General features: G+C 33.4%; 40 protein-coding genes and 1 other RNA gene (1 of these 41 only partly in view). 26 read left to right on the forward strand and 15 right to left on the reverse strand.

Annotated elements, in window-relative coordinates; all coding sequences use genetic code 11:
* From H600_RS0119420 to H600_RS0119445, 6 genes are all read left to right on the forward strand, one after another.
* On the forward strand, nt 1-1,722 hold the 3' portion of the coding sequence (locus H600_RS0119420) for a 3-hydroxyacyl-CoA dehydrogenase/enoyl-CoA hydratase family protein (protein ID WP_026730353.1). The gene continues 669 nt to the left of window position 1, outside the view; 1,722 of the gene's 2,391 nt are visible here — the last part of the coding sequence; its start codon lies off the left edge, out of view; the stop codon is at nt 1,720-1,722.
* Between the two features lie 73 nt (nt 1,723-1,795).
* Nucleotides 1,796-2,152 carry a four helix bundle protein gene (locus H600_RS0119425; protein WP_026730354.1) on the forward strand — a complete coding sequence of 119 codons (357 nt, stop codon included), beginning with the start codon at nt 1,796-1,798 and terminating at the stop codon, nt 2,150-2,152.
* 56 nt (nt 2,153-2,208) lie between these two features.
* The gene (locus tag H600_RS0119430; protein WP_026730355.1) at nt 2,209-3,390 is read left to right on the forward strand and encodes a thiolase family protein; all 1,182 of its coding nucleotides are present in this window, start codon (nt 2,209-2,211) and stop codon (nt 3,388-3,390) included.
* Between the two features lie 127 nt (nt 3,391-3,517).
* On the forward strand, nt 3,518-3,883 hold the full coding sequence (locus H600_RS0119435; protein ID WP_026730356.1) for a four helix bundle protein: 366 nt from the start codon (nt 3,518-3,520) through the stop codon (nt 3,881-3,883).
* A gap of 32 nt (nt 3,884-3,915) precedes the next feature.
* Complete coding sequence (locus H600_RS0119440) at nt 3,916-5,721, forward strand: acyl-CoA dehydrogenase family protein (protein ID WP_035108759.1); 1,806 nt, start codon at nt 3,916-3,918, stop codon at nt 5,719-5,721.
* A 214-nt stretch (nt 5,722-5,935) separates the two neighbouring features.
* Entirely contained in the window at nt 5,936-7,027 is a 1,092-nt protein-coding gene (locus H600_RS0119445; protein WP_026730358.1) for a glycoside hydrolase family 18 protein, read from the forward strand.
* 65 nt (nt 7,028-7,092) lie between these two features.
* Here the strand turns inward: H600_RS0119445 and H600_RS0119450 are convergent, their stop codons facing one another.
* The 4 genes from H600_RS0119450 to H600_RS0119465 form a co-directional block, all read right to left on the reverse strand.
* On the reverse strand, nt 7,093-7,578 hold the full coding sequence (locus H600_RS0119450; RefSeq protein ID WP_026730359.1) for a hypothetical protein: 486 nt from the start codon (nt 7,576-7,578) through the stop codon (nt 7,093-7,095).
* Nucleotides 7,579-7,657: 79 nt separating this feature from the next.
* Entirely contained in the window at nt 7,658-8,521 is an 864-nt protein-coding gene (locus H600_RS0119455; RefSeq protein WP_245176606.1) for a transporter, read from the reverse strand.
* Nucleotides 8,522-8,614: 93 nt separating this feature from the next.
* On the reverse strand, nt 8,615-9,133 hold the full coding sequence (locus H600_RS0119460; protein ID WP_026730361.1) for a DUF4251 domain-containing protein: 519 nt from the start codon (nt 9,131-9,133) through the stop codon (nt 8,615-8,617).
* A 26-nt stretch (nt 9,134-9,159) separates the two neighbouring features.
* On the reverse strand, nt 9,160-9,585 hold the full coding sequence (locus H600_RS0119465; protein WP_026730362.1) for an META domain-containing protein: 426 nt from the start codon (nt 9,583-9,585) through the stop codon (nt 9,160-9,162).
* 213 nt (nt 9,586-9,798) lie between these two features.
* On the opposite strand from H600_RS0119465, the gene H600_RS0119470 reads away from it, so the two are divergent.
* Both H600_RS0119470 and H600_RS0119475 read left to right on the forward strand, forming a co-directional pair.
* Nucleotides 9,799-10,326 (forward strand): superoxide dismutase family protein, encoded by a 528-nt coding sequence (locus H600_RS0119470; protein ID WP_026730363.1) that lies wholly within the window; start codon nt 9,799-9,801, stop codon nt 10,324-10,326.
* A gap of 110 nt (nt 10,327-10,436) precedes the next feature.
* On the forward strand, nt 10,437-11,639 hold the full coding sequence (locus H600_RS0119475) for an LETM1-related biofilm-associated protein (protein WP_026730364.1): 1,203 nt from the start codon (nt 10,437-10,439) through the stop codon (nt 11,637-11,639).
* Nucleotides 11,640-11,676: 37 nt separating this feature from the next.
* Here the strand turns inward: H600_RS0119475 and can are convergent, their stop codons facing one another.
* From can to H600_RS0119495, 4 genes are all read right to left on the reverse strand, one after another.
* A complete protein-coding gene (gene can / locus H600_RS0119480; RefSeq protein ID WP_026730365.1) occupies nt 11,677-12,312 on the reverse strand; it encodes a carbonate dehydratase in 636 nt (211 codons plus the stop codon).
* 116 nt (nt 12,313-12,428) lie between these two features.
* Nucleotides 12,429-14,078, reverse strand: a complete 1,650-nt coding sequence (locus H600_RS0119485; RefSeq protein WP_026730366.1) for a SulP family inorganic anion transporter — start codon at nt 14,076-14,078, stop codon at nt 12,429-12,431.
* An 80-nt stretch (nt 14,079-14,158) separates the two neighbouring features.
* Nucleotides 14,159-14,443: a hypothetical protein gene (locus H600_RS0119490; RefSeq protein WP_026730367.1), complete on the reverse strand. Its 285-nt coding sequence runs from the start codon at nt 14,441-14,443 to the stop codon at nt 14,159-14,161.
* 122 nt (nt 14,444-14,565) lie between these two features.
* The gene (locus tag H600_RS0119495; RefSeq protein ID WP_026730368.1) at nt 14,566-15,045 is read right to left on the reverse strand and encodes a Dps family protein; all 480 of its coding nucleotides are present in this window, start codon (nt 15,043-15,045) and stop codon (nt 14,566-14,568) included.
* Nucleotides 15,046-15,152: 107 nt separating this feature from the next.
* Between H600_RS0119495 and H600_RS0119500 the strand changes: the two genes are divergently transcribed.
* Entirely contained in the window at nt 15,153-16,097 is a 945-nt protein-coding gene (locus H600_RS0119500) for a LysR substrate-binding domain-containing protein (RefSeq protein ID WP_026730369.1), read from the forward strand.
* A 31-nt stretch (nt 16,098-16,128) separates the two neighbouring features.
* Here the strand turns inward: H600_RS0119500 and H600_RS0119505 are convergent, their stop codons facing one another.
* A complete protein-coding gene (locus H600_RS0119505) occupies nt 16,129-16,326 on the reverse strand; it encodes a hypothetical protein (RefSeq protein ID WP_026730370.1) in 198 nt (65 codons plus the stop codon).
* Nucleotides 16,327-16,491: 165 nt separating this feature from the next.
* Nucleotides 16,492-17,157 (reverse strand): tRNA (5-methylaminomethyl-2-thiouridine)(34)-methyltransferase MnmC2, encoded by a 666-nt coding sequence (mnmC2, locus tag H600_RS0119510; RefSeq protein ID WP_026730371.1) that lies wholly within the window; start codon nt 17,155-17,157, stop codon nt 16,492-16,494.
* A gap of 310 nt (nt 17,158-17,467) precedes the next feature.
* Between mnmC2 and H600_RS0119515 the strand changes: the two genes are divergently transcribed.
* Nucleotides 17,468-18,538 carry a branched-chain amino acid aminotransferase gene (locus tag H600_RS0119515; protein ID WP_026730372.1) on the forward strand — a complete coding sequence of 357 codons (1,071 nt, stop codon included), beginning with the start codon at nt 17,468-17,470 and terminating at the stop codon, nt 18,536-18,538.
* A 227-nt stretch (nt 18,539-18,765) separates the two neighbouring features.
* Here H600_RS0119515 and H600_RS0119520 read toward each other — a convergent pair whose 3' ends face one another.
* Nucleotides 18,766-19,146: a pyrophosphohydrolase domain-containing protein gene (locus tag H600_RS0119520; RefSeq protein WP_026730373.1), complete on the reverse strand. Its 381-nt coding sequence runs from the start codon at nt 19,144-19,146 to the stop codon at nt 18,766-18,768.
* A gap of 81 nt (nt 19,147-19,227) precedes the next feature.
* On the opposite strand from H600_RS0119520, the gene H600_RS23205 reads away from it, so the two are divergent.
* The 5 genes from H600_RS23205 to H600_RS0119545 all read left to right on the forward strand — a co-directional run bounded on the left by H600_RS23205 (nt 19,228) and on the right by H600_RS0119545 (nt 22,343).
* A complete protein-coding gene (locus H600_RS23205; protein ID WP_026730374.1) occupies nt 19,228-19,416 on the forward strand; it encodes a hypothetical protein in 189 nt (62 codons plus the stop codon).
* Between the two features lie 188 nt (nt 19,417-19,604).
* On the forward strand, nt 19,605-20,813 hold the full coding sequence (locus tag H600_RS0119530; RefSeq protein WP_026730375.1) for an SRPBCC family protein: 1,209 nt from the start codon (nt 19,605-19,607) through the stop codon (nt 20,811-20,813).
* A 58-nt stretch (nt 20,814-20,871) separates the two neighbouring features.
* Entirely contained in the window at nt 20,872-21,414 is a 543-nt protein-coding gene (locus tag H600_RS0119535) for an RNA polymerase sigma factor (RefSeq protein ID WP_026730376.1), read from the forward strand.
* A 33-nt stretch (nt 21,415-21,447) separates the two neighbouring features.
* A complete protein-coding gene (locus tag H600_RS0119540) occupies nt 21,448-21,861 on the forward strand; it encodes a hypothetical protein (RefSeq protein ID WP_026730377.1) in 414 nt (137 codons plus the stop codon).
* Nucleotides 21,862-21,878: 17 nt separating this feature from the next.
* Nucleotides 21,879-22,343 carry a sensor of ECF-type sigma factor gene (locus H600_RS0119545; protein ID WP_026730378.1) on the forward strand — a complete coding sequence of 155 codons (465 nt, stop codon included), beginning with the start codon at nt 21,879-21,881 and terminating at the stop codon, nt 22,341-22,343.
* An 84-nt stretch (nt 22,344-22,427) separates the two neighbouring features.
* On the opposite strand, the gene H600_RS0119550 is transcribed toward H600_RS0119545, so the two are convergent.
* On the reverse strand, nt 22,428-23,489 hold the full coding sequence (locus H600_RS0119550) for a WD40/YVTN/BNR-like repeat-containing protein (RefSeq protein ID WP_026730379.1): 1,062 nt from the start codon (nt 23,487-23,489) through the stop codon (nt 22,428-22,430).
* Nucleotides 23,490-23,726: 237 nt separating this feature from the next.
* Between H600_RS0119550 and H600_RS0119555 the strand changes: the two genes are divergently transcribed.
* The 3 genes from H600_RS0119555 (at nt 23,727) to H600_RS0119565 (ending at nt 28,464) form a co-directional block, all read left to right on the forward strand.
* Complete coding sequence (locus H600_RS0119555) at nt 23,727-24,992, forward strand: hypothetical protein (protein WP_026730380.1); 1,266 nt, start codon at nt 23,727-23,729, stop codon at nt 24,990-24,992.
* 133 nt (nt 24,993-25,125) lie between these two features.
* Nucleotides 25,126-27,102, forward strand: coding sequence for a KUP/HAK/KT family potassium transporter (locus tag H600_RS0119560; RefSeq protein ID WP_026730381.1), 1,977 nt, complete (start codon nt 25,126-25,128; stop codon nt 27,100-27,102).
* Nucleotides 27,103-27,249: 147 nt separating this feature from the next.
* On the forward strand, nt 27,250-28,464 hold the full coding sequence (locus tag H600_RS0119565; protein WP_026730382.1) for an RsmB/NOP family class I SAM-dependent RNA methyltransferase: 1,215 nt from the start codon (nt 27,250-27,252) through the stop codon (nt 28,462-28,464).
* A 79-nt stretch (nt 28,465-28,543) separates the two neighbouring features.
* On the opposite strand, the gene H600_RS0119570 is transcribed toward H600_RS0119565, so the two are convergent.
* Nucleotides 28,544-29,587 (reverse strand): AMP-binding protein, encoded by a 1,044-nt coding sequence (locus tag H600_RS0119570; protein ID WP_026730383.1) that lies wholly within the window; start codon nt 29,585-29,587, stop codon nt 28,544-28,546.
* A 20-nt stretch (nt 29,588-29,607) separates the two neighbouring features.
* Complete coding sequence (locus tag H600_RS0119575) at nt 29,608-30,525, reverse strand: CPBP family intramembrane glutamic endopeptidase (RefSeq protein WP_026730384.1); 918 nt, start codon at nt 30,523-30,525, stop codon at nt 29,608-29,610.
* A 111-nt stretch (nt 30,526-30,636) separates the two neighbouring features.
* On the opposite strand from H600_RS0119575, the gene arsC reads away from it, so the two are divergent.
* The 3 genes from arsC to fumC all read left to right on the forward strand — a co-directional run bounded on the left by arsC (nt 30,637) and on the right by fumC (nt 35,633).
* Complete coding sequence (gene arsC, locus H600_RS0119580; RefSeq protein ID WP_026730385.1) at nt 30,637-30,981, forward strand: arsenate reductase (glutaredoxin); 345 nt, start codon at nt 30,637-30,639, stop codon at nt 30,979-30,981.
* A gap of 90 nt (nt 30,982-31,071) precedes the next feature.
* On the forward strand, nt 31,072-33,531 hold the full coding sequence (locus H600_RS0119585) for a TonB-dependent receptor (RefSeq protein ID WP_026730386.1): 2,460 nt from the start codon (nt 31,072-31,074) through the stop codon (nt 33,529-33,531).
* A 716-nt stretch (nt 33,532-34,247) separates the two neighbouring features.
* Nucleotides 34,248-35,633 carry a class II fumarate hydratase gene (fumC, locus tag H600_RS0119600; RefSeq protein ID WP_026730388.1) on the forward strand — a complete coding sequence of 462 codons (1,386 nt, stop codon included), beginning with the start codon at nt 34,248-34,250 and terminating at the stop codon, nt 35,631-35,633.
* A gap of 99 nt (nt 35,634-35,732) precedes the next feature.
* Here fumC and H600_RS0119605 read toward each other — a convergent pair whose 3' ends face one another.
* A complete protein-coding gene (locus H600_RS0119605) occupies nt 35,733-36,941 on the reverse strand; it encodes an NAD(P)-dependent oxidoreductase (protein WP_026730389.1) in 1,209 nt (402 codons plus the stop codon).
* Between the two features lie 240 nt (nt 36,942-37,181).
* Between H600_RS0119605 and H600_RS0119610 the strand changes: the two genes are divergently transcribed.
* From H600_RS0119610 to H600_RS0119625, 5 genes are all read left to right on the forward strand, one after another.
* Nucleotides 37,182-38,384 carry a serine hydrolase domain-containing protein gene (locus H600_RS0119610; RefSeq protein ID WP_026730390.1) on the forward strand — a complete coding sequence of 401 codons (1,203 nt, stop codon included), beginning with the start codon at nt 37,182-37,184 and terminating at the stop codon, nt 38,382-38,384.
* A gap of 287 nt (nt 38,385-38,671) precedes the next feature.
* Nucleotides 38,672-39,069, forward strand: a transfer-messenger RNA (tmRNA) gene (gene ssrA, locus H600_RS22785).
* 380 nt (nt 39,070-39,449) lie between these two features.
* Nucleotides 39,450-40,070, forward strand: coding sequence for a hypothetical protein (locus tag H600_RS0119615; RefSeq protein WP_051234474.1), 621 nt, complete (start codon nt 39,450-39,452; stop codon nt 40,068-40,070).
* Between the two features lie 180 nt (nt 40,071-40,250).
* The gene (locus H600_RS0119620) at nt 40,251-40,895 is read left to right on the forward strand and encodes a hypothetical protein (protein WP_157509955.1); all 645 of its coding nucleotides are present in this window, start codon (nt 40,251-40,253) and stop codon (nt 40,893-40,895) included.
* A gap of 179 nt (nt 40,896-41,074) precedes the next feature.
* Complete coding sequence (locus tag H600_RS0119625; protein WP_026730393.1) at nt 41,075-41,629, forward strand: hypothetical protein; 555 nt, start codon at nt 41,075-41,077, stop codon at nt 41,627-41,629.
* Nucleotides 41,630-41,852 lie beyond the last annotated feature (223 nt).

Raw genomic sequence — 41,852 nt, forward strand, 5'->3', positions numbered from 1 at the left:
TTGGTGAAAGAAATGGGATTGACTATCGAGGAAGTTGATAAATTGACAGGACCGGTAATTGGTCGTCCAAAATCGGCTACTTTCCGTACGGTTGACGTTGTGGGATTGGATACTTTGGTACACGTTGCCAACGGTATTTATGAAAACTGCCCGAACGACGAACAACACGAATTGTTCAAACTTCCTGATTTCATCAACAAAATGATGGAAAATAATTGGTTAGGAAGCAAAACTGGACAAGGTTTCTATAAAAAAGTAGATAAAGACATTCTTTCTTTAGACTTAAATACATTAGAATATAGAGCGGCAAAAAAAGCAAATTTTGCTACTCTTGAACTAACAAAAACTATTGATAAACCAATCAATCGTTTTAAAGTTTTAGTAAAAGGAACAGACAAAGCGGGAGAATTCTATCGTAAGAGTTTCGCTGGAATGTTTGCTTACGTGTCAAACAGAGTTCCTGAAATCTCAGACGAATTATACAAAATTGACGATGCCATGAAAGCTGGTTTTGGATGGGAAAATGGTCCATTCGAAATCTGGGATGCTATTGGCGTTGCCAAAGGAATTGAAATCATGAAAGCAGAAGGTCTAGAACCTGCTGCATGGGTTACTGAAATGTTGGCTTCTGGAAGCGACAGTTTCTATACTGTAAAAGAAGGAGCTACTTATTTCTATAACATTCCGACAAAATCACAAGTAAAAGTTCCTGGACAAGATTCATTCATTATTCTGAACAACATTCGCGAAAGCAAAAAAGTTTGGAGCAACAGTGGTGCAATCATTCAGGATTTAGGAGACGGAATCTTGAATTTAGAATTCCAATCTAAAATGAATACAATTGGTGGCGACGTTCTACAAGCTATCAATAAAGCAATCGACTTATCTGAAAAAGAATATCAAGGTTTAGTTATTGGTAACCAAGCAGCGAATTTCTCTGTTGGAGCTAATATCGGAATGATTTTCATGATGGCAGTTGAGCAAGAATACGACGAATTGAACATGGCAATTAAATTGTTCCAAGACACCATGATGCGTGTTCGTTACTCTTCTATTCCAGTTGTTGTAGCACCTCACGGAATGACTTTTGGCGGTGGATGCGAAATGAGCTTACACGCTGATAAAGTAGTTGCTGCTGCAGAAACTTATATGGGATTAGTTGAATTTGGTGTTGGTGTAATTCCTGGTGGTGGTGGTTCTAAAGAAATGACTTTAAGAGCATCTGATTTATTCCGCAAAAACGATGTGGAGTTGAACGTTCTTCAAGAGTATTTCTTGACTATCGCCATGGCTAAAGTTTCAACTTCTGGTTATGAGGCTTTTGATACTGGACTTCTTCAACATGGAAAAGATGTTATTGTAGTGAACAAAGATCGTCAGATTGCTGAAGCTAAAAAACATGCTTTGTTAATGGCTGAAGCTGGTTATACACAACCAATCAGAAGAACGGATGTAAAAGTATTAGGAAAACAAGCTTTAGGTATGTTCTTAGTTGGAACAGATCAAATGGAAGCTGGAAAATACATTTCTGAGCACGACAAGAAAATCGCTAACAAACTGGCTTATGTAATGGCTGGAGGTGATTTATCTGAAGCAACTTTAGTATCTGAACAATATTTATTAGATATCGAACGTGAAGCTTTCTTGAGTTTATGTACAGAGCGTAAGACTTTAGAAAGAATTCAATACATGTTGACTAAAGGAAAACCACTTCGTAACTAGATTGTATATTGTAAAATGTATATTGTATTTACAGGCAGCATTTTACAAATGAAATAAATTATATTTTTTAAAGATGAATTATTTTAAAGAATTGAAAGTTTGGCAAAAAGCAATTGAACTTGTAACCAATACTTATTTAAAAACTCAAAAATTTCCTAAAGAAGAAATTTATGGTTTGACTTCACAAATAAGAAGATGTGCGGTGTCCATACCATCAAATATAGCGGAAGGTTGTGGACGAAAATCACCTAAAGACTTTAATAACTTTTTAGGAATTTCATTAGGATCAGCATTTGAGTTTGAAACACAATTAATTATTTGCAAAAATATTGGATATATCGAGCAGGAAGTTTTTAATATTTTAGAATCTGAAATTCAGTATATACAGAATATGCTTATTAAGCTTCAAGCTTCGTTAGATACAAAATAAACATTTTACAACTTACAGTATACAATAATACAATATACAGAAAAATACAATCATTTATGAAAACAGCATATATAGTAAAAGCATATAGAACAGCAGTTGGAAAAGCTCCAAAAGGTGTTTTTAGATTTAAAAGACCTGATGAATTAGCAGCAGAAACCATTCAGTTTATGATGGATGAACTGCCTAATTTCGACAAAAAACGTATTGATGACGTTATGGTAGGAAATGCTATGCCCGAAGCAGAACAAGGTTTAAACGTTGGACGTTTGATCTCTTTAATGGGATTAAAAGTTGAAGATGTTCCTGGAGTTACGGTTAACCGTTACTGTGCTTCTGGATTAGAAACTATCGGAATGGCGACTGCTAAAATCCAATCAGGAATGGCAGATTGTATCATTGCAGGTGGTGCAGAAAGTATGAGTTATATTCCGATGGGAGGTTACAAACCAACTCCGGATTATAAAGTTGCTGCTGCAGGTCACGAAGATTATTACTGGGGAATGGGTTTAACTGCCGAGGCGGTTGCCAATCAATACAAAATCTCTAGAGAAGATCAGGATGAGTTTGCTTACAACTCTCACATGAAAGCTTTGAAAGCACAAGCAGAAGGAAAATTTGACAAACAAATTGTTCCTATTACTGTTGAGCAGACTTTCATCAATGAAAATGGTAAAAAAGAAACAAAATCATACGTTGTAAACAAAGACGAAGGCCCAAGAGCGGGAACTTCTAAAGAAGCTTTAGCAGGTTTAAGACCGGTTTTTGCTGCTGACGGAAGTGTAACGGCTGGTAACTCTTCTCAAATGAGCGACGGTGCAGCATTCGTTTTAATCATGAGTGAGGACATGGTTAAAGAATTAAATCTTGAGCCAATCGCCAGATTAGTAAACTTTGCTTCTTCTGGTGTTGAGCCAAGAATTATGGGTATTGGTCCAGTAAAAGCAATTCCGAAAGCTTTGAAACAAGCGGGATTAACATTAAATGATATTGAGTTAATTGAATTAAACGAGGCTTTTGCTTCACAAGCTTTAGCAGTAACTCGCGAGTTAAATATCAATCCAGATATCGTAAACGTAAACGGTGGAGCGATCTCTTTAGGACACCCTCTAGGATGTACAGGAGCTAAACTTTCTGTTCAGTTATTTGATGAGATGAAACGCAGAGGTAATAAGTACGGAATCGTGAGTATGTGTGTGGGAACTGGACAAGGTTCTGCAGGGATTTACGAGGTGTTGTAGTTTTTTTTGAGAAGAAAGAAGCAAGAAGCAAGACTTACATTTGGAATGTAGATATTCCAAAAGTGCATCCTAAAAAGTAGTAAAAAACTTACTTTTATTTTTTCTTCTTATCTTGCCTCAAAAAAAAATGAGACACAATTTTAAGAATTTGAAAATTTGGATTTTAGCTATGGAAATTACTAATGATATCTATAAACTAACTGCCACTTTTCCAAAATCAGAAACTTATAGTTTAATAAGTCAAATGAATAGATGTTCTGTTTCAATGCCTTCCAATATTGCTGAAGGTTCAAACAGAGGAAATAAACACTTTCAGCATTATTTGAATATTAGTTTAGGTTCGTCATTTGAATTACAAACACAATTACTGATAGCTTTTCAAAATGATTATCTATCCAAGACAAAAACAGAAGAAATAGAAAACAAAATAATTGAATTTCAAAAGATGACAACAGGTTTCATAAGTAAGTTAGATCAAAATCTTTCTTCTTGACTCTTGCATCTTTTAATCTAAACAAAAACAAAATGGCAGATACAATCGAAAAAAACGTGACTCGTGGTGGTCAGTTTTTAGTTAAAGAAACAAAATGCGAAGACATCTTCACACCAGAAGATTTCTCGGAAGAGCAGTTAATGATGCGTGACTCTGTAAAAGAGTTCGTTGACAAAGAATTATGGGCACATAAAGATCGTTTTGAGAAAAAAGATTACGCTTACACAGAATCATCTATGCGTAAAGCGGGTGAACTAGGGCTTCTAGGAGTTGCAGTTCCAGAAGAATACGGCGGATTAGGAATGGGATTTGTTTCTACAATGTTGGTTTGTGACTACATTTCTGGAGCAACAGGTTCGTTCTCAACTGCTTTTGGTGCACATACAGGAATTGGAACTATGCCAATTACACTTTATGGTACTGAAGAACAAAAGAAAAAATACGTTCCGAAATTAGCTTCTGGAGAATGGTTTGGAGCTTATTGTTTGACTGAGCCAGGCGCAGGATCTGATGCTAACTCAGGAAAAACAAAAGCTGTTTTATCTGAAGATGGAAAATACTACTCTATCACAGGACAAAAAATGTGGATTTCGAATGCAGGTTTCTGTAGCGTTTTCATCGTTTTTGCTCGTATTGGAGATGATAAAAATATTACAGGTTTCATTGTAGAAAACGATCCTTCAAACGGAATTTCTATGAATGAAGAAGAGCATAAATTAGGAATCCGTGCTTCTTCTACTCGTCAGGTTTTCTTCAACGAAACAAAAGTTCCGGTTGAAAACATGTTATCTGAAAGAGGAAACGGTTTCAAAATCGCAATGAACGCTTTGAACGTTGGTCGTATTAAATTGGCAGCTGCTTGTTTAGATGCTCAAAGAAGAGTTACTTCTGGAGCCGTAAAGTATGCTAACGAAAGAATTCAGTTCAACACTTCTATTTCATCTTTTGGTGCTATCCGTTCTAAATTAGCTGAAATGGCAACGAATGCTTACGCTGGAGAAAGTGCTTCTTACCGTGCTGCAAAAGATATCGAAGACAGAATCGCTGCTCGTGAAGCAGAAGGAACTTCTCATCAAGAAGCAGAATTAAAAGGTGTTGAAGAATATGCTATCGAGTGTTCTATCTTGAAAGTAGCAGTTTCTGAAGACGTTCAAAACTGTTCTGACGAAGGTATTCAAGTTTTCGGTGGAATGGGATTCTCTGAAGATACTCCAATGGAAAGTGCTTGGAGAGATGCTCGCATTGCTAGAATCTATGAAGGAACAAACGAAATCAACAGAATGCTTTCTGTAGGTATGTTGATCAAAAAAGCAATGAAAGGACACGTTGATTTACTTGGACCAGCAATGAAAGTTCAAGAAGAATTAATGGGTATTCCCTCTTTTGATACTCCAGATTTCTCTGAATTATTCTCAGAAGAAAAAGTAATCGTGGCTAACTTGAAAAAAGTTTTCTTAATGGTTGCCGGAAGCGCTGTTCAAAAATACGGTCCAGATTTAGATTCTCACCAACAATTATTAATGGCTGCTGCTGATATCTTAATCGAAATCTATATGGCAGAGAGCACAATCTTGAGAACTGAAAAATTAGCAAAATCTCAAGGTGAAGATAAAGTACAAGAACAAATTGCAATGGCAAAATTATACTTGTACAAAGCAGTTGACATTGTAAACTTAAGAGGAAAAGAAGGAATCGCTTCATTCTCTGAAGGTGACGAACAACGTATGATGTTAATGGGATTAAAGCGTTTTACAAAATATACTAATCTTCCAAACGTAGTTGCGTTGAGAGAAAAAATTGCAGAAAAATTAGTTGCAGAGAACAGTTACTGCTTCTAATATAAAAATAGTTTTTAGCTTTTAATTTGTTTAAGCCCGCGCAAGTCCGAAACTGCGCGGGCTTATTTTTTTTCCATCTGAAAGACAGAACCTGAAAAACGCAATATTTTTGCAGTGATTTGCAAATAATTCGTTAAAATTCAAATTAAATCGTTTTAGTATAGTTAAATATTAAATACATTCCAGTATATTTAGCATTCTAAAAAACTAAAATATGAAACCACTTAACCTAATTACAATTTTATTTTTTCTGGTGCTATCCACAAATTCATTTGCACAGAAAAACAAAAAACTGGATATTATCGCTTATTACACAGGCGATTCTAATCTTATTGACCAGTACGAAGTCAATAAATTGGACCAAATTATATTCAGTTTCTGCCACTTAAGAGATGGCAAATTAAGCGTTGATTCTCCAAAAGATTCTTTAACGATTAAACATCTAGTAGCTTTAAAAGCAAAAAATCCGCAATTAAAAATTATTCTTTCGCTTGGCGGATGGGGTGGTTGCGAACCTTGTTCTGCTGCTTTTTCAACTGCTGAAGGCCGTGTAAAATTTGCAAAATCAGTAAAAGAAGTAAGTGATTACTTCAAAGTTGACGGATTAGATTTGGATTGGGAATATCCTTCGATAGAAGGTCTTCCAGGGCATTTATACCAAGCTGCAGATAAACCAAATTTTACTGATCTGTTGAAAAAATTACGTTCAACATTAGGAAAAAAATACGAGCTAAGTTTTGCTGCGGGAGGTTTTCAAAAATGTTTGGATGAATCAATCGACTGGAAAGGTGTAGCACCATATGTAAATCGTATTAACATTATGAGCTACGATTTGGTAAACGGATATTCTAAAGTTACAGGCCATCATACTCCTCTATACAGCACTAATGCAAAAGAAGAGTCAACTGACAGAGCGGTTACTTACTTATTAAAGCAAGGCGTTCCTGCAGAAAAATTAGTTATTGGCGGTGCATTTTACACGAGAACATGGAAAAATGTTGCGAATGTAAACAACGGATTATATCAATCTGGAGAACACACCGACGGAACATCGTTTAAAGACTTCGAAAAGACTTACACCGAAGCGAATGGATGGAAATATTTCTGGGATGATAAAGCAAAAGCACCTTACTGGTACAACGAAAAAGACAAAAAATTTGCAACGGGCGACGATTTAGTTTCTATAAAAGCAAAAACTGAATATGCAAAATCTAAAAAATTAGGCGGAATCATGTTTTGGGAACTTCCATTGGATAAATTCCGTGACGGAATGGTGAATGCTATTTATGAAGTTAAAAACAAATAATTAAATTAAAAAACGGCAGTTTTCTCAAAAAGATAACTGCCGTTTTTTTATGATAAAGTTCGTCTTTATTTCACTTTTGTCTTATCTAATTCACCAATAAACGGAATTGCTTCTAGAATTTCTGCTTTAATAATGGTTTGCAAATAAACCTCAAGTTGGATAAACTTCGCTGCGTTTATTGAGCCAATTGCTTTCTTTGCTTCGTTATAAGTCTTTTCGTATAATTTCTCATAAGCAATATGGTTTTTTAAAGTTCCTTTTGCCAATTCATCTGCTTTTGCATCAGTCAAGGTTGCATAATTTGCTGAATAATCGTTAAGAAGTTGAAACTTTGTCTGACCAAGAGTCTTGCGTGCGGTTTCATATTTGTCATAAACTTTTGCAAATGCAGCAGATTGCGAATCAGATAAATTCATATACTGTTTGACTAAATCACTTTTCGATTTTCCATAAACACTTTGCAAAACATCAACATCTTCTTTAAATGAAGACTGAGCATAAGATGAAAACGTTGCTAGAGCCATAATAAAAATAAGACTTAATTTTTTCATAGTTTTTGATTTTAAATTTGTTTCTAAATAATTATGCACATTAAAATTTTATTGTTTTTGAAGACATTGCCCCCCTTGATTAAAAAAAAGAATATTGATAAACTGCTGATAAAGCATAATAATCTAAACCATTATTAGTAAATGCCCCTGCATGATATTGAAATCGAATTGATTGCCCTTTTGCAATAGGTGTTGAAAATGTTCCTCCAATCCTCCAGTTATCAATCTGACTTGCTTCAGGAACACCGTCAATTATTGTTTTTCCACCAAAAAACCACGTTGTATTAAAACCAAGCCACGTGTTGTTTTTAAAATAATAACTCGCATGTGCCTGCAAACTATACGTTGGTTTTTGTTCCATTTTTTTTCCTAAAAAATCATTATTATCAGTATAAAACCAAACTCCTCCGTATGCCTCCGCATATACATGAGCAAAGCGTTTCGAGATACCAATTTCAGGTTTTACACCCCAGCGGTTTGTGCCTATATTAACGCGTTTGTCTTCATAATATCTTCCTGTTGGAATTGAAGTCACCAAGCTAACCCCTAAAATTGTTTTTTGCTGAAAAGATCTAAACTCACTTTTATCAAGCGCAGGCGAACCCAATAAATTCACTCCAAATCGCACTTTTGTATCAGCAAAACCGGTTCTAGAACCTGTCAGTAAATCGCCGGCAACCAAAGCAGAGCCGTCCATAAAAGTAAACGGAACTGAAACTTGAATACGGGCAAGCTTATTCGCCAAACCAAAAGTCCTGACATAACTTGCTGCAACATTGTGGCTTTGAATTTTAAAATCGGAAATAGGTAATGATGGCTCTGTTACGACATTTCCATCCATAAATATGTAACCTAAAGCGGCTACATTTAATTTTTTTGGCACATTGGCGTAAGCTCTTGGCTCTAAATCTTGGCTGTAACTTATAACTGAAAATAAAATCAATATTGCACAGAAGTATTTATTAGAGAAGGCGGAAAAGTATTTTTTTGGCATAAATCCTAAAGAATTGGCGATACAATCAAGTTAAAACTCTTACTATTTAATTTCAGTTTTAGGTGGATGTATTTCACCATCATAAGAAATCGAGCCTCTATTATTACTAGTGACCGAAAGTGAAGCGCCTCCATTAGGAAATATTGTAAATAAAAGATCATACACATCATTTTGTCCTTTTACTGTAGACCTAACGATAATCTTTTTTTTACTTTTCTCAATTCTGGTATTCTCAGGAACACCTTCAAATTTAATACCCCCGTCTGTTCCTCCATAACCTACGTTGTAACCTCGTCCAAAAAACGGAAGATCACAAGTAGTCTTGGTTTCATTAAAATTCAAAAAATACGTATTGTAATCTAGATTCAAAAGTCTTCCTCCTTGGGGAGTTGCTTTTTGCGCTTCAAAAGCAAAATTTTTAGAATCAATTAAAGCTTCTATTTCTTTTTGTTTTTGCAGTTCACGTTCTGCTTTAAGCTCTTTTTTAGATTTTTCCTGTGCTAAGACAGAAAAACTTAAAAAGCAGGATAACACTAGTAAAATGGATAATTTAGGTGACATAAAATATAAATTTAATAGAGTTAATTTTATTTTTTGGTAAATCGCATCATGGCAATATCTCCTGAGATAAAATTTAAAGTTTTTCCGTCATCGGTAATATCATAAGATGTAACTTTTTGAAGTGTACTCATAAAAAGCTGTTCGCCTTTCCCATCCATGCACATCATCTTTGTGACTGCCATTGGTTGTGTGAAATCAATTTTATTTCCGTCAACAACTAATTTTCCATTAAATGAATTACAGCTGTTGTTTCCAGAAACATGGCTTTCTTTTGTATTGAAATTGATTGTTGGTTTTTTATTTGGGTACAAACCTTCAAAAGCTATTCGCGGGCCGGAAACATAATTAAGTTCCCAGTTTCCATCTAATTTAGAAACCTTATCTGTTTTTTGGCATTTGCAGGAAATCAGTACAACACTTAAGAGTATAAGCGTAAAAAAATTCTTCGTCATAACATTAAGTATTAAAAATTAATGAATTATAAAACGAGATTTGAGAAATTTTTCGTTAAAAACCTCTACGAATTTAAGCAATATTTTTTTGTTCTCAGTGTAAACCGGCATTAATTTACACTTAATAGTTTTAGATTTATTTAACTTTTAGAGGTAATTATATCGGCATTTTTATGTTAAATTTACTTAATCTTTAATTTAAAAGCCTCACATATGAAAAAAGCAATTGTTTCTTTCGCTATAATTACAGCCTTAATTATTGGCTGTAAGACCAATACAAAATCAAATGATGCCAAAACGTTGACTGTAAATTTGGAACCAAAAAGCAGCAGCAACGTTAGCGGAACTGCAACTTTTACAGAGAAAAACGGAAAAGTTACCTTTGTTGCAAAAGTAGCCGGATTACAGCCTGGCGTTCACGCCATCCACATTCATGAAAAATCAGATTGTTCTTCAGCAGACGGAAGTTCTGCAGGTGGACACTGGAATCCAACTTTCAAAAAACATGGAAAATGGGGAGTTGGTGAATATCATAAAGGTGATATCGGAAACTTCACTGCAGATGCAAAAGGAAACGGAACCATTACTTTGACTACTGACGAATGGTGTGTTGGTTGTGGAGATGCAAACAAAGATGTGCTAGGAAAAGGTTTGATTGTACATCAAGGAGCTGATGACTTTACGACACAACCTACTGGAAATGCAGGTGGTAGAGTTGCCTGCGCAGGAATCATCAAATAATAAAAAAACGCAATAACCACTATTTTTTCACAAAATCTAGTGGTTATTTCATTTTTAATGAATCCTAAGACAAGAAAAAAAATTAGCTTTGCATTTTCAAATTAAAGTTAATGATCAACGCATCGGCACCAGGCTGGATAGATAAGTTTTTTAGCGAACAAAAGTTTTCAGAAGCAATTCCTTTTGAAACTACTGACTCATTCTACTATAAAGTCAGAGAAACTGGATTTATCTATGGCCACATTATCTCAATAGATTCTCAAATCCCGATCCCCATAAAAGGCTGGTTTAAGACCGAAATTTCAAAAGTTGCGCTACTAAACACCTTGTATCATGTTTTTTGTTTAGAAAAAAGAAATTCTGAACCCAATAATTTTATTTCCGAAGCTTTAAAATTCTACAAGCAAATGAATCCAGAAGGATTCAATTTGTTTAAAATTTTGCTTCCAAGGGACACTCCTTCTCTTTCATTAGAAAATATAATTGACCAAAGAGTCCAGACAAACGACAGTATTATCAGCAAAAACTTTTCGCATTTAGTTACAAATGCATTGTTGTTTATTGATGTATTAGCTTTTAGACAATATTTGGAACACGGTGCCATTCCTGAAAAATATTTAAAACGTATTGAGGAAACGGTTCTAGGAATTGTCGGACTTGCATTAAAAACAAAAACAGTCAAATCGCAACACGATGATTTATTGATAAAACTTTTTGAAGCATCAATTCGCTATTCTAAGTTTTCAAAAGTCACAGTTGAAACGTTAGAAACTTTGTCTCTGGATTATTTCAAAAACACTTTAGAACATTATTATTTGATGGATATGGCCGGAATGGCTTTATGGAGCGATGGTGTTGTAGAAAATGAAGAAGCCTACTTTTTATATTCATTAGGATCAACAATGGGCGTTGATGACGATTTTGTCACCAAAAGCATTGCTACGACAAACACCTTTATTACAACTCATAAAAAGAAAATCCCGTATTTCAATTATTCGAATCCGGTAAAACATTTTTACGACCAAATGACGCACACGGTTGTAAAACTGATTATCAGAAACAAAAACCGATTGGTAAAAGAAATTGTTCAAAGCAAAGAATTAATGGTTTTGCTGGCTTATTCTACTACAAGAGATTTGGATGCCAAAGAAAAGAAAAAAGTCAAAAAGCAACTTTTGGATATCTGCAAAACGATTCCGTCACTCACAATCTTTTTGCTTCCGGGAGGCAGCTTGTTATTGCCAATTCTGATAAAGTTTATTCCAACAATGCTTCCGTCAGCTTTTAATGAAAATCTTGACGAAAACGAATAAAAAAAATCGCCCTTGTGAGGCGATTTTTTATTTTCTATTATAAATCTAATTGATAAACAGTATCAAGTTCATCATTTGAACTGATTGTAACATTCAAATCGGTTACAAAACCAGAATTTAATCCGTAAACCCAACCGTGAAGCATCAAGTCTTGTCCATTTTTCCAAGCTCCCTGAACGATTGAAGTTTTAGCTAAATTATAAACTTGTTCTTTAGCATTGATTTCAACAAAAGCATTAAAACGCTCTGTTTCATCTTCGATTGAATTCAAATATTTATCATGCAAACGGTATTCATCCTTAATATGACGAATCCAGTTATCAATAATTCCAACTGATTGATTTCCCATTGCTGCTTTTACACCACCACATCCGTAATGTCCGCAAACAATAATATGTTTAATTTTCAAAACATTTACCGCGTAGTCTAGCACACTCAACATGTTCATATCAGAGTGAACAACCATATTGGCAATGTTTCTGTGAACAAAAACTTCACCTGGCTTTGCTCCTACAATTTCATTTGCAGGAACACGGCTATCAGAACATCCAATCCATAATAATGGCGGCTGTTGCCCTTTTGCAAGATCAGCAAAATAATTAGGATCTTTTGCCAATGAAGTTTCAACCCACTTTTTATTATTTTCTAATAACTGCTCATAAAATTTTCTCATTTTCTTTATTTTTGAATAGTATTTCTAGTTGCTTTATATGCCAAAAAGTAATTATGTAAAGTTACCTATTTTTTGATGTTTCCTGCAATATTAAAAATACTTTAATTGGTTATTTGTTAAAATTGTTCTTTTGAAATTTCCTTTTTCACCAAAGCTCTTTTGGCAACATCATAATAATGCTCAATTGTAACATGATTATTGTTCTCTGGAGTATTTTCAAGTTCATACGCTTCTTTAAAACCTTTAAGCTTCACTTTAATATTTTCATCAATCGCACGCGTTTCTTTAAACTCGCGAATTAAATCCAAAACATCATGCGCAATATATTCCGTATCGTGCGCATTGATTACCACTTTTGAATTTTCTGGAATTTCACTCAAAGTTTGCTTAATTGCCGCTTTATTTAAAAACGAAACTTCCTGAGCTAAATCAATATGAATGATATCGCCATCTTCATATTCTTCTTTTTTGAAAATATAAGCTCTTTTCAAGTTACCTCTCAGTACAAAAATGATACTGATGATAATTCCCAACGCAACCCCTTTCAGCAAATCTGTAGCAACAACAAAGACTAAAGTTGCTATAAAAGGCACAAATTGATATTTGCCCTTTTCCCAGAAATGCATGAAAGTTGCTGGTTTAGCTAATTTATAACCTACTAAAATTAAAACTGTAGCCAAAGTTGCTAATGGAATCTTATTTAAAATTGTAGGGATCGACAAAACACTAATCAATAAAAATAAACCGTGAATAATAGTTGACATTTTTGATTTTGCTCCTGCATTATTATTTGCAGACGACCTAACCACTACCGATGTCATTGGCAATCCACCCAAAAGTGAACTGATCATATTTCCAATACCTTGTGCTCTAAGCTCAACATTGGTATCTGTATAACGCTTTTGAACGTCCATTCTGTCAGAAGCTTCAATACATAATAATGTTTCGATAGAAGCTACAATAGCGATTGTAACAGCCACAACCCAAACCTGTGGATTTGTAACGGCACTGAAATTGGGAAGAATCAAAATCGATTTAAAATCGTCAAAAGATTTTGGAACTGGCAATGAAACCAAATGCTCTTTTGCAATAGCCAATGAACTTCCAGACGAAACAAAAACTTCATTAAGAACAACGCCAGCAATAACGGCAACTAATGCTCCTGGCACTAATTTTAAACGCTTTAAAAAAGCAACTCTGTCCCAAGCAAGTAATATTACAAGCGAAATAGCCGAAATTACAACAGCACCTAAATGAATATGATTTACAACATCAAATAAAAATGAAAACGAATTGCTTCCATCATTTTGAATAAACGCTTGGTCGCCCTCAAAATCAGCATCATAACCGAAAGCGTGCGGCAACTGCTTCAAAATAATGATGATACCAATACCTGCCAGCATCCCTTCAATTACATTCGTTGGAAAATAATTTGATATACTTCCGGCTTTTAAAAACCCTAATGCTAATTGAATTAATCCAGCGATAAAAACGGACAGCAAAAACACATCAAAAGCACCAAAATCAGTAATAGCGGTTAAAATAATTGCTGTTAATCCAGCAGCAGGACCTGAAACGCTAATGTGCGATTGGCTTAAGTAACCAACTACTACCCCCCCAACAACACCAGCAATAATTCCAGAAAATAAAGGTGCTCCAGAAGCCATTGCTATACCTAAGCATAATGGAAGAGCAACCAAGAAAACCACCAAACCTGAGGCAAAGTCAGATTTTAGGTTGGCAAAAAGATTGATTTTTTTTGTCATAACACAATACTAAAAAAATTATTCATTAAAGATTAACCACATTTATACAAATGCAGTTGAGTTCAAAATAATCGGAAGTATTATGCCAAATTAGGGGGTGGAGCAAATATGCTCGGAGAAATATTGTCTAGTTTAACAATATTTTCAGATACAATAATTTTCTTTTCAATATAAACTGGCACTATTACCTCATGCTGAAGTATTGCTGGGTAAACGGCTGCCTTAAGTTCTTTGTGCGAGTGCTCCTCTTCAGAAAAACTGAAAAATATAGACGTATCATTACTTTTCTTCATCAACGTCACAATAGTTGGCGTTGCCAAGAAAGCAATAAATATGAATAATAATATGCGAGCGACTAATTTCATTGAAGCAAAAATAGCGTTAAAGAAATAAAATCAAAGTTTTTTTTATAGAAATTTAACATAAACAAAAAAGCAAAATGCAATTTTCATGACATTCTGCTTTTAATATATTAATATGCAATCACTTAAATCGTTTCTTCAAGCCATGCATTCATCATCCAAATCGTTTTTTCTTGTTCTGCAATAAAGTCACTCATCATAGAATTTGTTCCCTCATCGTTAATTTCGCCAGACTTATTTAAGATTTCTCTTTCGATTTTCAGCAAATCTGATAGCGAATGAACAATCAATTGCACTGCTTTTTCATCGTTTGAAATATTTTTTCCAACAGTTAATTTATTGTTCTTGATATAATCTTCAAATGTATGTAAAGGAGTTCCACCAATAGTTAAAACTCTTTCCGCTATCATATCTATTTTTAGTTGAGAATCTGTATACAATTCTTCAAATTTCACGTGAAGATCAAAGAAACGCTTTCCGCGGATGTTCCAGTGAATTCCTCTCAAATTTTGATAATATACTTGAAAATTGGATAATAAAATATTTAATTCTTGTACCAACAATTCTGACTCTTTTACAGGTAATCCTAAAATATTTGTTTTCATAATCTCTTTTTTTACACTAATTTACTACAAAATTAAAGTAACTTTCATAAAATATGCATAAATAAAAATTATATTTTCTTATTTTTGCATCAAAAAATACTATCAATATGACTATAACTCAATTACAATATGTATTAGCTGTTGCAGAGCATAAAAACTTCACTCTTGCAGCCGAAAAGTGTTTTGTAACACAGCCGACTTTGAGCATGCAGATTCAAAAAATTGAAGAAGAACTGAATATTTTAATTTTTGACAGAAGCAAAAAACCAATTCAATTAACTGATATTGGGCAAAAAATTGTAAGTCAAGCTAAAAATATTGTAAACGAAGCTGACCGAATCAAAGATATAGTAGAGCAGCAAAAAGGTTTTATTGGTGGCGAATTCCGTCTGGGAATTATCCCGACGGTCATGCCAACGCTTTTGCCAATGTTTTTGAATAATTTCATAAAAAAATATCCAAAAGTGAAGCTTTTAATCGAAGAGCTTAATACCGAAGAAATTATTGTGAAATTAAAAAATGGTCATCTTGATGCTGCTATTGCTGCAACACCTCTTGAAGATGAAAAAATAAAAGAAATCGTTTTATACTTCGAACCATTTGTGGCCTATATTCCTGAACATCATGCAAGTTTCGAAAAACAAGAAATTGAAGTTGCGGACTTAAATTTAAATGAAATTCTACTTTTACAAGACGGCCATTGCTTTAGAGATGGAATACTAAATCTATGCAAAAGTGTTTCTGATATTGACCAAAACAACTTTCAGATTCAGAGCGGAAGCTTTGAAACCTTAATAAAATTGGCAGACGAAGGCCTTGGCACAACATTACTTCCGTACTTGCACACTTTGGATTTGAAAGAATCCGACAAACTGAAACTACGAAACTTTAAGGAACCAAAACCTGCTCGAGAAGTAAGCTTGATTTACCCTAAAAGCGAACTAAAAATGCAAATTATTGACGCAATTCGATCTACAATTGCCGGCGTTGTAAAAGGCGCAATTGTTTTTCAGAATGTTCAAATCATCAGTCCACTACAAAAGAAAGCGTAATAAAAAAGGAGCCAATTTGGCTCCTTTTCTTTTATACTTTTATCAGTAGTAGACTTTGTTTTAATTCTGGCTTTTCGATTACAAAACTTAACAACCATTCTTGTAATTGCTCCATTTCATAAGGTAACAGTGTTTTGATAGCTTTTTCTAATTCTTTGCAGAAAAGTACCGGGTCGAAACTTACTCTTTCAAGTATTGATTTCGTGTAATCAAACATCATTTTTGACATAATAAAATAAGATTTTTGGGGTTATCTATATTTTTAAACTCGCACCAAATTTAAAAAAATAACCTTTATAACAACTATTTTTAACTCTTTTTTTTAAAAACTTTAATAACGAATACGTTTTCTTAAAACATATAACTCAATCTAGAATAATTCTACATAGTTTAATTAAACGTTTTTAAAAGCGCGAAACATTTCTCGTTTTCCTGGAGGACCAGCCAATTTTTCGACAGTAAACCCAACCGAAATCATGTTTCTTTTAACAACTCCGCGAGCTGCGTAAGTAACTAAAACGCCTTTTGGTTTTAAACTATTGTACATTTTTTGAAAAATTTCTTCGCTCCACAATTCAGGCTGCACCCTAAATCCGAAGGCGTCAAAGTAAATCAAATCAAAAGTTTCAAAATCGTTGATTTCATCAAAAAATTGTTTCCTTTTGGTTAACGAGAACGTGCCGCTAAGTTCGGTTTTCTCGTTCCATTCACTTTTATGCATTTTTTCAAAAATGTTGTCAAATTCCAATGCGCCTAATTCTTCAACATAATTCATTCCTAAAACTTCTTCAGCATTTACAGGATAAGCCTCTACTCCAACATAATCAATAATTTGTTGTTTATTATCTGATTCCAAAAAAGTGATAAAAGCATTCAAACCAGTTCCAAAACCAATTTCCAAAATAGATACTGGACTATTTTCAAATAATGAAAGTCCATTTTTAATAAAAACATGTTTGGCCTCTTGTATTGCACCATGTTTTGAATGATAACTTTCGTTCCATTCTTCCAAATGAATTGTCGTTGAGCCATCTAGCGTTTTAATTATTTCTCTTTTCACGATTTTCGAATTTTATAATGGTGTTTTACTGATTTTCAGTCTGTTTTATTGATCAAATTTAGTCAAAACAAATGCGTAAAGCCTTAAAAAACCGCACTTTTTTCATAAATTCTTTATAAAACTTACTTAAAATTTTAGGTTTATTATAAGATAAACAAATCTCAGTCAAACACAGGAATTAATGCAGTTTTACCAAGTAAATTACATATTTTTCCGTAATTTTGCATTCAACAAAAAACTATTCTTCAGCAGATCACTACGTTACAAAATCATCTGTTAAGAATTCAATTCGATAAAACTTTACATAATTATGAGTACAACTCAAACAAGCAAAATTGAAATCAGAAAAGCTACCTCTTCTAAGATAAGCTCTGTAGACTTTGAAAACTTAAGCTTTGGTGCTGTATTTACAGACCATTTATTTGAATGTGATTACAAAAATGGACAGTGGCAGACTCCGGTCATTAAGCCTTATGCTCCAATTTTAATGGATCCTTCATCAAAAGTCTTTCATTATGGTCAAGCTATTTTTGAAGGGATGAAAGCTTACAAAGATGAAAATAATGATGTTTGGTTGTTCAGACCTGATGAAAACTACAAACGTTTCAACAGTTCTGCTGTTCGTATGGCTATGCCAGAAGTACCAGAAGATATTTTCATGGAAGGTTTAAATGAATTATTGAAAATCGACCAAGAATGGATTCAAAGAGGAAACGGTGCAAGTATGTACATCCGTCCTTTTATGATTGCTACAGGACCTGGAGTTATCGCAAATCCATCTGACGAATATAAATTTATGATCTTGCTTTCGCCTGCAAAAGCATATTACGGAGGCGAAGTAAAAGTGATCATTGCTGAACATTATAGTAGAGCAGCAAATGGTGGTATCGGAGCTGCAAAAGCTGCAGGAAACTATGCCGCTCAATTCTACCCAACTAACTTAGCGAACAAAGATGGTTTCCAACAAGTTATTTGGACTGATGATGCAACCCATACAAAATTAGAAGAAGCAGGAACAATGAACGTTTTCTTCAGAATTAATGATACATTATTGACAGCTCCAACAAGCGAGAGAATTTTAGATGGTGTAACTAGAAAAAGTTTGATCGCAATGGCTGAAAAAGAAGGCCTTAATGTAGAAGTTCGTCCAGTTATTGTTTCTGAATTAGTTGAAGCAGCTAAAAACGGATCTTTAAAAGAAATTTTTGGAGCCGGAACAGCTGCAGTAATCAGTGTTATCAAAGGATTCTCTTATAAAGATGAATACTATGAAATGGCACCTGTTGAAAATTCATATGCTTCTTTCTTGAAAGAAAAATTAACTAGTCTTCAAAACAAACTTTCTGAAGACACTTATGGATGGACAGTTAAAGTACAATAATCCAAAACCGCAATAAACAGAGAAACCCGATAGATTTAAAATTTATCGGGTTTTTACTTTATATAATTTAAACACATAGAAACATAGTCCAAGTGTTTTAAAAGAACACAAAAAGAAACAAGTTTCTAACACATAGCTATGTGCATTAATGAAAGTGAAACGCCTTTTTAAGCATAAACAAAACTATGTTTCTATGTGTTTAAATATTTAGACAAAAGATTTTACTTTTATAATAACTTCGAAAAATCTGGCTTGAAGTAATTTGGACCTTTCATTACTTTTCCGTCTTCGCGATAAATTGGTTGGCCGTCTTCACCAAGCTTGCTCATATTACTACGTTGGATTTCATCAAAAACTGCTTCAATTTTATCCTGAAGTCCGTGCTCGATAATAGTCCCACACAAAATGTACATCATATCGCCAAGAGCATCCGCTATTTCAACAATATCATTATTTTGAACCGCTTCAAGATATTCTTCGTTTTCTTCTTTCATCAAATTATAACGAAGCAACTTTTTTGTTGCTCCCAAATCAGCAATTGGCGACTGACTGTGACCTATTTTAAAAGCAGTATGAAATTCAGTTACTGCATCCAGTTGTTTCTTCATGTTTTTAATTGATTAAATGAATTGGCAAATTAGCAACAATTCGTGTACAATTCTCTAAATTTGCCAAAAATAATTTTAACTATGTTTAGTCAAGGACAAATAATCTTCGGAATCTGCTTTTTTATTGCTTTTGTAATCGTTATGATATTTGCATATCGAAAAGATTTGGCACTTCATAAAATATTTTACAAAGGAAATTACAAGGTTTTGCTTGTGTTTTTACTTTTCATTGCACTTTTATTTGTAATCAAATTTTTTTTCAAAAGATAAATACTGACTTTAATTATCCTTTCATAAAATAAATTTCAAAAATCACAATTAAACATTTTCAAAAACGTTTAATTTGAATATTTTTTTTAATCAGAATAATTTATAAAGTGTACTTTTATCGTGACGCTATTTTTAGTACGACTAGTAATAAAAATTTATAACTTTACGACACCAAACAATCTACCCAAATGAAGATTTTAAAATATTTATTTCTTTTATTATTATTAAGCTTAGTTGCTCTCACTGTTTTTGTTGCTACTCAAAAAGGGATTTTTTCTGTTGAAAGAAGCAAGGTAATTAATTCCCAAAAAGCGACAGTTTACAACTATATAAATGATTTTAGAAATTATGAAGATTTTGAATCTTGGGCAGTCGAAGATCCTTCATTAAACTTTACTTTTCCAAATAAAACGGCCGGAAGCGGCGCTTCATTTTACTGGACAGGATCTGAGGGCGCTGGAAATGCAATTACGCTAAAAACGAAAGACGGCGAAAGCATTCAGCAAAAAATGAAATATGATGGAACTGAAGCTGATGTGAATTGGACTTTCAAAGATACTTTGGCAGGAAAAACAAAAGTTACTTGGAAAGCAAAAGGAACAATGAGCTTTTTGTTTAAAATATACACGGCTCTAAATGGCGGTTCTGATAAAGTTATTGGAACAATTTACGAAAAGAGCCTAGCAAATATTGACAAAAACCTTGATTACGAAACCAAAACGTATAATATAAAAGTGGATGGTGTGGTTCAAAAAACAGAAACACCATACATCAAACAAACTTTTACAAGTGAAATTGCCAAAGTAACCAAAAATGCAAGAATCGTTATTCCAAAACTTATTAAGTTTAGCGAAACCAACGCTTTGCAAACTACTGGAAAACCCTTTATTATTTATCATACTTATGATACTGCGAAAGGATTGGCAAAAATTTCAATTTGTTTGCCAATAAACAAAGAAATTTCAATTAGTTCTGGAAGCGATATTTTATCAGGCAAATTAAACGGATTTGAAGCCGTAAAAACTACTTTGACAGGTGATTATTCGCATACAGCTGAAGCTATTGGCAAAAGCACTGCCTACATCAACAATCAAAAAATTGTACCCGATTTAAGCTGGTCACATTTAGAAGTATTGACTGTAAGCAAATTAGACACAAAAAGTCCATCTAAATTATTGACTGAAATTTATTTTCCAACAAAACCAAAAGTTGTACCTGTAACAGTTCCTGTTGCTGCCCCATACAACACTCAAACTGATTCGGCAACAAATACACCAGCTGATCCAGCGGCAACAAATCCAGCGACGACACCAGTTGTGAAAAAACCGGTAAAACCAAAACCTGCAGCGCCAAAACCTACTACACCTACAACTACGCCAGAAGAAGATGAGTTCTAAAATAAAGGCAATTAAACCTTTAGCGTAAAATTCATTCTAATAGGATAAATGAAAAAGCTTGACAGACGAGAAGGAATTTATACAGCAATTATTAAATCCTAAAACGCAAAACGCAGCGTTTCAAAAACTCTTGTCTGATTATCAAAAACCTTTGTATTCTCATATTCGAAACATTGTTTTGAATCATGACGATACAGATGATGTTTTGCAAAATACTTTTGTAAAAGTTTTTCAGTATTTAAAAAATTTCAAAGGCGAAAGCAAGCTTTTTTCTTGGATGTACCGCATTGCAACCAATGAAGCTTTGACATTTTTAAATCAAAAAGCAAAATTAAGCGGGCTCACATCAGAAGCTTTACAGACCAAAACTATCGAAAATCTAAAATCTGATTCTTATTTCGATGGAGATGAAATTCAAATCAAACTCCAAAAAGCCATTGTCACTTTGCCCGAAAAACAACAATTGGTATTTAAAATGAAATATTTTGAAGAATTGAAGTATGAAGAAATTGCTGAAATTTTAGGAACTTCAGTGGGCGCTTTAAAAGCATCTTATCATCATGCGGTAAAAAAAATTGAATTATATGTTACATCAAATTAAACCTTTTGTAAAAAAAACTATCTTATAGACATTATGAAAGCATTTAAATTAGAAAACGAACCGAAAATCAAATCTGGATTCAAAACTCCGGAGCATTATTTTGATGATTTTTCGGCGAAAGTTTTACAGCAGATTAACGAAAAAGAAGTAAAAGTAATACCATTTTACAAACGTAAAAATGTAATTTCGATTGCTGCGGCCGCAGTAGTTGTTTTTGCATTGATGATCCCTATAGTCAATAATTACAATGCTACCTCTAAAGAACTTGACGAAGCTACTTTAGAAGCGTATTTATCATACCAATCCAATTTGAATCAGTATGATTTGATTCAGAATTTGGACACGAAAGATATCCAAAAACTGAACAAAAATGTTGCCATTGAAGATGAAACTCTTGAAGACATTTTAGCATCGAATCCAAACATCGAACACTTAATTTCTGAATAAAAAACAAAACTTAAAAGATGAAAATCAAAAACATATTGCCGATAATTTTATTCCTGGTAAGTTTTTCATTTTATGCTCAAAGCGGTAAAACAGATGAAAAACGTGAAAAGATCAAAGCTTATAAAGTTTCTTTTTTAACTACTGAATTAGAACTGACTCCTACTGAGGCTGAAAAATTCTGGCCTATTTACAATGCTTACGATGACAGACAATTTGAGTTGAGGCATCAAAAAATGAAAGCGTATTTAGAGCGTCTTAATGACGACAATATTAATTCAATTTCAGAAAAAGAGGCCGCAGTTCTGCTTTCCCAAATGGAAAGCACTGATAAAGAATTATATCTTTTGCGTGAAAAATACAATTCAAACTTAAAGAAGATACTTTCAGCAAAGAAAATATTAAAGCTTAAAAAATCTGAAGATGACTTTAACCGAAAATTATTAAAACAATATCGCGATAAAGCAGCAAAAGACAAGGATTAAGAAAAGTACAACAGCGACAAACCCCCTATATAATAATACTTACTTTATTATTTAGGGGGTTTGTTATTTCTTAAGCACCTGAATTTATATAAAAGTAATTCGGATCAATTTATTGTAACCTGCAGCGATCGCCGTATTTTTATTAACAAATCGAATAGTAAAAAGCTTCGAATCATCAGATAATTGTTTCCAAGTTTCACCACCATCTTGAGAATATTGAATGCCTGAAGCACCCACGCAAACAAGTTCTCTAGCATTGCTGCCCGGAACATACTGAATGCAAGACGCATATCCGAAACCTTGATTCTGGCCAATCAATTCCCATGTTTTTCCGCCGTCTTTGGTGCAAATCTTATTATCTGAATTTTTCTCGGGAAATTCATAGTCACCACCAGCAGCAAATCCGTGTTTCGCATCGTAAAAATCAGCTGTAAAAATTCCTGTCATGGCTTTACCTTGAATAATAGGAGTATCTACAACTTTCCATGTTTTTGCTTTATCTGGAGAATAAAAAACACGAGATTTTTTTCCACCAGAAACCAGCCATGTATCATTTCCTTTAATTATAATATTAGTATTGCTTGCTGCAAAAGCCGCTTCACCTTGTGTATTTGTAGGCAACTTATCCGAAAGTAATTTTGTCCAAGTTTCCCCACCGTCGCGGGTAACAATTATCGAAAAAGTATCTTCGGTAGGATCTCCAATTGCAATTCCTTCTTTGTCATTCCAGAATTGCATACTATCGTAAAACACTTTTGAATGCACCTCTTTATAAACTAATTTTACTTTTCTAGTTTTTTTATCAATCTGATACAACAAAGCAGGATTGGCAACACTTAATAAAAATACGCTTTTTGAATTTTGAGCAATGCTTCTAAATTCTAAATTAAGTGTATCGCGATAAATATGATCTTCAAATTTTTCTCTCTTATCTAAATCAAAACAGCCAAAACGAGAATTATCAGCTCCATACCAAATTTTATTATTATCAATTGCAATGGCACGAATACTAATTTTATCTTGAAATAAAACTTCGGTCTGCATTGAAACAAAGCCTCCTGCAACTGGTGCTTTATCATTATTTTTCAACGCTTTAAAGGATACCAATAAAACAAATAAACTAAAAAATAATATTAATTTTCTCATGTAGGTTAAGATTTAGTTGTTGCTAAAATACAATTATTTATAACATATAAAATAGCTTTTGTTTTTTTTGATAATAATCTTTTTAACAGTCTTTTTTACAAAATCAAAATCAAAAAGAGACACATAAAACATAACAGATTAACAACCAAATAATTAAATCAAACAGAACCTAAAATTATTTTTTTGGCACAGTAATTGAATATTCCCTAACAACTAATTTTTTTAATATTATTTGCCATGAAAGCGCACCTACTTATACTAGCATTTTTAGCCATCGGATTAAATTCTTGTGCTGCACAAAATCAAGCTACGGTTTATGCAAAAAACTCAGATATCAGCGATAACTTAGATTTAAGAGCAGTTGCATCGATGTTTGGGGAATCAGCAAATCTTCAAGATTTTGAAAGAAGATTAAATGATCCAAAATACCAAATATCAAATCTTGACTTAAATGGCGACGATCAAGTTGATTATTTACGTGTAATTGAATCTGTAGAAAACAGAACGCACGTCGTAATTATCCAGGCTGTTTTAGACCGCGATGTTTATCAAGACGTTGCAACAATTGACGTAGAAAGAGACAATTACAACAAAGTTAGCGTTCAAGTAGTAGGAAATGCATATTTATATGGTGCAAATTACATTTATGAGCCTGTTTACAATGTTGTTCCTGTAATTTATGGTTCATTTTGGATCACAAACTACAGACCATACTATTCAACTTGGTCTTGGGGCTACTATCCAACATATTATACAGCATGGAGACCTTACCCTGTTTACAGATATAGAAACAACATAAATATTTGCATCAATACAAATTACAGTTACAACTATGTAAACTACAGAAGAAGTTACAGAGCCCCTGTTATTTATGAATCAAGACGTACTTACGGCTACGAAAGAATGAGACCTAATTACAGTTTTGCAGACAGACATAATAATGTAAGCAACAGATACGATTTAGATCAAAGAAGAGCTGCTAACAGATCGTATGCAACTCAAAACAATAACAGTCCAGTAAGATCAAGTGCAGGCAGACCTCAATATGGAGAAAATAGAGCGTCAGACAGAAACTATGCAACAAACAGAACTTCTGATAGAAGCTTTAACACAAATCGTCCTTCTGTAACGAATAGAGAAAATAATGTTTCCTCTAATTCGTCTTCAAGACCAGAAGTAAGAAATAATGTTCCTGCCACTGCACCAAGAGAAAATTCTAATAACAGAAATTATACAAATAGAGTATCAAATCAAAACAATGATACACCAAGAAGCTATTCTGAAAATAGAGGGAATTCAATGAGCAGGTCAAACACGCAAAGAACTGCTCCTGCACAACCGTCAAGAAGCTATTCTGAAAACAGAGGGAATTCTGAAAACAGATCTTATAGCGCAAGACCACAGAGTGCACCACGTTCTGAGGCTCCGCAAGCCAGACAAGAATCTAGAGGTGGCGAGCAACAAAGAGAAAGTGGATCAAGAGGTGGTGGCAGAAGAGGCTAATAGAAAAAACATATTTCTGAAATAAAAAAAAAGCACAATTTACAGATTGTGCTTTTTTTTATCTTTTTATTTATAATTGCTGCTAATTTATTTTAAAACAGTAAATTTGCAACCGTCTTTTATAAAATCAAACATGAGCGCAGCGCATAAAAACTTACATAGTAAGTTGTCTATAGGTGGTCTATTGATCACGTTAGGAATTATTTATGGAGATATTGGCACTTCTCCATTGTATGTAATGAAAGCCATTCTTGGTGAGTACGCGATAAATTCGGATATTGTTTTGGGAGGTATTTCCTGCGTTTTTTGGACTTTGACGCTTCAAACTACAATAAAATATGTACTTATTACTTTAAGTGCTGACAATCATGGTGAAGGTGGGATTTTTGCTCTTTATGCTTTAGTTAAGAAAACAAAAATTCAATGGCTCATTGTACCCGCCATCATTGGAGGAAGTGCGCTTTTGGCCGACGGAATCATTACACCACCCATCTCTATTTCATCTGCAGTTGAAGGAATTAGGGCATTCTACCCAACAATGGAAACGAAAACCATTATTTCTATTGTAATTGCAATTCTATTTATTTTATTTACGATTCAGCAATTTGGAACAAAATTGGTAGGAAAGTTTTTTGCAACAATGATGCTGATTTGGTTTGCGATGCTGGGAACATTAGGAGTTATTCAGATTGTGCAACATCCAGAAGTAATAAAAGCGATTAACCCATATTACGCTTATCATTTATTATCGATCCATCCCGACGGCTTTTTCGTTCTTGGTTTTGTATTTCTTTGTACTACAGGAGCTGAAGCTTTATATTCAGATATGGGGCATTGCGGAAGAAAAAACATCAGAATTAGCTGGATTTTTGTGAAAGCAACATTAGTGCTAAACTATTTCGGACAAGCTGCTTATTTGATTCATCATGAAGGCAGTACGTTACAGCAATTAGGCGGTGAAAACGGAAATCCGTTTTACTTAATTATGCCTCACTGGTTTCTTCCTTTTGGAATTGTTGTAGCGACTTTAGCGGCCGTAATTGCTTCTCAAGCACTTATCAGCGGTTCATTTACTTTGATCAATGAAGCTATGCGTTTGAATTTCTGGCCAAAAGTAAAAATCAAATATCCTACAGAAGTTAAAGGACAATTATATATTCCATCTATAAACTGGCTTTTATTTTTTGGTTGCGTCGGCATTGTACTGCACTTCGAAAAGTCAGGAAACATGGAACATGCTTATGGCCTTGCCATTATTTTATGCATGATCATGACCACAATTCTGCTGAATTACTACTTGATCATGAAGCGTGTAAAACTGTATTTTATGGTGCCGCTGATTACGATTTATTTATTGATTGAATTTAGTTTCCTTTTTGCAAATATTACCAAATTTGCAGAAGGTGGCTATGTTACTTTAATCATTGCGATGCTTTTGATTTCGATTATGACGATTTGGTATTTAGCTAAGAAAATCAATAAAAACTATACGAAAGTTGTCAAAATTGAGGATTACAAAAAAGTATTAGTAGAATTGAGCAAAGACTTATCCATTCCTAAGTATGCAACGCATTTAGTATATATGACAAATGCAAACCGTACGGATGAATTGGAGGAAAAAGTAATTTATTCGATTTTGCAAAAACGCCCAAAAAGAGCCGATATTTACTGGTTTGTTCACGTCAATGTTCTTGCCGAACCTTATAAAACAGAATATAAAGTTACTGAAATTGCAAAAGACGACATTTACAGAATTGACTTTAATTTAGGATTTAGAGAACCTACAAAAATCAATTTGATGTTTAGAGAAGTAATTCGTGACATGGTAAAACGTGGAGAAGTAGATATTACCAGCCGTTATGAGTCTTTGAACAAAAACAATATCATTGGAGATTTCAAATTTGTATTGTCTGAGAAATTCTTATCAAACGACAATGATTTAAGATGGCACGAAAATATTATCATGAACTCTTATTTCTTTATCAAAAAACTGAGTTTATCTGAAGAAAGAGCATTTGGTTTAGATAGTAGCTCGGTTAAAATTGAAAAATTCCCAATGGTACTTCACGCTCCTGAAAATATTGGATTGACCCGAATTATCAAAAATTAATTTTTTACAAAATATTTCAAAAAAAACACTCTTTTAAAACTTTACTAGAGTGTTTTTTCATTTCAAATGAAAGTTAAAATGAACAATCAAAATTAAAAATTTAACTTTCAATCAATTAATAGTACCTTTGCAACTCAAATTATTAAAATGAGATTACACAGAAATTTAGTTTATACTACCATCGATTCTTTAAATGCTATTTTCAATGAAGGAGAATATGCAGACAAAGTGGTAGCCAGAGCATTAAAAAAAGACAAACGTTGGGGAAGTTCCGACAGGAAGTTTGTTGCTGAAACCATATACGAAATTGTTCGCTGGAAACGTCTATACGCAGAAATCGCTGAAGTAAAAGAACCTTACGACAGAGATAACTTATGGAGGATGTTTGCTGTTTGGGCAGTTTTAAGAGGATATCCAATTCCAGATTGGAGACAATTGGAAGGAACTCCTGAAAGAAAAATAAAAGGCCGTTTTGACGAACTTTCAAAAGTTAGAGCTTTAAAAGAATCTATTCCCGATTGGATGGATGAATTGGGAGTGAAAGAATTAGGCGAAAAAGTTTGGTCAAAAGAAATTGCGGCTCAAAACCAACCAGCAAAAGTTATACTAAGAACGAATACGCTTAAAGGAACGAAAGAAAGCCTAAGGAATACACTGATGGATTTAAATATTGAAACAGAATATTTGAAAGATCAGCCAGAAGCTTTGGTTTTAAAAGAAAGAGCAAACGTATTCTTGACAGACGCTTTTAAACAAGGTTTGTTTGAAGTTCAAGATGCCAATTCACAACTAGTGGCAGGTTTCTTAGATGTTCAGCCAGGAATGCGCGTTGTTGATACATGTGCTGGAGCGGGCGGAAAAACATTGCATATGGCTTCATTAATGAACAACAAAGGCCAATTGATTGCAATGGATTTGTACGAAAGCAAATTGAAACAATTAAAATTGAGAGCTAAAAGAAATGGTGCTTTTAATATTGAATATCGAATTATCGACAGCACAAAAGTGATCAAAAAATTACACGAAAAAGCAGATCGTGTTTTAATTGACGCACCTTGTAGCGGACTTGGAGTTTTGAAAAGAAATCCAGATTCTAAATGGAAATTACAGCCTGAATTTATTGACAACATTCGTAAAGTGCAAAGCGAAGTTTTAGAAAGCTATTCTAAAATCGTAAAACCTGGCGGAAAATTAGTTTATGCAACTTGCTCTGTTTTGCCTTCCGAAAATCAAGAGCAAGTAGAAAAATTCCTGAAAACAGAAATTGGACAACAATTCAAATTTATTGAAGACAGAAAAATGTTGGCTTCTGAATCTGGTTTTGACGGATTCTATATGGCACTTTTGGAACGTAAAAAATAAAAGAATTAAATCCTACAATACTGAAAAATCCCAAATTCCAATTGTTATTGAAATTTGGGATTTTTTATATCGTACTTTTTTACGATTGCAAAGATGGTTTTCTTAGCAACTTTCCATTTTCGTTTTCTTTAAATTTCGGAACAAAGACAATTTCTTTTGGTTTCTCGAATTTTCCTAAAAAATCAAAAAAATCAGGAGCAAATTCTTGTTTTTCACCTTCAATTACCAAAATCAGTTTTTCCCCTAAAACAGAATCATGAACCCCAGTTACAAAAAACCTATTTGGAATTTTCCCTATTAATTTCGCTTCAATCTGTTCAGGAATCAGCTTCACTCCTCCACTATTGATTACATTATCGATTCTTCCTAAAAAAACAAATTGATTGTCGTTTATCAATTCAACCAAATCATTAGTAACAATTGGCTCATCAGAAATAGATGAAACATAAATCACCAAACAACCACGATCATCTTTTTCAATTTTTACATTTGGCAAAATGGAAAAAGCACTTTCTCCAACCTTTTTGGCCGCAATATGTGTAATGGTTTCTGTCATTCCATATGTCTCATATATTTCGCCGTTTAGTTTTAACAATTCTGCTTCAAGAGCCGAATCGATTTTGGCACCACCAATAATTAGCTTTTTTACATTTTTCAGTTTATCAATTGAATTTTGAACCTGTAGCGGAACCATTGCAACAAAATCATATTTTTCTGAATTAAAAGCCAAAGGTTCTGTGCTTGGTGCTTTCACATCGATATCAAGACCTAAAATCAGACTTCTCACAAGCATCATTTTTCCAGCAATAAATTGCGTTGGCAAACACAGCAAAGCTCGATCACCTGGCTCCAAACCAAAAAAATCGCCCGTTGCCAAAGCCGACTGGATCATTGCCTGCTTTTCTAATCTGACTAATTTTGGAAGCCCAGTAGTTCCTGAAGTCTTCATTTCGATATAATCTTTATTATCAAACCAATCCAGCAAAAATTCACCTATGGCGCGCTCATATATATCACCTTCCTTAATGAAACTATACCCAACACGGCATAAATCTTTCGCATTTAAATGATATCCGTTGATTTTAAAATAATTATGTACATTTTTATGTGTTAGTTGTGTCATAATTGTAAAATTAAAGATTCTTAAATATTTATTTTGCCAGTTAATTTTTCTTTCCAATTTGTCCATTTATACTTTTTGCTGAAAACCAAAAGCAGTATAGGATAAACAATTACTACTGGCAAAATCACATCAAGGCCCGCTGAAGGTTCAGACATATCTTTAAAAATCGAATGTGTCTGAAAAACAGTCCAATCTGAAGTCACCAATAAAGCACCTGTTAAATTATTTGCAGCATGGAAACCGAGCGCCAGCTCCATTCCTTCATCCATGAGTGTAATGACTCCTAAAAACAAACCGGTTCCTATGTAGTAAACCATAATAATATAGCCCATTTTTGCTACTTCAGGATTAAAAACATGCATTGACCCAAAGATCAAAGATGTCATCAATAATGGAAACCATCTGTTTTTAGCCAAATTTGCAAAACCTTGCATTAAATACCCTCTAAAAACATACTCTTCAGTACTGGTTTGAATTGGAATAAGCAATGTTGCAACTACTACTAAAATCAAAAAAGGGATCAATTTAAAATTCCATATAAATTTTTCAGGATCTTTTAAATAAACAGCCCAAAAGCTTAGACCTGAACAAATTGCCCAGACAACAAACGAAAACAAAATACGGTTCCAATCTACTTTTTTCCGCGATGTTGTAACCGATAAAAGTGTTTGTTTATGAAGATATTTTACAACCAAATAAACACCTCCAAACGCAAATACAAAAGAAATCATGACCAGAAACAAAGTCAAATTCGGTTCAAATATTTTCAAAACCGCATCATTATTAGTCGGAATTTCTGTTTTATTGACATAACTGGAATATAGTACCGCCACAGAAAGCGGAATTTGTCCAATAAATGAAGCTATGATGATAATTACTGACCCTATTAGATACAGAAAAAATTTATTGTGAGGCTTAATTCCTTGTTCTAAAAACATTAAATATAATTTTAAAAATGAGAATTCAATTTGATTAGTAAATAGTATTTTTGAAGTGCTAAAACACCTATTTTTTGCGTTAACTATCTTACAATATCTAAATATAACAAAATGATACAAATTTACCATAATCCTCGTTGCGGAAAATCAAGAAACTGTTTGGCTTTTATCGACCAATCGAAGCAAGAGTTCAAAATCATCCCATATTTAACTGATACACCAAGCTTTACAGAATTAAAAGATTTACTTGTAAAATTAAATCTTGACCCTATTCAATTAGTTCGCATCAAAGAAAATATTTGGATTGAAAATTATAAAGGAAAAAAAATGAGCAATGATGAAATTATTCAGGCAATGGTCGAAAATCCAATTTTAATTGAACGCCCTATTGTCATTAAAGATGGAAAAGCGATTATTGGAAGAGATCTTGACCGTGTTGCTGATTTTCTTAAATAAAAAAAGTCGAATTAACATTTTTTTGTGATTTTACACTTTAAACCTAAAATACAATTTTGCGTCTAAGGAGTATATGAAACCAAAAATAAAATGAAGAAAATCAAATTTGCTGTATTGCTTGTTCTCTTTTTTACAAGTTTTTACAATTATGCACAACAGGCACCTCCTGGTAAAAACAAGGTAAAAGTTACTGGAAAAGTTTTTGAAAAAGTTAGTAAACAACCACTTGAATACGCTACTATTTCGCTTATGGCTCAAAACGACACTAAAGTTGTTGCCGGCGGTATCACTAACCCAAAAGGTGAGTTTGAAGTAGCTGTAGCACCCGGAACTTACGATATTAAAGTAGAATTTATTTCGTTTAAAGCGACAGAAATCAAAGGGAAAAATATTTCTGGAGATACAAATTTAGGCGTTGTAAATTTATCAGAAGATGCTGCGCAATTGAACGAAGTTGTTGTTCGTGCTGAAAAATCGACTGTTGAAATAAAATTAGACAAAAAAGTATACAGTGTTGGTCAAGATATGATGGTAAAAGGAGGAACAGTAAGTGATGTTCTTGACAATGTACCATCAGTTTCTGTTGATACTGAAGGAAATGTAAGTTTAAGAGGAAGTGATAACATCAGAATTCTAATCGATGGACGACCTTCTAACGCTATCAATATTGCCGAAGCTTTGCGTCAACTTCCTGCTGATGCAATTGACAAAGTGGAAGTAATCACAAATCCATCTGCACGTTATGATGCTGAAGGTGGATCAGGATTAATAAACATTATTCTTAAAAAAGGAAAAAACCAAGGTTTCAACGGAACTTTTATTGCTTCAACTGGTATTCCTGAAACATATGGTTTAAGTGGCAACTTGAACTATAAAACTGAAAAACTAAACTACTTTACGACTTTAGGCTATAACCACAGAACTAATGAAGGAGCAGGTTTAACAAATACTGAATACTTCAATGCTGATGGAACTCCAAAAGGTTTTTTAGACGAAGATCGTGATACAAAAAGAACTTCTGATGGTTTTAATGGAAGAGCTGGAATCGAATGGACAGTAGCTCCAAATACATATTGGACGAATGCTATTAACTATCAGAAAAATTCAGGAGACACAGAAGATTTGATTAATTACTATAATTATGATGCGGCTCATGCGTTTACAGGAACTTCTTTCCGATTAAACAACGGAGATACTGGAAGTCAAAACATAGAATACACTTCTAATTTAATCAAAAACTTCAACGATAAAGGACACAAACTTACTGCTGATTTATCGATTTCAAAAAATGATGACGACAGCAACAGCGTCATTACAGCTTCGCCAAATTATAACACTACTTTGAATGACCAAGTTCAAAAGCAAGTATTGTTTCAAGCAGATTACGTTTTGCCATTAGGAAAAGGAAGCCAGTTTGAAGCTGGTTACAAAGGGAGCTTCGGAGATTTGAACAACGAATATTTTGTAACTGATGAAAATGGCGCTAAAGATCCAAATCTTTCAAACACGTTGGAATACAAAGAAAACATCAATGCACTTTATACGCAATATGGTTTCAAAGTGAATAAATTCTCTTATTTGTTTGGTCTTCGTTGGGAGGATACAAACATCCAAGTTAATCTATTAGAAACAAATGATTTCAATACAAAAAAGTACAACAACTTGTTTCCAAGTGCTTTTATTAGTTATGAAATTTCAGATCAAAGCAACTTCTCTGTTAGCTACAGCAAGCGTTTAACAAGACCTAGAGGTCGTTTCATGAATCCAGCTGTAAACTATTCAAGTAACATCAATATCTTTCAAGGAAATCCAGATTTAGATCCGTCATTAACTGATAAATACGACATTGGCTATATCAAACGTTGGAACAAATTGACTTTCAATACATCGGCATATTTTGAAGACACAAAAGATGTTTTCAGTTTTGTACGTACGCCAAATGGCAATGTTGTAAACGGAGTTCCTGTTATTTTAAACCGACCAATCAACCTTGGAAAAGAGCAAAAATTCGGTTTTGAGTTCACATTGAATTATACACCATTTAAAATCTGGAGAATCAACAGTAACTTCAACTTTTATAACGTAAAAACAACCGGAGAAAATACATATGTAGATTTCAACGGCAATACAGTTATTCAAAACCTTGACAATCAAGCCAACACTTGGTTCGCGAGAATCAACTCAAAATTGACTTTGCCTTACAAAATTGACTGGCAGTTAAGTGCAAACTACAACGGTGCACAAAAAACAGCTCAAGGTAAAAACTTAGACATGTTTGGAATGAACACTGCATTCAGTAAAGATGTCATGAAAGACAAAGCAACTATTGCATTCAATATCAGCGATATTTTCAACTCAAGAATTATGAGATCTTACACTTATCTTCAAAATTCTACAACTCTTGAAGGTCAGACCTCTTATAGCGAAATGCAGTTCCGTAAACGTCAATTCAACTTATCGTTTACTTACCGCTTCAACAAGCCTAAAGGAGAAAGAGATAAGAACGCCGCTCCAAGAGAAGGAGACGGTGGAGGAGAATTTCCTGGATAACAATAAGTTTCAATATTAAAAATCCAAATTCCAAGCTTAAAACTGGAATTTGGATTTTTTTTTTGAATCTGAATAATTTGAATTACTAAGTAAACCCGACAGGTTCTATATATTCATTAAGATTTTTTGAATTAAAAATATTGAAAATCCATTTTTTAGAAAAAAAAAAAAGGACTCACAATTGTGGTCCTTTTTTATGAAATCAATTTATAATTAAATTGACTGTTCTTCTTGTCTTCTTTTAGCTCTCTTTTCTTTGAACATTTCCCAGCTAGCACCCGTAACCCAGTAAGATACGAAACCAACCAAGAAAAACATTAACCAAAATCCTATAGTTAGTATGGTTAAGAAAAGTAAAAAGCCTAAGTACTGTGAAAATTCAAACATGTTTTCCGGAATTTTTGAATGTTACGACAAATGTAGGGTATAAATTCTTCCTCAGCAATAAAATCTAAATCAATTTTCGTTAAATAACATTTATACGTATATTTATACTCATTTTAAATAAGCTTTTTTTTGAATGCGAAACCTTTTAAATAAAGACTTCATCGAAATTCATAATAATTTTCAGGAGCTGATTCCTGCTGTCCGCTATATCTTTTGTGCTGAACCCCAGCACAAAAGGATGCCGCTCCCATCAGGGCTAGGAAACCCATTTTCAAGAGAAGTTCATTTTTACAGATACATTTCACAAATAACATTTTACATATAATAAAATGAAATACAGAATAGAAAAAGACACCATGGGCGAAGTTCAAGTCCCAGCCGATAAATATTGGGGTGCGCAAACAGAACGTTCGCGAAATAATTTTAAAATTGGAAACGCTGCCTCTATGCCAAAAGAAATCATTGAAGGTTTTGCCTATCTAAAAAAAGCAGCAGCTTATGCCAATTACGACTTAGGCGTTTTGCCAATTGAAAAAAGAGACGCCATTGCAACAGTTTGCGACGAAATTTTAGCAGGTAAATTAGATGACCAATTTCCGCTGGTAATATGGCAAACCGGTTCTGGAACACAAAGCAATATGAATGTCAATGAAGTAATTGCTAACCGCGCACAAGTTTTAAAAGGTTTTGAAATTGGCGAAGGCGAACAATTTATAAAAGCAAATGACGATGTAAATAAATCACAATCATCAAACGACACCTTCCCTACCGGAATGCACATTGCTGCTTACAAAATGGTTGTAGAAACTACTATTCCCGGAGTTGAAAAACTACACGCCACTTTAGTAAAAAAAGCAACCGAATTTGCAACTGTTGTAAAAATTGGCCGCACTCACTTAATGGACGCAACACCTTTGACACTCGGACAAGAGATTTCGGGTTATGCCGCACAATTAGCCTTCGGATTAAAAGCTTTGAAAAATACGTTAGCACATTTATCTGAAATCGCTTTAGGTGGAACTGCTGTCGGAACTGGATTAAACACACCAAAAGGCTACGACGTAAAAGTCGCCGAATACATTGCAAAATTCACCAATCATCCTTTTACAACAGCCGAAAACAAATTTGAAGCTTTGGCCGCACATGACGCAATCGTAGAAACACACGGAGCTCTAAAACAATTGGCTGTTTCATTAAATAAAATAGCAAATGATGTCAGAATGTTGGCTTCTGGACCGCGTTCTGGAATTGGCGAAATTCATATTCCTGAAAACGAGCCAGGATCTTCAATCATGCCGGGAAAAGTAAACCCTACCCAATGCGAAGCTTTGACAATGGTTTGTGCTCAAGTTATCGGAAATGACATGGCAATTGCTGTTGGAGGAATGCAAGGCCATTATGAATTGAATGTTTTCAAACCCGTTATGGCAGCAAACTTTTTACAATCGGCAAGATTATTGGGCGATGCTTGTGTTTCATTTGATGAACATTGCGCTCAAGGAATCGAACCAAATCACAAACGCATAAAAGAATTGGTAGATAATTCATTAATGCTGGTTACGGCTTTGAACACAAAAATTGGTTATTACAAAGCTGCCGAAATCGCGCAAACAGCTCATAAAAACGGTACTACTTTAAAAGAGGAAGCGGTTCGTTTAGGTTACGTTTCTACCGAAGATTTTGATGCTTGGGTGAAACCGGAGGATATGGTATAATTTAATTGTGAATTATTAATTGTTAATTACCTTGTGATACTATATAAAAAAGAGCTTTCTGAAAATTCAGAAAGCTCTTTTAAATTTATAATTAACAATTTACAATTCACCATTATCAACGTAATCCTGCAAATAACTGAATCTTTCCGTCAATTTTCCGTTTTCAGTGATTTTAGCACGTTTCAGAATTCCGTCTTTGTCTCCGTTGAAAAAAGCCGGAATTACGTGTTCCATAAATTGTTCTCCAAAACCTTCGCTAGCATCTTTCGGGATTTCGCATGGCAAATTATCAACCGCCATCACTGCAACTGCAGCCGGATGGAAAAAATCTACTTCTCTATCTTCTAAAGGAAAATAACCATATAAAGGTTCTGCAATCGTTGACGAACGAACCGTACAAGCAATTGGTCCATTCACATCACATGAAATATCAGCAACAACTTTTAACTTGCAGTCGCTTGCATTTAGCATTTCTTTCGTCAAAATCATTGGTGCATTATTGGCATGAAAATGTCCTGCAAAATAAATATCAGATACTTTTGTAAATCTTTCAAAATCTGATTCGTACTCTTCTGGATGAGTAACAAAATCAACAAAATCCAAAACCTGACCGTCTTTTCTTTTGTTGTATTCTAAAACGTCCAATTGTACGTAAACCGCTTGCGCGTATTTCTTAGTCAAATAATTATCAACACTAATTTCTTTTACTTTAATAGCGTCCAGAATTTCTTTGGCTCCACTTCCCACTTTTCCAGTTCCCGTAACCACAAATTTCAGCGCTGGCATTGTAATGCGCTTTAAATGTTTTATCAAATCCTCTTTTCCTGAAAGTGTTTCTGCTTTTGGAAGTTTAAACAATTCAAATTTGATTCCGAAAGCTCTGATTCCATTGTAAACACCAACCATTCCTGCATATTTCCCGAAGCCAATCAAACGATGGTCATGCTCATTTACAATGGTTTCATGGTCATACAAATCAATGTTTTTTTCTAAAATAGCCTGTAGCAATTTTCGGTTATGCGGTTGCTTTTTTATCGTATGCGAAAAAAAGAAATACGCTTTATTTGGAATTAAATTTTCGATAGGCACTTCTTTCACACCAAACAAAACATCGCAGTCAGAAACATCATCTGTCACAGTAATGCCCATACTCTTATATTGAAGATCAGAAAAAATCCTTATATCAGAACTCTCAACTTCTACGATTGCGTCATGATACTTTTGTTTCAATTTTGCCAGCTCATCTGGAGAAAATACTACACGTCGATCTGGTGGGTTTTTTCTTTCTTTTATAATTCCAAATTTCATTTATATAAGTTTAAAGCATTTATTAATATAACTTTTTGAATAGTATTTGTTTCAAATATAACAAAATTAGTTAAAGTTTTGTTCAAAAATTACAATTTAGAATATTTAAAAACCGTTTAAAGCTGACTTACAATCGACTAACTATTTTTTTAGTTAAAATTATGTTAATAAAGCCTTTTAGGGTTGTCAAAAATTCAAAAACATAAATATTGAATTCTATATATTTGTTTTTAAAGAATGATGAAAATGAGTTTCCTTAAAATGACAAAGATACCACAAATACTTTTTTTAATTTTAGTTTTAAGTTCTTGTGGGAATGATAAAAAGACAAGTGTTGACAGTGCAGTGGCAGTAGAAGATACAATGCCGAAGATGAAGCCCTTAGGGCCAGAAAAAAGACTTTCACAAGCCTATATAAATTCCGTAAAAGGAAGAATCAATCACTTTTATAATAAAAATTGGCCTAATAACAGCATGAATGGAAGTTTCTTGGTGGCTAGAAACGGCCAGATTATTTTTGAGCGATATAACGGCTACGCAAATAAAAACGAAGGCACTAAAATCACTGCTGAAACTCCTGTACAAATCGCATCGGTAAGCAAAGTGTTGACGGCAACTGCGGTTTTAAAATTGGTTAATGCAGGTAAAATTGATTTGGACCAAAAAGTCAATACGATTTTAAAAACCTTTCCCTACGAAGATTGTACAGTTCGAATGCTTTTGAGCCATCGTACCGGAATGCGCAATTATGCTTATTTCACTGATCATGACAAATCGGTTTGGGACCGACATAATCAATTGACTAACAAAGATATTCTTGATATTTTGGCAACAAAAGACATTGGTCTTGAAGCAAAAACCGGAACACGTTTTGGATATTGTAACACCAATTATGCAATGCTGGCGCTGATTATCGAAAAAATCACTGGTTTAAAATATAAAGAAGCAATGTCTGAAATAATCTTTAAACCGCTTGGCATGAAGCATTCGTATGTTTTTGATGATGACAAAGACAGAAAAAAAATCGTTCCATCATATAAAGGAAATGGTGCCGAAATTGGTTTTGACTATTTAGATAATGTTTACGGAGATAAAAATGTTTTTTCGACGGTGCGTGATCTTTTGAAATTTGATAGAGCAAGACAATCCCCAGACTTTTTAAAACCGGCTTTATTAAAGCAAGTTTACGTAGGATACAGCAACGAACGCAAAGGAACTAAAAACTATGGTTTAGGAATCAGAATGATCAATTGGGAATCGGGACAGAATTTTTATTTCCACAACGGTTGGTGGCACGGAAATACCTCATCTTACATTACTTTGATGAAAGAAAATGTGACCATAATTGCGCTATCAAATAAAATGACCAGAAACACTTATGCAGTTCGTAAACTAGCACCTATTTTTGGAGATTATCCTTTTAATTTCAAAGACGAAGAGTAAGACTATAAGTCATAAAGTCAAAAGTCAAAAGTCGTAAAGTCTTAAAAAAATTGCTAATATTGACTTAGTTTTTTAAATACACCAATTGAGAAAAAACAAAAAGAAGCAAGAGAAAGAAAGAATTCGACTTTAAAAACTTTACAACTTTCAAATCTAGATTTATGACTTTTGACTTTCGACTTTCGACTTTTGACTTTCGACTTTCGACTTTATAACTTTATGACTTTTTTTAAAAAATTTTAGCAGAAAGTAATTTCAAATAGTATACATTTGCAGACTTATTTTTTGGGGTCGACTGGTTTTGACAGCAAGTCGAATTGAACAGTAAGCACGTCGAGCATTGAGACCTTGCTCGTAAATATAAGATCTCGAACTTTTACACGGCGAAAATAATTACGCTTTAGCTGCATAATCCGAATCATAGTACGATTGCGCCACGTCTCTACAAGGTAGAGAAGCTGGATTCTCCTGGAAAGCCTTGGTTTGTGGCGTTCCGTTCAGGGGAACCGTAAAAATAAACCTAGATTTCTATGAGCTTCGGGTAGATTTCGAAAATTAAGAAGATAAGTGTTGGGTGGTTGTTTCTGGCCTAGCTCAACATCGAAAATCCAATCAGGAAATAAGCGTGTAGAAAGCTCTTTAGTTGCTTGTTTGGACCCGGGTTCGATTCCCGGCGACTCCACAAAAAAGCCTTGTAATCAACTGATTAACAAGGCTTTTTTTTATTTTTAATTACCATTTTTGTTACCTTTTCATTATTATTGGTAACTTTTTAAATACAATTTTTGGAATGATTATTTAAGTTTAGATAAATTACTTTATTTATAGTTTATTTTTAACCTTCCTTAACAGAACAATCTAAAATTAACACGAAAAACACTCAATAAACAAAAAAACACATTTTGAGTAGTGAAAAAGAATTATCCCTATATTTGGGCTAAAATAAATTGATATTTGTTATACATATCTACCCAAAATAGGTTGGCTTTGTATGATTTTGTCATACATATATACTAGTTAGCTGTGATTTTGAAAGACCTCAGAACATAAACATAAAAATTAAGAATGGAAATAAAAACCTTATTTATAATTGGCGGAGTATTAGTTGTTGCATTTATTTTAAAATCCTGCATATCAAACAATAATAGCAAAAATGAAAGCAGACCAAAAAATGCTGAAATTCCAACAGAAAAAATTCAAAATGACAAAATTGTACTTATCGAAAACATCAACTTAAACGATTTAAAAAGTGCAATTCAAAAATTCTGCAATAATTATAATCAAGAAGATTTCAGAGCTCTACCTCTACTCACTATTTTATCTGAAAACAAGTTTGTAGTTACGTTTCCTTATGATACAGATTTTGCGACTTATTGTTATTTCGTAAATTATATGTACTATCCGAATGATATATTTTACAAACCAACTATTAAGGCTTGGACTTCAACAAAACAGAACGATGATTGGATGACTAATGAAATTGTGAATAAAAAAGTTATGTTATTCATTCCTGCTGATGACAAAGATTATGATAATGTTTATTTGACGACATCTGAAAATATTGGATATAAAATGGGATTTGCGATGGGAGAAGAAAAGCAGAAGTTGAATAATCCTAGACAAACTTACGTTGAACCTATCAAACTTGAAGACCTAAAAGGGAGAGAAGAAATTCAGTATAAATAGAAAAAACCACAGCTAACACACGCTACAAGCAATTTGGGCATTTGGCTTAATGGAAAAAATTGGTTTGTATTTGGATGATTTGGCAAATCCGAAAGATAACGCTGATTTAACCCCAAACTGCTTGTAGCGCGAGAACGTTGTGCCTAATACCAGACCGAACTTAAACACATTAACCTATTTATGAAATCACAAAATCTATTTATAATAATTTTCCTTTTATCTCAAAATCTATTCTCCCAAAATTTAACTGATGAATATTACAATTCTATGAAGCCAATTTGGGAAACAAAAATTACTGATGAAATGAGAAAACAAGTTGACCCTAAAATGGACAGCTTATCAAAAAGTATAAATGGAATTGGATTTCTTGAGTCTCAAGCAATAATTCAAAAAGAAGATACCGAAAATAAAATTTCAATTTTGAAAAACATTTTGGCTTTAAATAATCTTAATGCAAATGAAACTGAAACTACAATATTAATCGAAACTGGTTTTGATGAGCCGAATATGAAAGGTTTTGTAATTTATGGCGGAAAATTTTATTGTTTTCAACAAAATGCTAATAAGGATTATAAAATTGAAAAATATTCTGAATACATAAAAGATTATAAAAAAATGGACGAAAATAATTATCGAAGCGCTCTATTCTTTATTTTAAAAGATAATCGATATGATGTAATAGAAAAACTAATTGAAGAAGAAAAAAATGACGCTGAAAACAAAAAACTAACTTCAGTTGTTACTTATGAAGTTTTAAATTATAGTTCAAAAAGAGAGAAAAAATTATACGTTTATTATCTTAATGAATACGGAACTATAAATTAATAAAGGTACTAGGCACAACAGCTACTACAGCGGATTTGGGCAATTGGCTTAATGGAAAAATGGTTTGTATTTGAATGATTTGGCAAATCCGAAAATAGGGCTTAATTTAGTCCCAAACCCGCTGTAGTACCAGAACGTTGGCAGTAATTTTGCCGAAGAAAACCGAAAAATTAAGAAATATGAAAATTCTACTTTACATCTTCTTTTCATTTATTTTAATACCATGTAATGGACAATCTAAAATTCAAAAAGAAAATTCTGAATTAGACATTACAACAACTTATCCTAAAATAAATCTAAGCCAAATTCCTAAGACTTGGAAAAGTCTTAATACAATTCAAAAAGATTGGATTAAGGTAGAAAAGGATAAGGATGGTTATTTAATATACCAACCTTGTGATGGGAAAACAGAAACTGTAAAACTTGAAGGTGCTAGTCTAACAATAAATTGGAGAATAGAAAATTCACAGAAATTTGAACTTGAAAAATTTACAAGACTAACTGATAATAACGCATTCAGAGCTGACGGTTACGATGTTGAAAACAAAATAGGATTCGAAATAAAAGCAAGAATTGTAGATTATAAAAACGGAATAGTTTTATGGGAATTTAACGGTAATAAATGGTTAATGACACCAAAAGAGAACTTTAAAAGTTTCAGGATTATCAAGAATAATTGTGAAACTGAAAAGAAAAAAGAATTAGATTTTTTACCGATAGAAGATTACAAATAAAAAACTACTGCCAACAGCCGTTACACGAGATTTGGGCATTTGGCTAAATTTAAAAATGGTTTTGTATTTGGAAAATTTGTGTTTAACCGAAAAACCTCGCATCTTTAATCCCAAACCTCGTGTAGCGCCAGAACGTTATGGTGTATAGCTCCGCTGACGAGAATCTGCTGATTTTAATCTGGCGTTTTAGTTCGGAAAATACAATGAAGCTGAAACTGAGCTG

This window comes from Flavobacterium denitrificans DSM 15936 (genome assembly GCF_000425445.1).
In the GTDB taxonomy this organism is placed as follows: domain Bacteria; phylum Bacteroidota; class Bacteroidia; order Flavobacteriales; family Flavobacteriaceae; genus Flavobacterium; species Flavobacterium denitrificans.

What these genes read in the sequence shown, in the direction of transcription:
- can (WP_026730365.1), bottom strand. Translation starts at nt 12,312, where the DNA reads ATGAGAAAATTTTATGAGCAGTTATTAGAAAATAATAAAAAGTGGGTT.
- H600_RS0119505 (WP_026730370.1), bottom strand. Translation starts at nt 16,326, where the DNA reads ATGTCAAAAATGATGTTTGATTACACGAAATCAATACTTGAAAGAGTA.
- H600_RS0119530 (WP_026730375.1), top strand. Translation starts at nt 19,605, where the DNA reads ATGAAGATTTTAAAATATTTATTTCTTTTATTATTATTAAGCTTAGTT.
- H600_RS0119500 (WP_026730369.1), top strand. Translation starts at nt 15,153, where the DNA reads ATGACTATAACTCAATTACAATATGTATTAGCTGTTGCAGAGCATAAA.
- H600_RS0119430 (WP_026730355.1), top strand. Translation starts at nt 2,209, where the DNA reads ATGAAAACAGCATATATAGTAAAAGCATATAGAACAGCAGTTGGAAAA.
- H600_RS0119565 (WP_026730382.1), top strand. Translation starts at nt 27,250, where the DNA reads ATGAGATTACACAGAAATTTAGTTTATACTACCATCGATTCTTTAAAT.
- H600_RS0119475 (WP_026730364.1), top strand. Translation starts at nt 10,437, where the DNA reads ATGATCAACGCATCGGCACCAGGCTGGATAGATAAGTTTTTTAGCGAA.
- H600_RS0119615 (WP_051234474.1), top strand. Translation starts at nt 39,450, where the DNA reads ATGGAAATAAAAACCTTATTTATAATTGGCGGAGTATTAGTTGTTGCA.
- H600_RS0119435 (WP_026730356.1), top strand. Translation starts at nt 3,518, where the DNA reads ATGAGACACAATTTTAAGAATTTGAAAATTTGGATTTTAGCTATGGAA.
- H600_RS0119520 (WP_026730373.1), bottom strand. Translation starts at nt 19,146, where the DNA reads ATGAAGAAACAACTGGATGCAGTAACTGAATTTCATACTGCTTTTAAA.
- H600_RS0119425 (WP_026730354.1), top strand. Translation starts at nt 1,796, where the DNA reads ATGAATTATTTTAAAGAATTGAAAGTTTGGCAAAAAGCAATTGAACTT.
- H600_RS0119465 (WP_026730362.1), bottom strand. Translation starts at nt 9,585, where the DNA reads ATGACGAAGAATTTTTTTACGCTTATACTCTTAAGTGTTGTACTGATT.
- H600_RS0119605 (WP_026730389.1), bottom strand. Translation starts at nt 36,941, where the DNA reads ATGAAATTTGGAATTATAAAAGAAAGAAAAAACCCACCAGATCGACGT.
- H600_RS0119550 (WP_026730379.1), bottom strand. Translation starts at nt 23,489, where the DNA reads ATGAGAAAATTAATATTATTTTTTAGTTTATTTGTTTTATTGGTATCC.
- H600_RS0119575 (WP_026730384.1), bottom strand. Translation starts at nt 30,525, where the DNA reads ATGTTTTTAGAACAAGGAATTAAGCCTCACAATAAATTTTTTCTGTAT.
- H600_RS0119470 (WP_026730363.1), top strand. Translation starts at nt 9,799, where the DNA reads ATGAAAAAAGCAATTGTTTCTTTCGCTATAATTACAGCCTTAATTATT.
- H600_RS0119555 (WP_026730380.1), top strand. Translation starts at nt 23,727, where the DNA reads ATGAAAGCGCACCTACTTATACTAGCATTTTTAGCCATCGGATTAAAT.
- H600_RS23205 (WP_026730374.1), top strand. Translation starts at nt 19,228, where the DNA reads ATGTTTAGTCAAGGACAAATAATCTTCGGAATCTGCTTTTTTATTGCT.
- H600_RS0119560 (WP_026730381.1), top strand. Translation starts at nt 25,126, where the DNA reads ATGAGCGCAGCGCATAAAAACTTACATAGTAAGTTGTCTATAGGTGGT.
- H600_RS0119490 (WP_026730367.1), bottom strand. Translation starts at nt 14,443, where the DNA reads ATGAAATTAGTCGCTCGCATATTATTATTCATATTTATTGCTTTCTTG.
- H600_RS0119540 (WP_026730377.1), top strand. Translation starts at nt 21,448, where the DNA reads ATGAAAGCATTTAAATTAGAAAACGAACCGAAAATCAAATCTGGATTC.
- H600_RS0119515 (WP_026730372.1), top strand. Translation starts at nt 17,468, where the DNA reads ATGAGTACAACTCAAACAAGCAAAATTGAAATCAGAAAAGCTACCTCT.
- H600_RS0119450 (WP_026730359.1), bottom strand. Translation starts at nt 7,578, where the DNA reads ATGAAAAAATTAAGTCTTATTTTTATTATGGCTCTAGCAACGTTTTCA.
- H600_RS0119570 (WP_026730383.1), bottom strand. Translation starts at nt 29,587, where the DNA reads ATGACACAACTAACACATAAAAATGTACATAATTATTTTAAAATCAAC.
- H600_RS0119440 (WP_035108759.1), top strand. Translation starts at nt 3,916, where the DNA reads ATGGCAGATACAATCGAAAAAAACGTGACTCGTGGTGGTCAGTTTTTA.
- H600_RS0119585 (WP_026730386.1), top strand. Translation starts at nt 31,072, where the DNA reads ATGAAGAAAATCAAATTTGCTGTATTGCTTGTTCTCTTTTTTACAAGT.
- H600_RS0119610 (WP_026730390.1), top strand. Translation starts at nt 37,182, where the DNA reads ATGAAAATGAGTTTCCTTAAAATGACAAAGATACCACAAATACTTTTT.
- arsC (WP_026730385.1), top strand. Translation starts at nt 30,637, where the DNA reads ATGATACAAATTTACCATAATCCTCGTTGCGGAAAATCAAGAAACTGT.
- H600_RS0119460 (WP_026730361.1), bottom strand. Translation starts at nt 9,133, where the DNA reads ATGTCACCTAAATTATCCATTTTACTAGTGTTATCCTGCTTTTTAAGT.
- H600_RS0119495 (WP_026730368.1), bottom strand. Translation starts at nt 15,045, where the DNA reads ATGAAAACAAATATTTTAGGATTACCTGTAAAAGAGTCAGAATTGTTG.
- H600_RS0119445 (WP_026730358.1), top strand. Translation starts at nt 5,936, where the DNA reads ATGAAACCACTTAACCTAATTACAATTTTATTTTTTCTGGTGCTATCC.
- H600_RS0119625 (WP_026730393.1), top strand. Translation starts at nt 41,075, where the DNA reads ATGAAAATTCTACTTTACATCTTCTTTTCATTTATTTTAATACCATGT.
- H600_RS0119545 (WP_026730378.1), top strand. Translation starts at nt 21,879, where the DNA reads ATGAAAATCAAAAACATATTGCCGATAATTTTATTCCTGGTAAGTTTT.
- fumC (WP_026730388.1), top strand. Translation starts at nt 34,248, where the DNA reads ATGAAATACAGAATAGAAAAAGACACCATGGGCGAAGTTCAAGTCCCA.
- H600_RS0119620 (WP_157509955.1), top strand. Translation starts at nt 40,251, where the DNA reads ATGAAATCACAAAATCTATTTATAATAATTTTCCTTTTATCTCAAAAT.
- H600_RS0119485 (WP_026730366.1), bottom strand. Translation starts at nt 14,078, where the DNA reads ATGACAAAAAAAATCAATCTTTTTGCCAACCTAAAATCTGACTTTGCC.